The following is a 48,804-nucleotide window of genomic DNA, read 5'->3' as shown; positions in this document are numbered from 1 at the left end:
CCATTATTCGTCGTGACATTCCAACCCGCATTGGCCGTTGCATTCACTTTTTCCAACTGACCAACATTCACCGCATCCGTTAAATTTACACCCGCAGCGACATTAGTAATGGTTGCACCGCCAACATCAACGGTTTTATTCCCATTTTGATTATCTAATTTAATCGTTGTCCCGTTGTTGGTGATGCTACTGATATTGGTAAGATCACCTTCTACTTTAACCGTATAGTTGGTTAAACCTTTACCATCAGTTTCAGTGGTCACATTGACATTATTACCCGCTTTTACTACGGATTTTTCAGCATTTACCGTATAAACCGTGCCATTGGCATCTGATGTACTGGTAACTGTGGTGTAATTGCCTGCTTTAACTACTGATTTGCTGGCATTTAATTGTTGCAGATTCACCGCATCTGTTGCGTTTGTACCATTTGCAACATTGGTGACTTTATTTCCTCCATTATTTAAACCCGTTTCAGTTAGGCTGATGATTGTAGTGCCATTGGTAATCATCATACCATCCTTATTGATAACAGTTTTATCATTATCAGATATACCAAAACTAGCATTCTCTAAAGCGGTTAAATTTTTCGATAATTTTACCGTTAATGTATCTTGACCATTTGAAACAACCCCGATATTGTTATCAGTGAGTTTAGTTTTATCTGTCACGCCACCAATCACTTTAGTTTCTTGTTGATTGAGGCGAACAAATTTATTTGTTGTATCTACTGCAACATCACCACTAAAACTTAAGCCAGCCTTATTAATTGCTGATGCTACTTGCTCGGCTGTCGCAAAATTATCTCCATTAATTTGAGCCATTACCGTACCATCAGATACCACTGTTAAATTTGATTTATTCACAGAATATTTAACAGTTGAAGTTTTGCCTGTAGAGTCTACGGTAACATTTGCTGTAGTGCCTATACCGCTGGCAAAATTTACCTCATCACTGCTATTAACGACATCTTTCTCAACTCCATTTTCTTGAATATACCAAGTACTACTTGCAACTGCTTTAGATACTGCTGCTTTTAGCTGTGCAACATTCACTGCATCGCTATCTTCTGCGCCTGCTGCAAGATGGGTAATTTGGCGTCTTACCGAACTTGATCCAACGCTCACCGCACCAGTAGTTGCAATAGTTGCATTAATTGCTTCTTTTTGGTTTTGACTAGCCGTTTCGGGATAATATGGTTTAGTGGTTGATGTATGACCAGTTGCCGAACCGCCCGCATGACGGTCAGAGATACTGCCGGAACCTAATGCTACACCACCATCTACAGTTGAGTTGGCAAGATGCCCTAACACCGTTGAATTTTCACGGCTAGCTGTAGCACGCTCTCCCATTACCACACTATATTGGCTAGTATTTGTACCAGTTGCATTTGTTCCTATAATAATTTGTGAAACTTGATTACCATCCGCTTTGGCTCCATAACCCAATACGATGGATTTATCACCTACTGCGCTAGAATTCGTCCCCATAACAATTTGGTTACCTTGGGTACCATTAGCTTTAGCATCTTTACCAATAGCAATATTATTAGTACCTGTCGTTGCAGCATTTGAACCAATAGCAATTGAGTCTACCTGATTACCTGTAGTATTTGACTTATAACCGATAGAAATTGCTCGTGTGCCCGTTGCTTCTGCGCCTTCGCCAATAGAAACTGAAGAGCCATTCCCTGCCCCTCCACTGCCATCAGAATTTGTAATTTTCGCCCCATTACCTAACGCGATACCACCATAGGTTGATTCAACTTTTGCACCTGTACCAATCGCATAAGCATTACCTTGTACACCACTTGTGATCACTGCTCCATCGCCAATTGCGATCGAAGAACCATTTACAGCCTCAGTTTTTGCCCCTTTACCAATCACGATACTATTGCTACCGCGGGTTACATTGGCTGCAGAACCAAAAGCTATATTATCAGTTCCAGCAGCTTGCTCTATATTTGCAGAAACACCGATTGCTGTGTTATTAGCCTTTAATGCTTTTGCTTTAGTGCCAATAGCAATAGTGTCATCGCCATCAGTTCTAGCAGCTGTACCAACAGCAATGGCTCGGGTGCCATTAGCTTGAGTTTTAGTCTCTTCTACTTTAGCAGTATCTGCATTACCAATAGCAACCGCATACTCTCCATTAGCTGTAGCACTTTTTCCGATTGCTGATGAATTTTTGCCGTTTGCTGTTGCATCGTCACCCATAGAAGTAGAATATTCACCAATCGCTTTTGCAGCATGACCAACGGCTGTCGTATTACGATATTTTGCATTAGCTAATGCGCCAACAGCCGTAGCTTCAATATTTTTATAAGGGTCAATGCCTTCTGCTTGCCCATCTTTCAAGATACTAGATGTTTGTCCTCCATCACCAGCTGTTGCCGCAACACCTAATGCAGTTGAACCTTTACTTAAAGCTTGGCTATGTACACCAACAACGGTTGCACCATTACCACTTGCCGCTGATGGTCGATACCATTCTGCATCGGGTTCTTTACTTGGATTAAATCCACCTGCTATTTTATAGCCTGCTTCATTATTTCCTTCCGCTGCCCAAGTTTGGCGACTTTCCCATGTATAACCCGAATCATCTCCACCAATGGCTGTTGAGCCTGTTCCCATTGCATAGCTATCATTACCAATCGCTGTCGCTTGGCGATTATAAGCTGCGGCACGTGACCCTAATGCAACAGTTTGGTCACCACGAGCAATAGCTTGAAAACCTATTGCAATTGCGCCTGCATTGACAGAATTTCGAGAGTTAAATACTCTGTTAGCTGTTTGCACATCATGTACAGCCTGGGAGTTCGTTCCGATAGCAATAGAGTCATGCCCATAAGCATAGGCATAAGTCCCCAAAGACACTGTATTATTACGATTATTAGTACTTGCATTAGCAGGTTTTTGCTTATTATAAGCATTTAATTTATTTTCATTTGGGTCGGACGATTCGCCTATATAACCATCTGCACGTTGTTTACCTGAATTATCGCCAACGTTAATAGAATTTGTTCCATCTGTTGCTGACGTTCCCTGATCTATTGAATATCCATTTGTATTAGCAATTGAAACTGCTGCATCTGCCATTGGGATAGAAGAAAGTAACAATAATGTTATAAATTTCAATTTAAAAACATTTTCCAATAATGCAGATTTATTTGAGCAAGTATCTGCAACCATTGATACTGAAGATTTACTCTTACCATAGGTTGTTGCCAACTCAGAGACAACAACCCATTTATTGGTAGAATTACTCCAAACAACTTTAAAAATTTTGTTCATAGCCGACATACCTATATATGTAACATTCCAACCTCATTCCTAAACCCTAAAAAAATAGGCAATCAATAGATTGCCCAAAGGGTATTATGAATAAGACTTTAATTATTTTTTGATTTAGCAAAATAACAACTTAAAATTCTGCTAAATCTTATTTAGCATAAAAAAAAAAAAAAAAACGCAACCAAATAATTGTAAAGATATGTCAACAAATGATAAATAACTATAAAAACAATGAGTTATTATCTAGTAATAAATAAATATTTTGAGAAAAAACAATATAACGCAGTTTTTATTGAAATCAGAATAAATAAAAGCCCGCTTAGCGGGCTTACTGTAAACAAGCTTAATGTTTGGCTTGGACAAATAAACAAAAATCAGATAAATGCCTACTTACACTTAACTCATTATTTTTGCTGCAATTTGATAATACACCTCACCACATTTGCCTAGATCTTCTACACTCACACATTCATTTACTTTATGAATAGTAGCATTGAGTGGTCCAAACTCTACCACTTCCGCTCCCATTAAGGCGATAAAGCGTGCATCTGATGTACCACCGCCCGTATCCAATCTAGGGGTAATTTTCGTGATATTTTCTACCGCTTGTTGTGCAACTTCCACCAATTTTCCTTTAGCCGTTAAGAACGGTTTACCCGATAAATTCCAGCTAATGCGATGTTTTAAGCCGTGCTTTTGCAGCATTTTTGTCACTGTATTTTTGATGAATTCATCACTTACTTCGGTGCAATAGCGCAAGTTAAATTGCACATAAAGCTCACCTGGAATCACGTTATTACTTCCCGTCCCCGCCTTGATATTGGCAATCTGTAAGCTTGTTGGGGGGAAGAAATCATTGCCGTTATCCCATTGGTAAGTGGTTAACTCCGTTAAAAATGGCATCGCTTTGTGAACAGGGTTTTCTGCCAAATGCGGATAAGCAACATGCCCTTGTATGCCTTCAATATAAAGTTCACCAGTTATAGAGCCTCGACGACCATTTTTAATCACGTCACCCAATTGCTTACTACTTGACGGCTCGCCTACAACACAGTAATCAATTCGTTCATTGCGTGCCATTAAAGTTTCCACTACACGCACTGTACCATCTTTTGCTGCTGCTTCTTCATCTGAGGTAATGAGTAAAGCAATTTTTCCTTTATGATCAGGATTATTTTTCACAAATTGCTCACAAGCCACGACCATTGCCGCTAATGAGCCTTTCATATCTGCCGCCCCTCGACCATAAAGCATCCCATCCACAATTTGTGCGGAAAAAGGCGGATATTGCCACGCATGCTCATCCCCTGTTGGCACAACATCAGTATGTCCTGCAAAGGCTAAACATTCGCCCTCACCATGGGTTGCCCAAAGATTTAACGTGTCATTAAACGGCAACCATTCAATCTGAAAACCAACCGCCTGTAAGCGTTCGGCAATCACTTGCTGGCAACCTTGATCATCAGGGCTAATAGAAGGGCGTTGAATAAGGGCTTGGGCGAGTTGAGTAATTTGAGTTTGCATAAAATCTTTTACATAGGTGTTATCAGAAGATAAGTCTGATTCTACCGCATTTTGCTGTAAAAATTTGATTTTAAGCTTAAAATATCATTTTTTAGTCTTATGATTACTCGGAAGTTTTATGATAGAACGCGTTTCATTACACCTACTCTTAATAAGTTTTCTAAAATTCTTAGGCCTAGGCATGGTTGCAGCTATTCCATTTCTCGCTGTTTACTGTGATCTTTTTATTCTGCAAACTGATTTACAGACACAAAGTGAACAATCCATTGTGGAATACACTCAAAGCCTATTTTTGCTCATTATGATTGGGCTATTTGCGCGAAATGCTGCGAGCTATCCACAATATCGTAGTGGTTTTGTCCTGATTGCAGGCTTTTTATTGTGTATGTTTATCCGTGAAATGGATCAATATTTAGATGCGATTATGCATAGTATCTGGGTTTATCCTGCATTAATCGTTGCTTTCAGCTGTGTATTTTATGCACTCTTTCGTCGTCAGCAAGCAACTGCCGGTTTACTCTATTTTGTACAACACCGTGCCTATCTCATCTTTGTTGTGGGTTTAGTCATTCTACTTGTCACATCACGTTTATTAGGCAGTGGCTTTTTATGGAAAATGGCGATGGGTGAACATTACCTACGCGCAGTGAAACATATTATTGAAGAGTGTGGTGAATTGCTCGGCTATAGCTTTATGCTATTAGGAACTCTTACATTTTCGCTGACATTAGCAAAACCTACCGACGAACAAGCGGGTAGGAATCGCTAAAAATTTGCAAAATTTCTTAAAAAATTAACCGCTTACTTAGGCTATTTATGTCTCTAGAAAACCTACTCCTATGGCGGAGGTTTATCTCTACTCTCGCCTACTTTGCCATGCAAAGTGTGTTTTTCATTTACCTTCAACAGAAAGGATTAAGCAATGCCGAAATTGCTTTTTCACTTTCTGTGCTATTTTTCTGCAGTTATGCTCTTGCCATTTTTGCAGGCATTTTAGGCGACCGATTCGGTTTAGCTAAAATGATGTTGCTTGGCTGCCTACTCGATGTCTGTGCCTATGGCTTATTTCTCTCTGCGGATAATTACATGGCATTGATTGGTGCTACCATCTGTTTTGGCTGTGGCAGTTGTCTTTTTTCGACTAACGCAAGAGCATGCTTGCTAGCTCTTGGTGGCGATGATTACAGTAGCAAAACCCGTTTGCAAGGTAAATTTTTAAGGGTAACTAGCATGTCTTCTATGGCAGCACCATTGCTTGCTATTCCATTTATTCAATTTGAATGGATTAATGCGCTTATTTGGTGCTGTTTTTTGCTTGAAGCTACGCTTTTTGCCTTTATGGTGAAACCTTTTTATCAGGTTGAAAATGTGACCCATTTAGTTAAATTCCGTTGGGGACAAATTCGTGAAATCATTACCAAAGAATTTCTGTTTGTACATTTAATGCTCTTTATGCCAATTAGCATTGCAACTTCATTCTTTGTGATTTTCCCTTACCTTTTTGATAATAAACTGGGTATGCCTGAGCAAATTCCTGTAGCATTATTTATTAATGGGCTAATGACGGTATCATTGCAATCCTATTTTTCTCGCAAAATTAATCTCACACCAAAACAAACAGCATGGATTAGCCCGTTATTGGCCATCGGAATTACCGTCCCTTGGTTTATGACTTTGCAAAATGTATCGATCTTCTCGGCATATGCCTATTTAGTGATTTTTACCTTAATTGAAATTTATGCCCTAACCGCTATGGCAAACTTGCTGGTGAAATTTGATAATGGTAAAAATCGTGGATTTATTTTTGGTTCATCACGTTTGATACAGTCAGTTTTGACAATGATTGTGATGAATTTGATACCAATATTTTTCTTAGTTTAGGAATAAGGAACCATTGAGTATAGTATGAAGATTCAGTTTACAAACCAACGAAACACCGCGCGTGTTTTAGATCTCTCCTCTCCCAAAATTATGGGGATTTTAAATTTCACGCCTGATTCGTTTTCTGATAGTGGGCAATTTTTTACACTCGATAAAGCCTTATTCCAAGTGGAGAAAATGCTCAATGACGGAGCGGATATTATCGACATTGGAGGCGAATCCACCCGCCCAAATGCAGAAATTATCACACTAGACGAAGAGCTAAACCGAGTTGTACCTTTGGTAGAAGCTGTTCGTCAACGTTTTGATTGCTTAATTTCCATTGATAGCTCTAAAGCAGAAGTATTTCGTCAATCCGCCCTTGCTGGTGCAGATATTTTAAATGATATTCGTGCCTTAACAGAGCCAAATGCGTTAGATACAGCAGCTGAACTCCGCTTGCCTATATGCATTATGCATATGCAAGGCTCTCCACAAACTATGCAACAGCAACCTGATTATGACGATGTGGTAGAGGAAGTCGGCGATTTTCTGAATCAGCGAATTTTTGCCTGCTTAACCGCTGGTATTCCGAAAGAATATATTATTCTCGACCCAGGATTTGGCTTTGGTAAAACCGTGCAACATAACTATCAGCTATTAAAACATCTCAATGTATTTGCCCAATCAGGTTATCCCGTATTAGCTGGCCTTTCACGCAAATCAATGATTGGAGCAGTACTTGATAAGCCCGTCGATCAACGTCTCATCGGCAGCGTTGCTGGAGCTTTACTTGCTGTACAAAATGGCGCAAAAATTTTGCGTGTGCACGATGTCGCAGAGACTGTTGATGCAGTGAAGATTTGGCAGGCAATGATAGAAGCCTGATAATGGCACAACAATACCTAATCTGGATCTTTCAATATCACAATAAAAATAGGATTAATCATGACAACTATCTTTGGCATAAAAAATTGCGACACCGTAAAAAAAGCCATCAAATGGCTCAATGAAAACCATCTCAATCCACAACTACATGACTATCGTGTTGATGGGCTCGACCCGCAATGGCTAACAGAGATGGTGGAAAAATTTGGTTGGGAAATCTTAGTAAATAAAAAAAGTACAACTTGGCGAGGGTTAGATGAAGCAATCAAGCAGAATCTTGATAAAGCCTTAGCATTACAAGTACTACAAGAAAATCCAACCTTAATTAAACGCCCAATCGTTATTAGCGGCAACATCGCGCTGATTGGCTTTAATGAAAACGAATATAAACAAGCATTTGGCAAATAATCCGGTTGCTATTTTAAGCATAAATCGGTAGCCTAATAATCAAATTTCTTACAATTACAACAGGAAAGCAAACAATGACAAAACCAATGAATTTTGTGATGATTTCGCCACATTTTCCGACAAACTTTGAAACCTTTGCGGTTCGTTTGAAGGAAAAAGGCTTCAACACATTAGGGATTGCAGACACTCCATATGAAATGTTGAGTGAAAATCTTCGTCGCAATCTAACTGAATATTATCGTGTAGATAATATGGAAGATTATGAGCAAGTGTATCGGGCAGTGGCTTACTTTGCGCATAAATATGGTCGCATTGATCGCATTGAATCTCACAATGAATACTGGCTAGAACTTGATGCTGCATTGCGTACTGATTTCAATGTATTTGGTTACAAGAACGAGGATATGCTCGCCATTAAAACCAAAGCACAGATGAAAGAAGTGTTTCGCAAAGCGGGCTTAAAAGTGGCACAGGGTCAAGTATTCCACTCTGACGACGAAGCACGTAAATTAGCCAAAAAATACGGCTTCCCAATTATCATCAAGCCAAATTCAGGTGTGGGTGCATCTGATACCTACAAAATTAAATCTAACAAAGAATTAGAAGATTTCTTTGGTTATAAAACCGCTGGCGTGGAATACATTATGGAAGAGTTTATTGAAGGCGATATTGTAACCTTTGATGGCTTAACCGATAAAGACGGCAATATCGTGTTCCATTCTAGCCTTGAATACTCGGAAGTTGTGCTAGAAACCGTTGAAAAAGACAACGATATGTTCTACTACATTCCACGAGAAATTAAAGCAGATTTAATCAAACTCGGTAAAAAATGTGTGGACGCATTCAAAGTGCGTGAACGTTTCTTCCACTTTGAATTTTTCCGTGTGAAAAAAACGGGCGAGTTAATGCCACTTGAAATTAACTGCCGTCCACCGGGTGGCTTAACCATTGATATGTGGAACTATGCGAATGATTGCGATGTATTTGCTGAATTTGCCAATATCGTCAAAGAAAACAAATTCCACACCGAAATCACACACCCTTGGAATGTGGTGTATATCTCTCGTAAAGCAAATAAAAACTATGCGCACAGCATTGAGCAAGTGTGTGAAAAATATCGTGATAACATCATCAGCGTACAACACGTTCCGGGTGTATTCGCCAAAATTATGGGTGAACACGGTATTTTAGCTCGTACTGAAACGATGGAGCAATTGCGAGAAATTGCGGCGTTTGCACAGCAAAAACAGTAAGCGGTCAAATTTCAACAAAAATTTGCAAATTGTAGGGGCGGACCGATGTGTCCGCCCAAATGAATCTCATCGGAATATCAGGGCGAATACATCGGTTCGCCCCTACATTTAATCCATAGGAAAACAACAAAATGCACTTTGAAAGAAGAAGTCAATGGAGCGGCGAATTAGGTCGTGAAATGTATTTCAATGTTTACGGTCATGCAGGTAAACCTGTGATCGTCTTCCCATCATCAGGCGGAAACCAAAATGAATACGGTAATTTTGGTATGATTGAGGCCTGTAAATCCTTTATTGAGCGTGGCTTAATTAAATTCTACACCCCAGATTCTTACGATGCAGAATCTTGGCTTTCTAAACACAAATCAGGGCATGATATGGCACTGGCTCACGACGCCTACGACCGTTATATCATCAATGAACTTGTGCCGCTAATTCGCCACGAATCACAATGGGGCGGAGCGATGATTGCCACAGGTTGCAGTATGGGGGCATATCACACAATCAATTTTGCCCTTCGTCACCCTGATTTGTTTGATACTGCAATTGCGTTAAGCGGTGTCTATGATGCTCGTTTCTTCACTGGCGAATACTATGGTGATCCTGCTGTGTACCATAATTCTCCGATTGATTATTTGTGGAATACCCACGATAACTGGTTCTTAGAACGTTATCGCCAAAATCACTACATTATTGCCGTTGGTCAAGGGGCTTGGGAAGAGCAACACGTTGCTGATACTCGTCGTTTACAAGATGCATTTAATGCGAAAAGCGTGGAAGCCTGGTTTGACTATTGGGGACACGATGTTGATCACGACTGGCCTGCTTGGCGTGAACAAATGCCATATTTCTTAGGCAAATTAGAAGAGCAAGGGCTTATCTAACTTTATACAACTTAATACTTCAAGGCTGGATTAGACAATAACTAAATTCAGCTTTTTTTATACCCAAATCAACAAAGCACTTGGCATAAAGCTAAACTAAAGAGACGTACTAAAAGAAGAAATAAATGGTGGGTCATGAAGGATTCGAACCTTCGACCAACGGATTAAAAGTCCGCTGCTCTACCGACTGAGCTAATGACCCGAAAAGAAGATAAATTGAATGGTGGGTCATGAAGGATTCGAACCTTCGACCAACGGATTAAAAGTCCGCTGCTCTACCGACTGAGCTAATGACCCACAAAAGTGATATACGAAATTAAATGGTGGGTCATGAAGGATTCGAACCTTCGACCAACGGATTAAAAGTCCGCTGCTCTACCGACTGAGCTAATGACCCTTAATTTGCGTAACAGGGGCGCATTTTACGCAGATTCAGAATGAAATCAACCGTTTTTTGCAAAATCTCTTCTAGTTGGATAGTTTGCAAGCGATTTTCTATCAACAAATAGCAAAGCGGTCGATTTTGCATCATTTTTTACAGAATCGACCGCTTGTATATTCAAATAAAAATTACGCTTTCGCTTTTTCTGCAGCTTTAACGATTACCGCAAATGCACCAGCTTTTAATGAAGCTCCACCAACTAACGCTCCATCAATATCAGGTTGAGTGAATAATTCCGCAGCATTCGCATCATTTACCGAACCACCGTATTGAATAATCACTTGCTCTGCTACAGCTTGCGATTTCGCCGCAATGTGACCACGAATAAATGCATGAACAGCTTGTGCTTGTGCCGGAGTGGCTGATTTACCCGTACCAATAGCCCAAACAGGTTCGTAAGCAATCACTGCGCCGTTGAACGCTTCTACACCAAGACTATTGATTACTGCATCAATTTGACGCGCGCACACTGCTTGTGTCTGACCTGCCTCATTTTCTGCTTCAGTTTCACCAATACAAAGTACAGGCACCAAACCTGCATCTTTTAATGCTTTGAATTTTTGAGCAACAAATTCATCGCTCTCTTTATGATAAGTGCGACGTTCTGAGTGTCCGATGATGATATATTTCGCACCGAACTCTTTGAGCATTTCAGTTGAAATGTCACCCGTAAATGCGCCTTTCACATTCACATCAACATTTTGTGCACCTAATGCGATCGCAGAACCAGCTAATGCAGCTTCCGCTTCTGCTAAATACATTACTGGTGGTGCAATCGCTACACCACAACCAGTAACCCCAGCGAGTTCGGCGTTTAATTCCGCAATTAAATTTTTAGTGAACGCCTTGTCACCATTTAATTTCCAGTTACCCATTACAAGTGGACGACGAGCCATTTTAAGTTCTCCTCAAATTGAAAGTAAAAATAAACGAGCGAACTATAGCAAATTTTACGAAATTTGTTGCAGTTTTATCACTTTATTTGATCTAAGTGCTAGAATATACGCTTTTGTAATTCCTTATTCCTCATGAACTTACACTATCTTTTAGGCGAGCCGCAGCAACACGCCAGATTAAAAGCTGAATGTGCTGATTTTATTGTGCGGGAAAACCTTGGCTATGAACTAACAGGCGAAGGCGAATTTGTCGCAGTTAAAGTGCGCAAGACAGACGCAAATACGCTTTTTGTAGGTGAAAAACTTGCCGAGTTTGCAGGTATTTCCATTAAAAATATGAGCTATGCAGGTCTAAAAGACCGTAAAGCAATTACAGAACAATGGTTTTGCTTACATCTTGCTGGCAAAGACACGCCTAATTTCAGCCAATTTCAACTTGAAGGCGTAGAAATTTTAGAAGTGACCCGCCACAATCGTAAAATCCGCACGGGCAGTTTAGACGGCAACGAGTTTGAGATTTTACTGCGTGATGCGGTAGAAACAGATGAACTTATACAGCGCTTAACACACTTACAAGCGGTCGGTTTTCCCAATTATTTTACCGAACAACGTTTCGGACGAGACGGACATAATTTAACCGCTGCTCTGCGTTGGGCAAAGGGTGAAATTAAAGTAAAAGATCGCAAAAAACGCAGTTTCTACCTTTCTGCTGCCCGTTCAGAAGTGTTTAATTTGGTCGTATCTGAGCGTATTGCACAAGGTTTAACAGAAAAAGTATTAGAAAACGATGCCCTACAACTGGCTGGCTCAAATAGCTATTTTATTGCTAAAAGTGAAGAGATTGATGAGCTACACAAGCGATTACAATCAGGCGATATTTTGCTAACCGCACCACTGATTGGTGAAGAGAGTTTATCAAAAACCTGTTGTGAACAAGAACAAAAGATCATTGAACAGCACCAATCTTTGCTAGATTTGATGAAACAAGAACGGATGAAATCTGCTCGCCGAGCAATGTTCACCAAGCCGCAAAATCTACAATGGCAATTTAAACCTGAAGGTTTGTGGCTGACATTTTATTTAGGCAGTGGAAGCTATGCCACAGGGCTAATTCGGGAGTTAGTAAAGGTGAGTGAATAGTAATCTCACTCGCATATGGCTTGCTACTGACTTTATTCTTATCGAGAAAGTGCCTCAAGAAAAGTCGAAAATACACTATAGAGATTTTAACCAAACAACAAATAACCCCCATATGAACATACTTATTAGCAACGATGATGGCGTACATGCCCAAGGCATTCAAACGCTAGCAGCAACCTTACGAACCGCAGGACATAATGTTACCTTAATCGCACCAGATCGAAATCGTAGCGCAGCTTCCAGCTGTTTAACGCTCACCGAGCCGCTACGTGTGGCAAAATTAGCCAACGGTGACTATTCGCTCATTGCTGGCACGCCGGCCGACTGTGTGCATCTCGCCTTGAATGGCTTATTTGATACCCCTTTTGATTTGGTTGTTTCAGGTATTAATCACGGTGCAAATTTAGGCGACGATGTCGTCTATTCCGGTACAGTCGCTGCCGCTCTTGAAGGTCGCCATTTACCATTACCATCCATCGCAGTCTCTTTGGTTGGTCAAAATGGCGCGGGGCATCTAAGTGGTGAAAACTATTTTGAAACTGCAGCACAAGTAGTGCTGGATTTATTGCCCAAAGTACAATCGCCCGCAATCCCAACACATCAAGTTTTAAATGTGAATGTCCCTAATATCCCCTACGCGGAACTACAAGGCATCCAAATCACACGCTTAGGCAACCGCTCGCCTGCGGCAGAAATTATTAAACAGCAAGATCCGCGAGGCTCAACAATTTATTGGATCGGTGCAAATGGTGCAGCCATTGAACGTGATGAAGGCACTGATTTTTATGCTATTGAGCATAACTTTGTTTCCGTTACACCTATTCAAGCGGATATGACAGCACACCAAACCATTTTAAATTTAAAAGAGAGTTTTTGATGAAACTATTTGGCGCAATTTATGACAAAACAATGCTTTGGTCTAAGCACCGCCATGCAGCTTTCTGGCTAAGCTTTGTAAGTTTTATTGAATCGATCTTTTTCCCCGTTCCTGCTGACGTAATGCTTGCACCAATGGCAATGAGTAAGCCCCAAATGGCGATCCGCTATGCCATTTATACAACTGTTGCATCTGTGCTTGGTGGTATGATTGGTTATGCTATTGGCTACTTTGCCTTTGATTGGGTTAAAGATATTATCAATGCATGGGGACAACAAGCAAATTTTGATAAAGCTATACATTGGTTTGAAACTTGGGGAATTTTGGTTGTTTTTCTTGCGGGGTTCTCGCCAATTCCATTTAAAGTGTTTACAATCTGTGCAGGCGTAATGCAAATGGCATTTCTACCTTTTGTCTTAACTGCCGCCATTTCCCGTTTTGCCCGTTTCTATTTAGTGGCAAAACTATTTGCTTGGGGTGGAGTAAAGTACGCAGAAAAAATCCGCCGTTCTATCGAATTAATTGGTTGGGCAACTGTAGCATTCGCTATACTCGCCTACATAGTTTATAACTTATTAAAATAAAAGGTGCACTATTATGAAAAAATCGCTTTTCTTACTTTCTTTCATTGCTATTGCTATCACCGGTTGTACAAATAACACCAGCAGTGAAACAACTAATGCTGAAATTACAGATGCTTCAACCGCGTGGCAAACTGAAGTTCAGCCAACTCAAATGCCAGCATCTATGGGGCAACCAACTTACCAAGCACCAACATACTCCGCACCACAACCTGTTGCCACTTCATACGGCAGTAACACATTCAATACGGAAGTCGTTGGTAGCTGCCAAGTCGTGCGAGATGGCGCAAATAAACCAATTTACAGCCAAATCACTAAAGGCTGCTATAGCGATAGTAGCTACACTGTTGGTCAGTTCGACACACTCTATCTGATTGGCTATCTAACTGGCACAAGCGCCGAACAAATTGCTGCACTCAATAACATTAGCACTACAACTAAATTAAAAGTAGGTAGTGTATTGCGAGTCAGATAATTGTACTGAATAACAGAAGTAAGATGGCTCTAGCTGCTGTTGATATTTTATCAATATCAGCCAAGGGCATCTTGCTTTTCTATTTTTATTTTTAAGGATTTTAATATGAAACACGCCTTTTTCCTGTTGCCATTAAGCGCTCTGGTGCTAACAGCATGTGGCTCCAACACCCCTGCACCAGTAGTAAATGCAAGTGATGCAGAACTACCACCTGGCGTAATGCAGCCAGTTGCTAATACAGGAGCAATAGATAGTGGCAGCTATGGCTGGCAAACTGATATTCAACCAACAGAAATGCCGAGCAGCATGAATACACCTACCTATTCTGTGCCACAACCTATTACTCAACAGCCAACTTATACGGCTCCACAACCATTACCTACTCCGGTTGAAACTAAGACACCTCCTGTTGCCAAACCAACGGCAAAAGCTACAGTAAAAAAAGTTTCGCAAGATTTCACTATCCCGCGCGATGAAAATAATAAGCCTATCTATAATCAAATTGATAAAGGCTTTTATAATGGTGACACCTACACCGTACGCCAAGGTGATACGATGTTCTTAATCGCCTATATTGCTGGCAAAGATGTTACCGAAATCGCTGCACTAAACAATATGAGTGAGCCCTATCAACTACGTGTTGGACAAACCTTAAAATTGGGAAATACTAGTGCTCAAACAAATAACAGCGTTGTCTCGGTTCCTGCGCCAGCCCCTACGGCAGTGCCAAAACCAGCAGAGCCAGAAGTAACCTACACCAGTGCTCCAAATGGCACTGCCTATGGCTCTGATGGCTCGGTCACCGGCCCTGTTAAAGCTTCTAGTAGCACTGCTGCACCACAACGACCAACGGTGACTGCAACAGCAGCACCAGCAGTAACAGCCACAACGGCAAGTACAGCTCCTCGCATTAGCGCAACAACAGCCAATACAGCGCCAATAACTTCATCAATTAAATGGCAATGGCCAACTGATGGGCGTGTTATTTCTGGTTTCTCTAACTCTGAAGCGGGTAATAAAGGCTTAGATATCGCCGGCACTAAAGGACAAGCCGTGAAAGCAGCTGCAGCAGGTAAAGTAGTTTATGCAGGCAATGCCTTACAAGGCTATGGTAATTTAATCATCATCAAGCATAATGACGATTTTTTAAGTGCTTATGCACATAACGACACTATAAAAGTCAAAGAACAGCAAAGCGTAAAAGCAGGCCAAACCATTGCCACCCTTGGTAGCACCGGCACAAATAGTAATAAATTACACTTTGAAATTCGTTATCACGGTAAATCAGTTGATCCTGCGCGCTACCTACCAAAACGCTAAGGACTCATTTATGCGTAAAATTTTGTTCATTTTGACTTTAGCCAGCTTAGTCACTGCCTGTTCTGCAAACTCAGGGGAAACAGCTATTTTAGGCTCAGATCGCGATGCACACGGCTGTATTTCATCGGCTGGTTATCGTTATTCGATGATTAAACAAAATTGCATTCAGCCCTTTGCTATAGCGGATATTAAGCTTACCGATCCGAATGACAATACGCTTGCTCTTTATGTCATCTTGTCTGAAGACCGCCAAAAAGCTGAAATTTTTTCAGCCAGTAAGACGAAGAGTACGCTATTTGAGGCAGTTAAAGGTGGTTATGTGTCACAAGACGGCAAAGTTCGTTTAATCAACCAGCGGCAGATCTGGAAAATAACGAAATAGTTTTGCCCCCAAATCCTAAAGCAAGCGGTTGTTTTTTATAGGAATTTTACAAATGCTTCGTTGTAATTGGGTAGGAAATGATCCTCTCTATATCCACTATCATGATAACGAGTGGGGTATCCCTGAAAAAGATAGCCGGAAACTATTTGAACTCCTCTGCTTAGAAAGCCAGCAAGCAGGGCTGGCTTGGATTACTGTGCTCAGAAAACGTGAAAATTACCGCCAAGCATTTTATCAGTTTGATCCAGATAAGATTGCTAAAATGACGGAGCATGATCTTGATCTTTTAATGCTCAATTGCGGTTTAATCCGTCACCGTGCAAAACTGGCTGCTATCATTAAAAACGCACAGGCTTATCTAGCTATGCAAACCGCAGGTGAAGATTTCAGCCAATTTGTTTGGGCATTTGTCGCAAATCAACCACAAATTAATCACGTGCAAGCTACCGCACCAGCAAAAACAGAGGCATCAATTGCTATGTCAAAAGCGCTCAAGAAAAAAGGCTTTTCTTTTGTCGGAGCAACCACTTGCTACGCCTTTATGCAAGCGGCTGGACTCGTAGATGATCACCATAATGATTGCCCATGTAAGACAAAGGATATTGCAAAAAAATGACGCGTTTCGACCGCTTGCATATTATTTTGGCCCACAATAATGAGCCGATCCCTACAGAATTTGAAAACTACGCTAAACCAACACAGCACAGCGAACTATCAAGCCGCCAAATACAAAAATGGAAAAGTCGCCGACTCGCACATTTTCTGCTGCATCAATGTATGGCGCAGCACGGATTAGATGATGCACTCTTAGCAAAGATACAAGAAACACCGAGTGGCAGACCTTATGTTCCCCATCCACATGTTGATTTTAATATCAGTCACTCTGGTGATTGGGTAGCAGTGATTTTCCGTTATAGCCAATCTCAGAATGCGGTTGGCATCGATATTGAACAGCCACAAAAAACGCGGCGCTACCAAGCGCTTCTTGAGTATTATGCGAGTACACAAGAAATTGCAGAGCTTAGTGATATGCGTTATTTACCTCAGCTCACAACCTGCGAGCAACGCTTTTATTTAACCTGGTGTCTACGTGAAGCCATTTTAAAAGCGCAGGGGATAGGAATTGCCAAGCTTTCTGAGGTTTACCACAATATTAGCCAGCAGCGTATTGAATCGATACATTGCCCTAAAGGAAAACTCTTTTTCTTCTATCAACTACCATGCTATTTAGCCTACTTTAGCGAACAAGGCCAAATGGCAGAATTAACACAATGGAAAAATGGACAGCTCCATAAGCTCGAACTTGAGCCGATTATTTATCAGGTAAATTAATTTATGCACTTCCCCCAACACCATTCTCGCTTTGCCAAGCTAATTTCTGAAGCATTTCAATGGATTTTAAATATCTCTCTGCTTGTTTCAGGTATATTATTAGGTTATTCGCTGTTTGCTGAATCCTATTCTTTGTATGCCTTACTACTCAATCACAGCGATAAATTCCAAGTGGTCGAAAAAATTGTGGTTTTCTTCCTCTACTTTGAATTTCTTGCCCTCATTGTGCAGTATTTCAAATACAATTATCACTTTCCGCTGCGCTATTTCCTCTATATTGGAATTACCGCTATGGTACGTTTAATTATTGTCGATCATTCCAATGCCCTGCATACTTTATTATTTGCATTAGCAATCCTAGTAATGATCATCGCGCTCTATATCGTTCATTCAGATCGATTGCGTAAAAGTTAAGGAGAATCGAATTTATGACTCAAATCCATCAATTTCAGCAAAAAGACGTAGAAATGCTCCACGAAGAAACACTGTATAAAGGACATTTTCATCTGAAAAAAATCACCTTTCGACATAAATTATTCAAAGGCGGCGTAAGTGACAAAGTCACACGTGAACTGATGGTTAAAGGCGAGGCTGCCGCGCTGATTGCCTACGATCCAAAATTAGACAAAGTCGTATTAGTTGAACAATTTCGCATAGGGGCGCTAGATCCAAATAGTGAACGTTCACCGTGGTTGGTTGAATTAGTTGCCGGAATGATCGAAGAGGGGCAAAGTGCAGCAGAGGTAGCAATTCGTGAGGCTGAGGAAGAAGCTGGTTTACGAGTTGAGCAGGTAACTCATGCATTAAGTGTATGGAATAGCCCTGGCGGAACTTCTGAGCGCTTACATATTTTCTTAGGCTTGGTTGATAGCGCTCAAGTTGGCGGAATCTATGGCTTAGATGAAGAGGATGAAGAGATGCTAGTTCATGTCGTTGAGCGAGAACAAGCATACCAATGGGTCTGCGAAGGCAAGATAGATAATGTGATCACTGTAATTGGTTTACAGTGGCTGGAACTCAATCGACACAAATACCAATAAGCAACAAGCGGTTGATTTTGTAAAAATTTTTGCAAAATCAACCGCTTGCTCATAAATTGGAAGCCAGCTCTTACTTCACACTAGCTAATAATTCGCCCATTCGGGTTACTTCACCTGCTTGCAAATGTTCGGCAAGAACAACCCTACTTTTAGGGAAAAGGTTAATCACTGTTGAACCTAGGCGGAATGCACTCATCTCTTCCCCTTTCTTCAAACGAATGACATTCTCCCCCTCATCTGGGTAATCATACACTTTCACCTCGCTCGATCTTGGAGGGTTCACTACACCTGCCCAGACAGTACTCATACTTGCCGTAATCGTTGCCCCCACTAGAATTTGCACCATGGTGCCAAATTCTGTCTCAAATACACAGATCAAGCGTTCATTACGTGCAAATAAATTTGGCACATGTTCCGCAAGAAATGGATTAACCGAGAAAAGCTCTCCAGGAACGTAAATCATTTTACGTAAGATGCCATCACACGGCATATGTACACGATGATAATCTCTTGGCGAGAGATAGGTGGTAATAAAATCACCATCTTTGAATTTTTCTGCCAGCTCAACATCATTAGCTAGTAAAGTTTCAAGCGTAAAATGATGCCCTTTGGCTTGAATTAAACGATTGTCTTCGATGCGTCCTACTTCACTAACACGTCCGTCAGCGGGTAAACAAAGTACATTTTCACCTGATACAATTGGGCGAGCCCCCATTTTTAATGGGCGAATAAAAAATTCATTAAAGCTCTTATAATCTGATGGGCTGCTTTTTTCAGCCTCGGTGAAATTCACGTTATATACTTTAGCAAAGAGCTTAATAATAAAGTGAGTCACCGCCCCCCACTCTTTTTCTGCCAACCAGCCAGCCACTCGAGTTAGCCCTAGCTGTGGCATTAGGTATTGAAAAGCAATTTTGGCACGCTGTGCGTAACTTGGACGTGGGTATGCATTTAATGACATAAATAAAACCTTGTTCTTGTTAAATCCAACGGTTAAGTATAACAAAAACAAGGTTAAACTGCATTACTCTAATACAAGGCGATCGCGGTTCTTATCTAGTGTTGCTTTACCAATACCAGAAACTTCTGTGAGCTGTTCAAGGCTAATAAAATTGCCATTTTTCTCGCGATATTCTACTATCGCTTGCGCTTTTTTCGCACCAATACCGACTAATTTATCTTGAATTTCAGCCGCCGTTGCTGTATTCAGATTAACTAAATTGACATTCTGTACCTGAGCCTGCGCAACTTGCTCAATAGCAACCGGTTCAGTATGTGTTGCTTCACGTTGCGTTTGTGCTAAAGCAGATAGCGTACAAAATGCCACAAGGGAAGAAAGCGCAATACGCAGATATTTTTTCATAAGATATTCCTCTTAGCTGGGTTAAAACTAAGCGCCACCTTAAAACTGAAAAAATAGTGCTGCAATGGGCTTATGTTATTTTTGGGATATAGATCGAGAAAAGCAAAAAATTGCCTAGACATGCAGCATAAATTTTGCCAAACGGGCTCTTTTGTAAAAAAATGTAGAAAAACAACCGCTTGTCGAAAAAGGGCGTGCTGATAGTTTAGAAATCCTTTAGAATAAGCCGTTTTTTTGAATAACTTGCAGACAACGACTATGACTCAAAATAATTTGCGTAAAGAGCCGACCTTTGGTCAGCCCTCACAACCCGCTAATTTAGATCACAACCCTGTAGCTGAAGCAGCAGAAAAAGCCAGTATTAACCAACCTGTCGCATTTTCAATGCACTCTAAACAGTCTCCTGGGCACACTTTTACGCCATTAGTAAAACGTTCTGAAGCAGAACAGGCTGCTATTTCTGCCGCAGCTACAGCTGCAAAAGAAGCCCTTGCCAAAAATACTACAGAAAAAAGCATACCAACGGCTACTTCGAATAACGCAAAAGTTGCCCCTACATTGGGCTTTGCCTTTACACCAGTGGAAAAAGATGCAAACGCGACTGCAGCGAACAGCAAACCATTAAACACAGAATCCCTAACAACTCATCAACCCCAAACCGAGTCGAAAAAAATGGAACAAACTTCTCAACAAAACCATGAGCATGAAAAAGAAGCGAATAATTTAGAACGCGTTATTCCTAGCCAAGCACAAACAGCACCGAAAAAACCATCATTGGCCGAAAAAGTACCATCGAAATACCGCCGTTTACTTTTAGTTGCGTTGCTGGCATTAGCACTGATTTTGGTTTTCTTCTTGTTAAAACCAAAAACACCACAAAGTGTTGAAGATCTGCAAGCACAAGGCTCAAGTTTGCCAATTGAATTCCGCCCTGTGGATGAAGAAGAAGCTAAACGTGCTGAGGAAGAAGCGCGAGCATTACAGCAACGACTTGAAGCAGAAAAACAAGCTCAAGCAAACAGTGAAGCTGCATCCAGCATCACAGAACAAACTGAGACTGCGACAACAGAAACACCGGTGCAATCTGAAGTTTCACAAGAACTCGCGCTAACTACGGCAACAGAAACAGCTGCATTAAAACCGGCAGTAACCAGTGCACCTGCTGAAGTGACTGTGAGCAAACCAAATGCCCATAGCAGTGTGATTCATCAACCAGAAGTGGTGAAAGCGGAACCAGCAAAACCGGCTAAAAGTTTAAAACCGGCTACCGCAAATACTAAAGCGGATTCAATAAAAACACAAAGTCACACGGTTAAAACAAAATCTGACACAGCTACCAACAAACCGGCTACAGTAGCTACACCAGCCACTAGCAATGCAGTAAGTAGCAAAACTATTACCGTACAAAAAGGTGTGTCACTATTCCAAAACTTCCGTGATAATGGTTTAGGTGCGAATTTGCCAGAACTCAATAAAATGACCAAGTTAAATGGTGCAACTAGCCGTTTAAGTCCAGGTCAAAAAATCACTGTTCGCTTAGATAAAAATAATCGTATCGTTGAGATGAATATTGGCAGTGGTAAGTACATTCGCCAAGCTGACGGTAATTATATTTATCGATAATTTCATACCAAGAGCAACGCATTGCGTTGCTCTTTTTGCCTAAAGGAAGGATAAAATGCAAAAAGTTATTTCGCTTGCAATTTTTTCAGTATTTTTAACCGCTTGTATGCCACCGCCATTAACCGCTCCTATTGAACAAATACAAACGATTGAACCGCCCAAACAGCTCATTGCAACCAAGAAAAAAGTAACCAGCACAGTAAAAAACAGAACGGTGCTCTACCAGTGTAGTAAAAATAAAACAGTTCGGGTAACCAAGGCAGCAAATAGTAAAAAAAGCCAATATATTAGTGTCACGTTCAATCAAACCACGCATCGGTTATCCTCGGCGCTCACCCGTAACAACAGCAAAAAATATAGCAATATCCGTTGGATTTGGAGTGAAGATTTTAACGGTAAGGGTACATTGCGCGATAAAAACGGTAAAATTCTTGCGCAAAACTGTGTAAAGAAATAGGAGCTCATTGATGAATATTCTAGTTATTGCCCCCTCTTGGGTTGGTGATATGATGATGTCGCACTCGCTCTATCAACAACTCAAACAGAACTATCTCGATTGCGAAATTGATGTGATGGCGCCTGATTGGTGTCGTCCATTACTTTCTCGTATGCCTGAAATACGCAAAGCAATTTCTATGCCAATTGGACACGGCGCATTTCGCCTGTGCAAGCGGTATCAATTAGGCAAAAATTTGCAAAATCAGTATGACCTCGCCATTGTCTTGCCTAATTCGCTTAAATCGGCATTTATCCCTTTCTTTGCCAAAATCAAACAGCGCCGTGGTTGGAAAGGCGAGATGCGTTTTGGTTTTTTAAACGATATTCGCCATAATAAAAATGACTACCCCAAAATGGTGCAACGTTATGTGGCTCTAGCGTTTGACAAGGGGCAAATTCCTAGCGCAGAAAACCTGCCTATTTCCTGCCCTTATCTCAAGGTAGAGAACTCACAAGTTGAACAGACTCTGCAGCATTTTAAGAAACAGCTTGCTTATGCTGAAAACCGTCCAGCTATCGGATTCTGCCCAGGAGCAGAATTTGGTCCGGCAAAACGTTATCCTCACTATCACTACGCTAAAGTCGCAGAAAAATTGATTGAACAGGGCTATAGCATACGCCTATTTGGATCGAAAAAAGATGAAGCCGTAGGCGAAGCAATTCGCTCTGCTTTACCCGAGGATTTACAACGCTACTGTTTAAATTTAGCTGGGCAAACAGATTTAAATCAGGCTGTTGATTTGATTTCAGATTGCGTTGCTGTGGTATCTAACGACAGCGGTTTAATGCACATTGCTGCAGCATTAAATCGCCCATTGGTAGCGCTTTACGGCCCGACAAGCCCACAATATACGCCTCCACTTTCTAAGAAAGCAGTGATTATCCGTTTAATTGAAGGTGGCTTAATCAAAATCCGCAAAGGCGAAAGTGCCGAAGGTTACCATCAAAGTTTGATTGATATTCAACCAGAGATGGTCTTAGCAAAATTAACAGAATTATTGAAATAAGGATTTATTATGACCCAATTTATGACTACCCACTTTCCACATCGTCGTATGCGTCGTTTACGCAAGCATGAATTTAGCCGTCGTTTAGTGGCGGAAAATACATTAACCGCTGCAGATCTTATCTATCCTGTTTTCATTATTGAAGGCGAAAATCAACGTGTAAAAGTGCCATCAATGCCAAATGTAGAGCGCTTAACAATTGATCAGCTTTTAATTGAAGCAGAATTATTAGTTAAATACGGCGTGCCCGCCGTGGCATTATTCCCTGTGATCGGTGAAGCAAAAAAATCACTAATGGCAGAAGAAGCCTATAATCCTAATGGTTTAGCACAACGCGCAGTACGTGCTTTAAAAGAAAAATTTGGTGAGAAATTAGGCGTAATTACTGATGTGGCTCTCGACCCATTCACTACTCACGGGCAAGACGGCATTATAGATAACGAAGGTTATGTCCTAAATGATGTGACAACTGAAGTGCTGGTGAAACAAGCACTTTCACACGCGCAAGCAGGGGCAGATATTGTTGCCCCAAGTGATATGATGGATGGCCGTATCGGTGCAATTCGTACCGCCTTGGAAGCAAATGGTTTCATTAATACACAAATTATGGCCTATTCGGCCAAATATGCTTCTAACTACTACGGCCCATTCCGTGATGCAGTTGGTTCAGCCGGCAATTTAAAAGGCGGAAATAAATTCACCTATCAGCTTGACCCTGCAAATGGTAATGAAGGGCTACACGAAGTGGCGCTGGATATTCAAGAAGGGGCAGATATGGTGATGGTCAAACCGGGTATGCCGTATTTAGATATGGTTTGGCGTGTAAAAGAAACCTTTGGTGTGCCAACCTTTGCCTACCAAGTCTCAGGTGAATACGCAATGCATATGGCTGCTATTCAAAACGGCTGGCTGAAAGAGAAAGAGTGTATTATGGAAAGCCTACTTTGCTTTAAACGAGCAGGGGCTGATGGTATTCTCACTTATTTTGCCAAACAAGTCGGTGAATGGCTTTATCAAGAAAATCATCAAAAATAGGAGGGTGATATGCGGGTTACCAGTGCTGCAATTCAAAATGGCTCATTTGCGGATAAATATGGCAAACGAGGGACGCAATTTAGTCCAAATGGTATGCCAACTTATTCTATTCCATTTGAAATTCAAGATGCGCCTTTAGGGACAAAATCCTTTGCTGTTGTACTAGAGGATAAAGATGCAATTACTGCCAGTGGTTTTGTTTTGGTGCATTGGCTTATCGCCGATCTTAAGCGCACCAGCCTTGCCGAAAATGAAAGCCTCACTGCGACAGACTTTGTACAAGGTGCAAATAGCTGGGCAAGTGTCCTAGGCAAATTTGAGCTTGATGAAGCATCAAGCTATGGAGGAATGGCGCCGCCAAACTGTGAACACCGTTATGAATTAATTGTGTACGCACTAGATTGTGATTTGCAACTCAAAAAAGGTTTTCGCTTTAATGATCTGCATTTTGCCATGCAGGGACACATTCTTGCCCAAGCCAGCGTCATGGGCAAATACGATGTATAATGTAGATATTGAGTAATCCTTGACGAAAAGCGGCGAAATCTGTACCATTTTGCCGTTTTTTACTTTGGAGATCACACTTTGGACAGTCACAGTCGATACTTATCAGTTTGCTAACCCGCCTTGTCCAATTCTCCACCGACAATGCGTCGGTTCCTGTTTGTATCTTTTTGTTCCTTCGTTTATCTCTCCCTTTTTCTTGGAGAATACAATGATCAGAGCTTTTTCGTTGCAAAACGACCGTCTTATCAATGTCGATGAAACCGCTCAAGAACAGCTTAATGATGCTATTTGGATTGATTTAATCGATCCTAGTGATGAAGAGCGTTCGGTGCTGGAACATCGTCTAGACCAAACCCTTGCTGAAGAACATGAATTAGAAGATTTGGAAGCATCTGCGCGTTTCTTTGAAGATGAAGACGGCTTGCACATGCACTCCTTTTTCTACTGTTTAGACGATGAAGACTATCCCGATATCGCCACTGTCGGTTTTACGATTCGAGATGGGCGCTTATTTACCATTCGTGAGCGCGATTTACCTGCTTTTCGTCTCTATCGTATGCGCTCACGTCGAGCAAAATTAATTGACGGTAATGCATATGAATTGTTGCTCGATTTGTTTGAGACCAAGATTGAGCAGCTTGCCGATGTCATTGAAAATATCTATGCCGATTTAGAGAAATTGAGCCGAGTCATTCTAAATGAGCCGGATGAGAACGAGCAAAATAAAAACAACAACCGCCTCAATGATGCGCTTTCTGATCTCACCGAATTAGAGGATGCAAGCTCCAAAGTTCGCCAATGCTTAATGGATACGCAGCGAGCCTTAGGCTTTTTACTGCGTAAAACTCGCTTGCCAAATAATCAGCTTGAACAAGCGCGCGATATTATGCGAGATGTAGAGTCTCTCCAGCCACATAACGAATCACTGTTCCAAAAAGTGAATTTCTTAATGCAAGCAGCAATGGGTTTTATCAACATTGAGCAGAACCGCATTATGAAAGTATTCTCTTTGGTATCGGTGATGTTCCTGCCAGCGACGCTGATCTCATCAATTTATGGGATGAACTTTGAATTTATGCCCGAACTTGGCTTTAAATTTGGTTATCCAATGGCGCTGGGTTTAATGTTATTGGTCGCAACCAGCCCATATATCTACTTTAAACGCAAAGGGTGGTTATAGCTTTTAAAAAAAACCAGATAGTAGTTTACTACTATCTGGTTTTTTTAATATTCATCTTTGGATAATAATGCCAACAATACATTTATACTTATTAAGCCTATTCCAAGATAAAGAATAATATCAATATCAAAATAATCTAATAAAAACCCAACAATAAATAACGTAATTGCCGTAATAATTCTTAACAAGCTATTTAACACCATATTGTATTTCGACCTAAATCTGTTCTTAAGATCTGACTGTAACTCAGCACCTAATACAATAGAGATATATCTAATAGAGAACATCATAAAGCACAGTCCCGCAATATAAACCACCGGCATAGAATAATAAACAGCGAGAATTAAAATAATTAAATTAAGAATAGAGCCAACATGTAAATTAAATTTTGATATTTTGATTTTTCTTTCCACTGCTTGACCTGCAACAGATTGAGCCAACATTAATAAGCATAAAATTAAACCTAACCAATAATTATTTTTAGCAATAAGCTCGAAATCATAAACCATCACTTGCCAATATTGAATAATAACTTGGAAAAAAAGACCATATGAAACATAAGATAAGATAGATCTACCATGTTTACTAATTTTTCTAAAAATTAACCTTATCTCTTTTTTATCTATCAACTTTCTCGAACTATTATACTCTTCTCCGCGAGGGAGATAATATAGAGAGAAAACAAATAAACACAGCATCAATAAGGATGTATATAGGAATGATGCTTGGCTAAAGAAATAATATAAAACTCCACCAATTAAAGATGCAAGAGACATTCCAATAAAAGTCCATTTATTTAATTTTCCAAACATACCATCTAATTCATTTGTCTTATCCTCTCGTTTAAATTGCTCCACTAAATAACCACTAGAATTATTCTGAATCATACAAAGAGATATGCCATTAAGAAACTCTGCAAGATAAAACAGACTTAAACTAGAATATATGCCACCAAGATAAAATAAATATAACCATATAAATGAGAAAAATATTGCTATCGTATGAATATTTTTCCTATTTACCCTATCAGATATTATCCCAATAAAAAGTCCAAATACTAATATAATTACTGCCTGCATGCTTTTTATCATACCGATATGATATAATTCTACCCCACTATCTATCATATAAATGGTGGATGTAGCACCAATCAACATACGTATGGAAGATAGGGATGCAATACTGCTTATAATCCTTTCATATTTTTTCACGATCTTCCCCTAGAACAGATACATTTATCATTTTTTAATATAGTACGAGTTTCCTAGTTTTAATGTCTTATTTATGAAGACCCACCACCTTATTGACGCCAATTAGCGAGCCATAATCTTTAAAAAAACTTAACAATCTCATTCACCAACATAGCTCCTATGATGAAACGCCTTATTTTAGTTAAGCAAGCTGTCTCTCTAAGAAACAGATGAATAATAAAATCAATCAAGAATGATTTTCAATGGCAAAATAAAATTTCTTGAGAAAGATTCTTATGTGATAAGATACAAATTTACTCTGATTATCAACGCTATGGACACATTAAAACCTCTTATTCATATCCTTCCCCCACAGCTTGCCAACCAGATTGCTGCAGGCGAGGTGGTGGAACGCCCTGCGTCCGTGGTTAAAGAGTTAGTGGAAAATAGCCTTGATGCAGGGGCAAATCGTATTCAGATTGATATTGAAAAAGGTGGCTCACAGCTTATTCGTATTCGAGACAATGGCTGTGGTATTGGGAAACAAGATTTAAGCCTCGCGCTCGCTCGCCACGCCACCAGTAAAATTAGCAGTTTAGAAGATTTAGAGACGATTTTAAGCCTCGGTTTTCGGGGTGAAGCCTTAGCTAGTATCAGCTCGGTTTCTCGTTTAACCCTAACCTCTCGTCCAGAATACCAAGCAGAAGCATGGCAAGCTTATGCTCAGGGGCGGGAAATGGCTGTAGAAATCAAGCCTGCGTCTCACCCTGTTGGCACAACCATTGAAGTTGCTAATCTATTTTTTAACACTCCTGCTAGACGCAAATTTTTACGTACCGACAAAACCGAGTTTACCCATATTGATGAAGTTGTCCGCCGTATCGCTCTTGCCAAGCCCACCGTGAGCTTTATTCTTACCCATAACGGTAAAACCGTCCGCCATTACAAAGCTGTGGTAGAAAACAATGCTGAACAACAACAAAAACGCATTGCAGCCATTTGTGGTGAAGAATTTGTTCGTCATGCCGTGCATATTGATTGGCAACATGATGATTTGCATTTATACGGTTGGGTGGGTTCACCCGCATTAGCAAGAACGCAAAGCGATCTCTGTTACAGCTACGTAAACGGACGGATGATGAGAGATAAAACCATTAACCATGCAATTCGCCAAGCCTATGGTGAATTAATTAGCAAGGAGAGCTACCCTGCTTTTGTGCTATTTTTAGATCTCGATCCGAGCTTTGTGGATGTGAATGTTCATCCTGCCAAACATGAAGTACGTTTTCATCAGGGGCGATTAGTTCACGATTTTATCTATCAAGGCGTACTGAATGCTCTGCAAAGCCAACCAAATTTACCCTTGCAAAATTCTGCATTAAATGAACCGCTTGCAGATTACCAAGCAGAAACCAACCGCATTGCCTCTGGACAAAATATTTTCCGCCAAGCAGCCCCACTGGATGCAGCCATACCAAGTGTACGTCAATCTTATACCCTAACCCCACGTACAGCACATTACCATTCACCGGCTCGCCATGCTCCGGAAAAAATTCAGCCTCGTGCGCAGAAAATTTATACTGAGTTGCTGAAACCAAATACAGCGAACATGCCGGTGTTTACCGCCCCTACACCCAAACCAGCAACAACAGCCGCCCCTGAGCCAGAAATAAAAAACAGCGGCTATTTACAAGCACTCGCGTTAGTGCAAGACCAAGCGCTGCTCTGTAAACAAGGCAATGATTTCTGTCTTATTTCCATGCAGAAGCTGGCTCGGCTTAAACTGCGTTATCAGCTTGATCGTACTGAATCACAAGCGCTGCTCATTCCATTAAACTTGAGCCTAGACGAAATACAAACACAGCAATGGCAGCAACTTGAAAGCGCATTCCTCGCACTGGGTTTCCAAATGCAAAGTAAACAGTGGCAAGGGCAAACCCGTTTAAGCATATTACAAGTGCCAGCTTGCTTACGTGAGCAAAATCTGCAACGTCTAATCTATGCAGCAATTAACCAGCAAGCGCTAGATTTAGCCGAATTTTTTGCAAAAAATGTGGAAATTTCAACCGCTTGCAGTTTAACTGAAGGGGTTGCTCTGCTGGCGGAAATTGAGCGCCTTGCGCCTCATCAAACAGAGGTGAATCGCTTGAAAATTGTGATCGACTTCACAGATTATCTATCCCAATTATAAAAAATGCGACTTATTCCACATTTTTGCATTTTATCTGCTGAAAAATCTTAATAAAACAGTACATTATTTCTCGTTCTTTTTAATTTTTCGGATACTGATTATGAGTGACAGTTACCAATGGCAAACAGATGCCGACACTGTCCGCCTGTTACAAATCACCGACTCGCACCTATTTTCCGACGATCATGGCGAATTGCTCGGTGTGAATACGAATGATAGTTTTCAAGCGGTATTAAATGAAATTAATGAGTCGTCTTTCGATTATGATCTTGTACTCGCTACAGGCGACTTAGTGCAAGATCATAACCGTGAGGCGTATCACCGTTTCGGACAAATGGTCAAAACATTGGAGAAACCTCTTTTTTGGCTTGAGGGGAATCACGATACACAGCCACAAATGGGCAAAGCATTGTCTATTTACCAGCAAATCCAACCGCATAAACATATTTTGGCTGGGCAACATTGGCAAATCATTTTGCTAGACAGCCATATTGAAAACCTACCCCGTGGTGAGCTTAATCGTACCCAGCTGGATTTTCTGACTCAAATGTTAGCCCGCTATCCTGAGCGCTACACGCTGATCGCATTGCACCATAATATTTTGCCAACTCATAGCGCTTGGCTTGATCAACATAGTCTGCGCAATAGCGAGGAATTGGCAGAAGTGCTATTTCCATTTAAACAAGTAAAAGCTTTAATTCACGGACATATTCACCAAGAGGTAGATGCCATTTGGAAAGGGTATCGCGTGTTTGCAACCCCTTCTACTTGTATTCAATTTAAGCCAAATTGCCAACATTTCACGCTTGATCTCCTGCCCCAAGGCTGGCGGGAACTCACTCTGCTGCCTAACGGACAAATTGAAACAACTATCAAGCGGTTAAAAACAAATGAATTTTTACCAGATTTTCAATCGAATGGTTACTAAGGGCAGTCTCTTCAAATGCATTGGTGAAAACAACAATTCTTTTCCCTTACTGGCGAAGACTAACGCCAGTTAAAACTCTCACCTACCCGAAAATTTTCTTGCCTCCCCTCTTTTCTAATGCAGAGAAATTTAGTATCTTGCCTGTTTTCCACCATTTTGAGGTTACTATGGCAAACACAAACGCAATTGCAAATGTCGCAAAGTTGATTCGTGAAAACGATATCAAATTTGTACTACTTAAATTTACCGATATTAAAGGTAAAGAACACGGCGTGTCTCTCCCCGTTTCATTGATTGCTGATGATTTAGAAGATTTATTTGAAGACGGTAAAATGTTCGATGGCTCATCGGTCGAAGGTTGGAAAACCATCAACAAAGCCGATATGCTTTTAATGCCCATTCCCGAAACCGCTGTGCTCGACCCCTTCTCTCAAATTCCTACCTTAATTCTCCGCTGTAGTATCTTCGAACCAAGCACAATGCAAAGCTATGATCGTGACCCACGTTCTATCGCAATTAGAGCTGAAAACTATCTTAAATCTACAGGCATTGCTGATAGCGTGCTTTTCGGGCCGGAACCTGAATTTTTCTTGTTCGATGATGTACGCTTTGGCGTAGGAATGAATGGCAATGCTTATGAAGTGGATGATATCGAAGCGGCATGGAATACCAATAAACGCTATGAAGGTGGCAACAATGGCTATCGCCCACTCAAAAAAGGCGGTTACTGTGCCGTTGCCCCAAATGACACCGCTCATGATATTCGCTCAGAAATGTGCTTAATTATGGAAGAGCTAGGCTTAGTAATTGAAGCCCATCACCACGAAGTGGCAACCGCAGGGCAAAATGAAATCGCTTGTCGTTTCAATACACTCACCTTAAAAGCGGACGAAACCCAGATCTATAAGTATGTGGTACAAAATGTGGCAGTAGAACACGGTAAAACAGCTTGCTTTATGCCAAAACCAATCACAGGCGACAACGGCTCTGGTATGCACTGCAATATGTCTCTCTCCAAAGATGGGAAAAACGTCTTTATGGGCGACAAATACGCAGGGCTTTCAGAAACCGCACTCTATTACATTGGCGGTATTATCAAGCATGCCAAAGCATTAAACGCCTTCACCAACCCAAGTACTAACTCATATAAACGCTTAGTGCCGGGATTTGAAGCGCCCGTATTACTCGCCTATTCTGCGAGTAACCGTTCGGCCTCTATTCGTATTCCTGCGGTAACTAGCCCGAAAGCGACCCGTGTAGAAGCACGTTTCCCTGACCCACTTGCTAACCCTTATTTAGCTTTTGCCGCATTATTAATGGCAGGTCTTGACGGTGTGCTAAATAAAATCCACCCTGGGGACGCAATGGATAAAAACTTGTACGACTTACCACCTGAAGAGTTAAAAGATATTCCAACCGTAGCCGGCTCATTAGAAGAAGCATTAAACGCACTGGAACAAGATTTTGAATTCTTAACTAAAGGCGGTGTATTTGCGAAAGACTTTATTGAAGCTTATATTGGCGTAAAACGTAAAGAAGTCGAACGTTTAAATACCACCCCACACCCTGTGGAATTTGAAATGTATTACGCTTAATCGAAAAACAAAACCCCGATTTATCTCGGGGTTTATTTTTAAGATTAAGGATTACGCTTAAACTTACTAAAATCTGGTGCACGTTTTTCGTTGAACGCGTTGCGACCTTCTTGTCCTTCTTCGGTCATATAGAACAACATCGTTGCATTGCCCGCCAACTCTTGTAATCCTGCCTGACCATCGCAATCTGCATTTAATGCCGCTTTTAAGCAACGCAACGCAATTGGGCTATTACGTAACATTTCACGACACCAATGCACGGTTTCACGCTCTAATTCCGCATAAGGTACAACGTGGTTCACTAAGCCCATATCTAATGCTTCTTGGGCATTGTATTGACGGCATAAGAACCAAATTTCACGGGCTTTTTTCTGCCCAACAAGGCGAGCCATATAGCTTGCACCCCAGCCACCATCAAATGACCCCACTTTCGGGCCAGTTTGACCAAAAATCGCATTATCTGCGGCAATGGTTAAATCACAAAGCATATGCAGAACATGTCCGCCACCGATAGCATAACCTGCTACCATTGCCACCACTGGTTTTGGACAAGTGCGAATATCACGTTGGAAGTCCAACACATTTAAATGATGTACGCCATTTTCATCTTTATAACCACCGTAATCGCCACGAATTTTCTGATCGCCACCTGAACAGAATGCTTTTTCGCCTTGACCGGTTAAAACGATCACGCCAATTTTTTCATCAAAACGTGCATCAGAAAACGCATTGATCATCTCTTTTACGGTTTGTGGACGAAACGCATTACGTACTTCTGGGCGGTTAATGGTGATTTTGGCAATACCATCAGCGGATTTATGGTACAAAATATCGGTGTAGCCTTCGCTATGATCCACCCACTCAATCGGGGCGTATAACGCATCATCATTTGGATTTCGCATTTTTTATTCCTTCCAAGTATTTCAATTAAAAACAAGCGCTCGAATTATAACGAAAATTTGCAAAAAAATCCGAAAAACCACCGCTTGCAAAAACCACAACAAAACTTATAATCAATGATTATTTTCTTCACAGGATAACCAATGACTAATACACTTCTAGCAAGCAAAGCCTAGTTTAACCTCTTCCCCCAATCAAGTCTCTGGGGAAATTTCTTCACCCCAAAAACAAGTTAAATCCAAACAGCGAGTTGCCGATCACGGCGAAGTCTTCACCAATGAGCGTGAAGTTAATGCCATGCTGGATTTAGTCAAAGCCCAAACCGAACGCATTGATGCGACCTTTTTAGAGCCTGCTTGCGGTTCAGGGAATTTCCTTGCTGAGATCTTACATCGTAAGCTCACCATTGCCGAAAAATACAAAAAAATCCAACTGGATTACGAACGCAATGCTGTGCTTGCGGTGGCAAGCCTTTACGGTATTGAGCTGCTTGCCGATAACGTAGAAGAGTGCCGTAAACGCCTGCTAACGATTTTCAGTGAACACTATCAAACCCTTTTTCCGAAAACCTTTCAACAGAAATGCCTAAACGCCGTTGAACATATTCTGAGTAAAAACATTGTCTGCGGTGATGCCCTTTCAATGCAAACCAACGATGGTCGCCCACTCTGTTTTACCGAATGGAAAATTTCCAACGGAAATTTTATTCAACGCCACGATTTTATCTATCACGATTTAGTACATAACCTCAGCGATTTGCCACTTTTCTCTGATGATGGCGAAGAAGCCTTTATTCCCCAAGCCCACCGTTCTTATCCACGCATTCACTTTCTGGAGCTAGGCAATGACTGATTTAGCACAACTCAACTACAACCCCGATGTTTTAAGCTGTTTAGCGAATTTATCCAACGATGAAGTCTTCACCCCGCCTGATGTAGTGAATCAAATGTTAGACAGATTGCCTGAACGGCTATGGAGCGATCCAAATGCCAAATTTTTAGATCCTGTGAGTAAATCGGGGGTGTTCCTGCGTGAAATCGCCAAGCGGCTCATTAAAGGCTTAGAACCGCAAATCCCCGATCTGCAAACACGGCTCAACCATATTTTCAGCCAACAGCTCTACGGCATTGCGATTACCGAACTCACTGCTCTACTCTCACGCCGTAGCCTTTATTGTGCGAAAAAAGCCAATGGGGAGTATTCCATTTGTACTGTGTTTGAGACGGAAGAGGGGAACATTTTCAAGCCCAAAGCAGAACATAAATGGGAAGGCGGAAAATGTAGCGAATGCGGTGCAGCACAAGCGGTGTACGACCGCTTTGATCATCAAGAAAATCACGCCTATGCGTTTATTCATCAACAAGCAAGAAAAGAATTAGGATTAGAAACAATGAAATTTGATGTGATTACCGGCAACCCGCCGTATCAGTTGAGAACAGGGGATCAGACTGCCCAAGCTCTACCTATCTATCACAAATTTATTTTACAAGCCAAGAAATTAAAGCCTGATTACCTTGTGATGATTACCCCATCTCGGTGGTTTGCTGGTGAAATGGGCTTAAACGATTTCCGTGAGGAAATGCTAAATGATCAGAATTTACAAGAAATTCACGATTTTCCTGATGCAACAGATGTATTTCCTGGTGTTTCCATTGAAGGTGGTGTGAATTATTTTCTCTGGAACAAGAATCATAAAGATAAATGTGATGTTTTCAGTTATGAAAATGGTAAATGTATTTCTGTAATGAATAGAAAATTACTTGAAGATGGCTCAGATGTTTTTATTAGACATAATGAGGCTGTATCCATTTATCAGAAAGTAAGAAAATTCAATGAGGAAAATTTCAGTGATTTAGTAAGCGTTGTATCACCATTTGGCCTTCCTACATCTTTCAAAAAATATAAAAAAGCAGAATATAAAAATGCAGTTAAATTATACGGTACAAAATTTGTTGGTTATATGGACAGAGAAGATATTGAAAATGGATTTGATTTAATAGATAAATATAAAGTTTATATTACCTCTGCTTATGGTGCTGGAAAAACTTACCCACAACAAGTATTAAACAAACCTTTTGTTGGCAAACCAAATTCTTGTAGTACACAAACTTATCTTGTTATTAATCCAACTAATAATGAAATAGAATGTGAAAATATAATAACTTACATTCAAACGAGATTTTTTAGATTTCTTGTTTCATTACGAAAGAATACTCAACACTGTAATAGAAGTGTTTATCAATTTGTTCCACAACAAGACTTCTCAAAACCTTGGACAGATGAAGAACTGTATCAAAAATATGGATTAAGCGAAGATGAGATCGCTTTTATTGAAAAAATGGTAAGACCTGATGGAGTTGGAAGATGAGTAACCCCATTCACAATTATTCAAGTCTAAAAACTTTTGATATTAAAAAAGATCTTTTTGACCAAGATTTTCAGAAGGAAATTTGTGCAGATGAACGTTTTGTACCATTTTCTTGTATCAAAATTGATAAGCCAGAGCAATTATTCTCTTTCTTTGAAAAAGTTTATAACTTAGAAACAGCAGGAGAAGAGTTTTTCTATCGTGGGCAATCCAATTCCGATTGGCTTTTAGTAAGCACATTGGAAAGAGAAATTGATGGGAAAATATCAATTGATGACGCAAAGGTAAAGATTTTTTCCAGTTTCTTTAAAAAACTGCGTGGCAATTTAATAGATCAATCATTACTTAAAATTACTCATACTGAACACGAAAGAGAACTTTGGGCAATTGGTAGACACTACGATCTGAAAACACCTTATTTAGATTGGAGTAAATCAATTTATGTTGCTTTATTTATGGCAAATTCCGAACCTAAAAAACCTAAGGAAACTTCAGAATATTCTGCATTATTTATGGTAAATGCTAATTATTTTCCTGAATATCACGGAATAATGGAAAGATTTTGGTTCACACCCAAGACAGATTATTACGGAAGAATCACTGCTCAGAAAGGTTATTTAAGTGAATACACTATTCGTGACTATATAAGAAAAGCGATTGAACATTTTGATAAAATCAAAAATGAAAAACATCAATTTGCTTTCAAAATTTATATAAAAAATGAATTAAGAACTGAAATTCTTAATTACTTAAACCACATAGGAATAAATTACAGTTCTATGTATCCTGACTTATTAGGCGTGGTTAAATCTGTAAATAATGAATTAACTGAACTACTAATTCAGCGTTCAAAGTGATTTTACAAACGATAATTTTCCGAAAAAATTTTGCAAATTCACAATTATTCTTGTGGCTTCGCCACAATTAAATCTCCCCCTGCCCCTCTTTTTCAAAGAGGGGAGTTTATACAAAGCGTGAATAATGCTCTATGCATTTATAAAGAAATGAATGATCGTCCCCTCTTTGAAAAAGAGGGGATAAGAGGGGAGATTTTGCAAGCGGTAATTTCCCTCAAAAATTTTACCAAACCCGATGAATTTGTAGGGACACGACGCTTCGTGTCCATTTATGAACATTGTTTATGGACACCAAGCGTGGCGTCCCTACAATTTTAATTAAATCAACAGGACTTTTTTATGACCGACCAACAACCCCAAAATAATTTATTAAATCCACTTCATCAACCGAAAATCTATGCCTATTCCGACCGTGCGTTTCCGAATTGTTTGAAAATCGGTTTTACCTCTCGCACGGTGGAGGAGCGTATGCGTGAGCATTATCCGACTAAAACGCCGGAACAGACGTGGAAAGTGGAATTAGATGAGACGGCAATTCGGGATAATGGCTCGCTGTTTTCCGATCACGATGTGCATCGGGTGCTGAAAAAGCACGGTGTGGAGCAAGTTAATGGTGAATGGTTTAAATGTAGTTTAAACGATGTACGGGCGGCGTTGTTGGAAGTGAAAAGCGGGGTGAAAAACAGCGAAAAACGCACGCAGTCGTTCGGTATGCGTCCTGAACAGGCAGAAGCGGTGGCAAAAACCCGTGCTTATTTTGAGAGCTTTAACCGCGATCCGTTAAATAAAGGTAAAACGCCGCACTTTTTATGGAATGCAAAAATGCGTTTTGGTAAAACCTTTGCCAGCTATCAACTGGCAAAAGCCATGGGTTGGAACAAAATCTTGATTTTGACTTTTAAACCAGCGGTGCAAGATGCGTGGCAAGAAGATCTGCAAGACCATATTGATTTTCAAGGCTGGCAATTTATCGCCAAAGATACCGAAAATGTGGCAGAGATTTTGCAGAAAATGTTGCAAAATTGCCCGCTTGCCCTTGTAATCTCACAATTCATCTCCATATCGGGGCGGTTATTCATTCAATAAAAGGAAACATTATGTCTTTAAACTTAGACTCAGTGAAATTAGACAGCGTAGAAGCCAAAGGCGGTTACGGTGTAGGTTTACAAATTGGTCAGCAGTTGATCGGTAGCGGCTTAGATGTTGAGCCAAATGCAGTGGTAAAAGGGATTTTAGATGTGCTAAACCAAAATGAACCTGCGCTAGACATTAACGAAGTGACTAAGGCACTACAAGAACTATCTGCACGAGCAGAAGCAGAGCAACGCAAAGCTTTTGAAGCCTTAGAAGCAGAAGGTAAGGCGTTTTTAGAAGAAAATAAAAAAGCCAAAGGCGTGCAAGTGACTGAAAGCGGTTTACAGTATGAAATCTTAACTGAAGGCACTGGAGCAAAACCTGCGAAAACCGATAAAGTGCGTGTACACTACACAGGTTCTTTAATTGATGGTACAGTATTTGATAGCTCAGTAAAACGTGGCACACCAGCAGAATTCCCTGTAACAGGCGTAATCGCAGGTTGGGTTGAAGCATTGCAAATGATGTCTGTTGGCTCGAAATGGCGTTTAACTATTCCACACAACCTTGCTTACGGTGAACGTGGTGCTGGGGCATCAATTCCACCATTCAGCACATTAATCTTTGAAGTCGAATTATTAGAAATTTTATAGTCCTTCCCAGACGCGAGAGTATTTACAATCTCTCGCGTTTTGCCATCTTAGTATCATCTCTATTTCAGTGATACAACTTTCTATTTTTGAATGCTAAGCGAACAACAAAAAAGCCTTGAACTATTGAAATTCAAGGCTTTATCGGTCTCTATCGGACTTGTTTGGATTGTGATTTGGTGGAGCTGGCGGACATTGAAAAATCTGCTTAGCCCTTATAAATCAAGCATTCAGCAAAAATAGAAAACCTAAAAAGTTACATCAAGGTTACAAGGGATCTATTAAGCGGATATTATTGATCTTTTTCGGACGGTAATTCAACTCCCTTTTGAGGAGCTGAATTTAGACTAAATTCAGCAAAATTTAGTGTAAACATAAGGGCGATAGCTCGCTCTATATGTTTCAGATTACGCCAGTTCTGAGATAAGTTCTGGTTTGTAGATAGTCACTCAATATAATTTTTTTATTTGTGATGTTGTTTAAAAGTGTGGGAATGATAGGAATTTAGGAACAAAATCAAAAAACACTTTAAATTCAATAGGTTATATTGGTAAATCGTTCCTTTGGGTACAGGAACATTTCCTATTTACTCAGGAACGGATTTTTTGGATTTTTTGGCATTTAGGAACAAAAAGGCATAATTTAGGAACAATTTTTAATATATAGGAACGTTGAGAAATGATAACTTATTGATATATCTATATTTATTTATCTTTGTTCCTAAGTTCCTATTCTTCCTATCAATCTATACAAGTTTATTATTTCTTTGTTGAAGTGCGTAAAAAAAGCAAGCTATTGATAGCTTGCCTTTTGTGATTATTCTTCTTCGTCTGCCATAATCGGGACGATTTTATAGCCCCTGATCTTCTTTCCGCCGGTCATTTTCTTTGGGATATGGTGCATAAATTCGTAGCCTTTTTCAGGTTTTACCTGCTTATGCAAAATACCGCTGTTATGAAGGATCGTGCAAACTATATTGGTTGGATATTCTTTTAAGCACTCACGGAAAGCTTGACCATAAATGAAGAAATGTTCCGGCGTTGGTGGTGACTGGTTAGCCAGTATACGAAAGCCATAAACATTATTAGGGGTTCGCTGTTCTGGATTGAACGGAAATTCAATAAAGGCGGCTTCGTGTTTTACCAGCCAATCCATCATCGTTTCGATAATTTTCGTTTCTTCCCTTGTGGCTTCGCCGTAAATTTCCTTCCAACTGTTGAAATTTTTGAGCATTGCTTGACTGTTTTCTTCTTCTGTCCAGCCCGTCCAGTTTTTAGCAAGTTGTAGGGCGGTTTCCAGCGCAGCAAATCGGTCGCCAGCCACTCGTTGAACTTGCCCACTCATATTTTCGGTTAAATTTAGCCATTTTTTACGGATAGCTTTATAGGTGCTTTTGACTAATTCGCCATTTTCAGCCAAAAAAGCGATCCACACTCTGCCCACTGTGCCAAAATGGTGTTGCACGGCTTCGTTTAAGTGGTCGGCGTGGGCTTTGGCGTTAGGGAATTGATGAAAATGTGTTGGTTCGTGCATTGGTACGTTCAATAAGCGCACTAACTGCCCCGTATGCACTTTTACGCCTTGCATACTTAGCTGTTTTTCTAAATCCTTTTCACCGGTGGAAAGTGCGGTGATTTTCCAGCGGTTTACTTTGCGGTTTCCGCCCTCTTTTTTGCCCTGCATTTTGCCGGTTTCATTGAAGAGGTCGTAAGCAATAGTTTCAAGGTTCTTTGGGTCTTTGGCTTGCCCGATTTCGTCAAGGGTAATAAAGCCGTCATTGCGTGCTTCTGCTTCCTGCTGAATAGCGTAGGCGGTGCTGTTCCACGTTTTTACCAATTGCCGGCTGTCGCCGTAAACGCTGTTGGCTAAATGTAGCGTTGTACTTTTGCCTTTTGTACTCAGTTCATACAAATGCACGCCGAAAGAGGAAAGCCCCAATATCGCCAACATTGGGGCAGTTAAAGCGGTGGCAATGCCTAGCATCATTGACTGATTGCCTCGAACATTATCGGCGATTTCTGCCTGCCAGCTTTCCAGTGTGCCTTTACTGGTGTAGCCTAAGTTATCCATTGTCTTTTTAGTAAAGTAAACTGGGCTTTTCGGTTCGCCGATCATTTCGCCATTCGGTAAAATGTACGCTCCATTTTGCCAACCGGCAAGGGCGGTAATTTTCCAGTTGCTCGGCACGGTTTTACTCATCATATGGAAATGCTCGGCAAGCTTGCCGGTTAAGCCTGCCGATTGGCTCATTTGTAAGCCGTTGGCTTTGAGCTGTTTCCAGCCTGCTTCTGAACCAAAATCAGCAAAATGTACCGCTTCTAAACGTGGTTCTTTTTCATCGGCATTTTGCCAGCGGAAAAGGTAGTAGTATTCGCCTTGGCTGTCTTTACCCTTGCCGGCAAGCTCTAAATCATTGCAGATCCACGCTGTTTTCTCGCTCAACACTTCGCCTGTGTCTTTATCAATTTTGGGCGTGATGAAATACAAGCCGTTAAGCTGTTCATCGCACCGGCTTTCAATATAAGGCTGTTTTTTCGGGGCGTTTTCGGCGTTTTTTGCTGCCAGCATTTCAGCTAACTGCTGGCTTTCTCGGTCGGTTCTGAGCCGTTGAATATAGTCGCTTACATTCTCTTGCTCATAGCCCAGATGATCGGTAAACAGCACTGTTTCAAGCGGTGAATTTTGGGCGATATTGTGCAAAAGGGCGGTTTTCTGGGTCTCGGAAAGTTTGCCAAATTGGCAAAAGCGGATCACTTTCTGCGTATTGGTGAGTTTTAGGCGGTGGACTTCGTTTAGTTGTTCCGTGCCTAAAACTAGCGGCAGGCGTTTACGGTCTGCGCCGATTGCCTGCGTTAAAAGTTGCCATTCTTCGCCGTATGCTTGCTTTTCCTGCTTGTTGTAGCCTAGTGCATTCCACGCTCTCGAACCTACTAGGCAGATAATTTCGCTAATTCCGTCTTTGGGCTGGTTATCGTAAAAAGGGGCATTTTGCATTCTTCAATCCTTTAAAATCTTTTCGCTAATTTGATGAACGGGCGAAAATTTCGCCCGTTGTTTTGCTATGGTTTTTGCTGATTTATCGCTGTTTCCGGCGTGCTTGTTTTTGCCGTTTTCGGGCCAATTTCACGCTTTTATTAGCCCGTTTGCGCCGGTGTTGGGCGATGAACTCCGCATAGGTTGGTATATGCAGCCCGTTTAGTTCTTGCTGAATTTCTGCAAATGTTTCTTTGTCGGTTTCTGCAAAAAATTCAATCTCGGTGCCGTCCGGCAAGGTGATGCGGTGGGTTAGCATAAATCCCCCTTATTCCGTACTGTGCCGTTTAGGTCTAATTTGCCATATTTACCACTTCGAATTTCGTCTTCCAGTAGTGAAAATTGTTTCTCTGCAAACAGCAAATAGAGTTTGCTCATTTCGGCTAAGCGTTCAATAAGGTGCCCCTTGCCCTCTTCAAGTGCGCCTATTTCTAATAGATTAGGGATCGCTTTCAGGGTTTCGAACATACAAGAAACTGCTGTGAATTTATCTTCAAGCGTCTCTCGGCTTTCAATGCAAATTAAATCGCTGAATTTGTCTTTTGCGTAAAATGGTAAGTTGTTCCATCTTTCCAGCTCTGCCTTTTTGACGGCCAGTTTCTCTCTTAATACTCGTGCTTCTTCTTTGTCTTGAGCCATTGCCTTTTCAACCAATTTTCTTGTTTGAACAAAACGCATATAAGCATCTTTAACCGGTGCGAAAAATGCTTCTTTCTCTGCTTCTGTGCCGTTGTTATTTATTAGGGTTTGCAGTTGCTCGGCGGTTTTAGAAAAATCTCCTTGTTGTCTAGCAAATTCGATCATTCTTTTTCCGCCCTCGCTAAATTCCTGCAAATTAGCGATAATTTCTTGCCAGTTTCTAAGGTTAGTTTGTGGTGTTGTGTTATTCATTTTCGCCCCCTGTGATAATGCCCATTTCGGTTAATTCTGCGTTTTTTTCGGTACTGCCTACGGTGAGTTTGATCAGGTTTAAGCAGTGCAACATCAGCGATTTTTCGCCCTTCTCGGCGTGCTGTTCGGCTTGTTCGAGATAAAAGCGGATTTCGCTCAGCTCTTGGGTGTAGTCTTGGCAATTAAGCATAGCGCACCCCCTTGCAAGCGGTGGTATTTGCCTGTTTTTGTGCAAGAAAAGCGGACGGGTAGCGGGCAACGCAAACGGCATTTTGTGAAAGGCCGAGTTTTTGCCGTGCTTCGGCTTCGGAATTGGCTTGAATTGTGTAGGTTGGCTTTCTGCCGGTGTAGAATTTAAAAAGCATTTTGATAGCTCCGTGTAAGTTTTAGGGGCTATCGCTTCACTTTCCACAGTGATTGGGCGATAGCGTGTAACGGGGTGGAAAGCTGTGATACACGGAACACAGTCAAGGGCGTAACCTTGCCCGCTACACGCTACCATAGAGGAACACGCCATTATTAGGCGTTCTTTGGGTGTGCGTGTGCTACGAACAAAAAAAGCACGGTTGAATGGCGTGCTACTGTTCGCCGTGTAAATTTTCGAGCTTCCACACTCGGCTTCTGATTTTGCAAAAGCAGGAATAGCATACGGCGAATAGTTCGGCGTTGTCAAGTGGCTAAATGTAAATTGTTGCGATTTTGGCAAAAATTGGGTATATTTCGCCTGTATTTTCAAGGTTGAGTTCATTTTTTAGTTCTCTTCGTGATGTAAAACGGTTTGCAGTGGGTCAAAAATTCTGCAAGCCGTTTTTTTGTGTCTATTTTCCGGCGGTGAGCTGTTGCCATTGCAAAATAGCATTGATAAGTGGTGGTAAACCATTCAAAAGCAAATAAAGCACGATTACCCCTAAAATTGCCCATAGAAAGCGATTTACTTTGGGTGATTTGTCCATTAGTTCCAGCATTTTGATAAATTCCTTATTGGGGTTGAATTGCATTGGTTTGCCCTGTTTAGTTCGGGCGTAGGCTTTCACGCCGTGCTACTCGTTCTGCCGGTGTCATTTTTTCCGGCGGTAAGCCTTTGGGCGCAAATAAATCTTGCTGTGTGCCTTTTAGCTCTTTCAGTCGCTGATCGTTGTCTTTCGGCTGAATTTTTCCCTCCTTGATTAGCTCTTTTTCCGGTTTTTCCCAGCGGTTCGCCTCTTCGCAATCGACATAAACGGCTCGCTTGATGTTGGTGATTTGCCCCACAAAGTCGGCTTTTAATTGCCCACAATGCGGGCAATTTAGGCTTGCCTGCACAGTTAAAAGCGTGGGGCGTTCACTGGTGCGGATACGGCAAGAATGCCCGCAAAATGGGCAATGAATAGAAAGTGCCATTAGTTGATCTCCTGTTGTTGCGTTTGGGCTAAAAAGGCTTGCACTTCGGCGGTGATGTAGCGTGTGGTGCGGTTGATTTTGATTGCCTTTGGAAATTTGCCCGCCTTTTCCCAGCGGTGCAGTGTGGCTTTATCGATATTGAGCAACGCACAAATTTCTTTGGGTGCGGCGTAGGTTGAGAGTGTGATAGTTGATTGCATAGATCCCCCGTTGCATTGGTTGAATACGGTTGCATTCGTTGCAGATTGTCGGGGGGGGATTTTGGTGGGTTTAGGTGTGATGTATTTGGAAATTTCCAATTTTTACTTGGAAATTTCCAAAAATGCTAGGCTTTTGAGAACCAGTTAGAAAGCGTTACACTTGAAGGGAATTTGAAATTTTTTTCTGTTTCGAACTCTGGATTTTCTCGCCTAAATTTTGCTATTTTTTGCCCTAGTTTGCCAGTGTTTAAAGCGTTTTTGGCTTCGTTTGGCGTTGATATGCCATAGTCCATATAGAGCAATGCACGAATAAAGTTTATTTGGTTTTCTTGGATTGTTTGGCTTGGCTCTTTCTTATTTCCTATCTCTTCCATTATTTTTATCTCATCTCCACCTTTACCAGAAATAAAATCATTTAAATGTTCAGATAGAATAAATAAATCTTTTGGTTCTAAATAACTGTTTCTACCTACTTTAAAATCATTGACTTTGAGATAAAATCTCATTCTCGAATTTGTTTCTGGGTGCTTGGCTGAAAATAACTGATTAGCAAAATTCAAACAAATTCCTTTTTCTATAATCTCTTCTTCAATATCTATACTATTCCATATACCGCTATAAATTGAAATTAAGCCTCTATAAGTGGTGAACTCATCAAAAGATAATTTAGAAAATATATGTTTTATTTCAAACTCTGATTTATCGGCATTTTCTTCTAACTCAATCTCTTCATTTGTGTTTATAGTAAGTGTTGGTTTTTCTATTATCGTATATTCTCCTTTTGTAAATTTATGTTTCCCTATCTGAAAGTCATCATTTCCATTCTTACTAATATAAACACTTAGTTCTAACCTTCCTATATACCAAAAATGCAATAAATCCGCTATTTCTAACTCTTCGCCGGTTAATTTCTGAATGCGTTTGATCGCTTGTTCTAGTGTGTACCATTTTCGGGGCGGTAAGCTGTATTTCTTATCTGTCATTTTTTTTCTCTCTTGGGGCATTGGGTTATAAATCATCTAAGCTAACTTCAATAAAATCGGGGTTTGATTGACGCTTTTCGGCAATTTTATTTAGTTCTATGTCTTCTTCCTGCTCTTGCAAAGGCGGATATGTTGAAGGGGTCATATTTCACTCATTTGATAGTTGCAAATGATTGCATTATAAGACTTTAAGCGATTTTTGAAAGGTTGTAAGAGGCTAAAAAATGCAAAAGCCCGCAAGGTTGCGGGCTTGGGGCTAGAAAAAATCAATCGTGCCTTGCTGGCTTTCTGGTTTTTCCGGTGGTTTGGGTTCACCTTCTGCGGTAAGGATTTTATAGGCTTCCGGCTCGTCAATTTCGCCATCATCTAAGAGTGCCAGCACAAAATTGACTTTCTCGGTGAAGCTTTTATTTTTGGCTTGTTCAATATGATTTTGCATTATTCGACAATCTCTATATTTTCAATTAAACAACAAGCATTTAAATCCTCGATAAGATAATCGACATTGAGGGAATAGAATGTTTGCATTTGGTCTTTTTGAGAGTAATCAATTACATAACGGCGAATATTCCCTAAGTGAATATACATCGCTAAATTGTCTAATCTTGTAATTAAAATCGCATTGCTCGGGAAATAAGGAATGCTAATTGCTTTTAGTCCGCCTTTGGTTTTTTGACATAAGGTTAATAAATCGGCCAGATTTTCGCTTAAATCATTATGTTCAAGTTGAATAATCTCTTCGCCGACAATTTCCCGTCCGCAAATGGCTATCATATCTCCGCCCATCGCATAAGCAGGGCTGATTTTGCTTAATCCTTGCTTAATTAGGGCGTTTAGGCTTTTGTATTCTTGCCCTTCGCCTACGGTTGCACCGTTGATTACGGCTTGCGGTTTGCCTTCTCGGATTTTTGGTAACCAGCCCTTTTTAACGTCTTGGGCAAGGGGATTTTGCTCAGCGTTTGAGGTGCTTGCACGGCTTTTCCCATTTAAACCAACCATTAGCAAGCCTTTTAGCAGATTATCATCTAATAGCTGATTTAGCCGCTCTTCAAGGCTGTTTTCAAGATTGTAAGCGTCAATTTGGCTGTAAGAAATAAAGCTGTCGATGTTGATCTGTTCGCATTGATAGCGTTGCACCGGTGCAAGGGCATTTTTCGCTTCTCGCTCTGTGTAGTCGGTGTTGGTTGTTCCCGGAATAGGTGTGTAAAGGCCAATTGCGTTCCCTTGCGGATATTTAGTTCTAACAAGGTTTAATAATTTAAATAGGCGGTTTTTCTGTAAGCGGTCTAATAGTTTCGCTTCTTCTTCCGGATTATCATCAAAATAGGCAATATCGCCTTTCGGATTAAGTTTTAATGCGTGGGCAAATTGAAATAAGTGCATTGATTTTTCCTTATAATTCATTAATAAGATCAGCTAAGCCTTTTGGCTGTTCTTGGTGGTTTTCTGCGTGTTTTTTTGCAGGTGTCTTAGGCATAAATTCATTTAGTTGTTCTGAATGAATTTTCCATTCTTCGGCAATTGTTCCATCTGTCGGAATAGCGTCTAATACTTTTTCAGAAAGATATTCTAGGATCGCTTGCTCTTCGGTTTTTGTAGATAAAGCAGGATTTTGTTTAAAATGCCCGCTGTACCTTAATAGAGTGAAAATTTCTTGCCATTTTCCCCTAGTTTCTTCTATTAAATCCGTGAATTGTTTTTCTGCCGATTTAATAAAAATCGAGGTGCGTTCTCTTTTTAATTCGGTTTGAGTTTGGAATAATGTTTCTTGGGTGTCATAGCGTTTATTTTCTAAATCTACAATTAAGGCTTGATAATATTCAATCCGTGCTTTTAATCCGCTGTCTTTATTTTTCAGCTCGACATATTCATCGGCGGAAAGCGTGCTGACATCGGTTAATTTCGCCTTTTGGTTTTGTAGGAATTCTGCCCGTTCATTTTCTAATGCCTCTAAAATCGCTTTGGCTTTGTCTAGTTCGGCTTGCACGGCTATCACGGCTTTTTCTTGTTCGTGGAATTTGGCTTTTTGTTCGTTAAATTTTTCAAGTGTCATAGGTTGCCCTTATTGATTGCGGTTTTTGGTAATTTGTTCGGTTATCCATTGCTGAATTTCACTTTCCAGCCATACTTTGCTGTTTGCACCGATGCTGATATTTTGGGGAAAATCGCCGGCCTTCATCTTGCGGTAAATTTGCGTCTCTGAAAGCGTTGTGACGGTAGAAACTTCCTCAATTTTCATAAATCGCTGTTTGGGTGGGTGTTGCTCCATTTTTGATTTACTCCGTTAAAAATTGCTCTGGCGTGCAGTGGCTTGCCATTGGTTGAAAGAATAAATCATTGTGGATTTTTGGCTATTTGTTGGGAGTGTGGGGCGATTTTTCACATATCCGGCGGTAAAATTTGGAGGATTTGGGGAATGGTAAGCGGGCGATTTTGCCGGAAATTCTGCAAAAATCAGCGGTTCTGTCATTGCTCTGCAATCAGTGGGGGGCGGTTTAATGTTTTTTCTGCGTAGGATTGCAAAAATTTGCGTAGAAATGCGTAAAGAAAACGCCATTATCTACACAAAACCAGCCTTTATAGGGCAAGGCTGGTTGGTATTTTCGCATTTGCGTAGAAAGCTCTAAATTAAGTGTGCGGGCGTGGTGGGGGATAGACGGCACGGGCTGGGGGAAAGGTAGAAAAACCAGCCGGACAATAAAAAGGGACGTTTTACCGCCCCTTGCTATGTAGTCTATGCCTTTTTGCACTGTTCCACAAAATCCCCCCACATTTGCATAACCTCACGCCGCATTTGCAAATAATCGGAATGGTTGTAACGCTGGCTGGTATTATTGCCAACGGTATGAGCAAGACAAGTTTCGGCAATTTGGAAATCTATGCCTTGATCGGCTAAATAAGTGCGTGCCATTGCTCTCAAGCCGTGTGCTGTCAATTTCCCCTTGTAGCCGTTGCGTTTTAGCACACTGTTCGCCGTTTGACTGTTGCACGGCGCATCATCTTGCAACCGGTGGGCGAAAACGTGCCGCTTGTGTCCGTTGTGCTGTCTCATCACATCAAGCACGGCCAGCGCTTGCGTAGAGAGCGGTACAGTATGCGATCGGGGCTTTTTGAGCGTGCATTTCATCTTTTCAGCCGGCAAATGCAAAAGCCGGTTTTCCCAATCAATTTCACTCCATTCAACCGAAACCGCTTCGGCTGGACGTAGCATCGTGAGCATTTGCCACTCTACGAGTAATTTTGCTGTGATGAAATTATTCGCACGGCTTAAACAGCGGAACAGCTCCGGCAATTCTTCGGCTTTAATCGTTGGATTGTGCGTGTCTGGTTTGCGTGGAAATGTCTTCCGCAAATCCTGTAAATGGTTATGCGGTAAAAGGCCTAAGCTAACCGCTTTATTCAGCATATCCACTAAGCGACCGATCACCTTCTCCACTGTGTCGCCCTTGACTTCGTAAAGGGGCAAAAAATGATTTACCAGTTCCAGCATTGCTAAATCTTTCAGCGGTTTATTGCCAAAATACGGGAATAGGTGCTTATTCAATCGCCCCCATTCTTTCCGCATTGTGCTTTCGCTGTTTTCCAGCGTGGCGATTTTAAGCCGTTTCCACTGTGCGGCAAATTCTGCCAGTGTGATTGACTGCCTCGCCTGTTCTTTAGCCTGCTGTTCCGCATATTCAAACGGATCTATGCCTTGCGCCAAAATCTGATTATAAGAACGTGCAATATCTCGGGCTTGGGCAAGGGATAAATGCGGGTGTTCGCCGATTTTCTTCTTAATCCGCTTTTTGGTAATTGGGTGGGAATAGAGATAGACGAAAGAACGCACCGCTGGGCGAACGAACAAGTAAAGATTGTTCCCATCGCTGTACGGTGTCGCTTTTGGTTTGATTGTTTTCAGTTGGGTTTCGGTGAGAGGTTTTACAAATTTTGCCATTTGTCATCAATCCTTAAAGATAAAGGGTTTAAGCGATTGATGTAACTTTTTGCAGGCTCTTTTTTGTTGAGGTTACATCAAAGTTACATCGTTTTATTGACAATCTGCAACGAATGCAACCTTATGCAACATCTGCACCTTTAAAATACTAATAAAATCAATGATTTGCAACCAATGCAACCTATTGCAATTTATCAGTGGTGGAGCTGGCGGGAGTTGAACCCGCGTCCGAAATTACTCCATCTTCAGCACTACACGTTTAGTTTGTCTTTCATTTCACCTAAACACGCCGACAAACAGGCTAAATTTAGGCTAGTTTGATTCCATTTAATGCTTCGATCCTCAAACGGCGGCTTCCACACGATCTCGTTTTGGGTGACTTACCGAACTCCCCGTCTTACGAGCGGAAGCTGGGGCGGTAAGGCTTTAAGGCAGGTTATTAAGCTGCTAAAGCGTATTGTTCGTCGTTTGCGACTATTATTTTGCGGTTTGTTTACGAGGCCTACCGCACCTCGACGTGCACCTTGGACTTCGCTAATCCCGTCGAATCCAGAATCAGCCCCAAAATTAGGACAATTCTATGATAAATAACCCTATTTTGCAAAATTTTTTCATTTTTAGACCGCTTGTACAGCCATACTAGCATGAATATCGATTATACCGCCCATAAAAAAACGGAGAGCCAAGGCTCTCCGTTTTCGCTTATTTATCTTCTTTTGGCGAGATTACCATTGATAACCTACACCAACAGAACCACCAAAGTCTCCACGGGTATTCGCATTACCTTGTAGTTTCAAGATAACTTTACCGTTGTCGCTT

The 48,804-nt window shown here is 41.0% G+C and carries 51 protein-coding genes, 3 tRNA genes and 1 other RNA gene; 30 read left to right on the top strand and 25 right to left on the bottom strand.

The genetic code is table 11. The features are described from left to right. The coding region (locus tag EDC51_RS10280) for an ESPR-type extended signal peptide-containing protein (protein ID WP_282957659.1) at window positions 1-3,293 on the bottom strand (3,293 nt) is incomplete at its 3' end. 396 nt (window positions 3,294-3,689) lie between these two features. Next, on the bottom strand, window positions 3,690-4,817 hold the full coding sequence (gene dapE / locus EDC51_RS10275; protein ID WP_131928901.1) for a succinyl-diaminopimelate desuccinylase: 1,128 nt from the start codon (window positions 4,815-4,817) through the stop codon (window positions 3,690-3,692). Between the two features lie 118 nt (window positions 4,818-4,935). Here dapE and EDC51_RS10270 point away from each other — a divergent pair, with 118 nt between their 5' ends. The 6 genes from EDC51_RS10270 to EDC51_RS10245 all read left to right on the top strand — a co-directional run bounded on the left by EDC51_RS10270 (window position 4,936) and on the right by EDC51_RS10245 (window position 10,110). Further along, the gene (locus EDC51_RS10270) at window positions 4,936-5,586 is read left to right on the top strand and encodes a hypothetical protein (RefSeq protein ID WP_042365486.1); all 651 of its coding nucleotides are present in this window, start codon (window positions 4,936-4,938) and stop codon (window positions 5,584-5,586) included. 47 nt (window positions 5,587-5,633) lie between these two features. Then, window positions 5,634-6,698: an MFS transporter gene (locus EDC51_RS10265; RefSeq protein ID WP_064318631.1), complete on the top strand. Its 1,065-nt coding sequence runs from the start codon at window positions 5,634-5,636 to the stop codon at window positions 6,696-6,698. Between the two features lie 24 nt (window positions 6,699-6,722). Beyond that, window positions 6,723-7,565 (top strand): dihydropteroate synthase, encoded by an 843-nt coding sequence (gene folP, locus EDC51_RS10260; protein ID WP_131928900.1) that lies wholly within the window; start codon window positions 6,723-6,725, stop codon window positions 7,563-7,565. A gap of 60 nt (window positions 7,566-7,625) precedes the next feature. Then, the gene (locus EDC51_RS10255; protein WP_015433455.1) at window positions 7,626-7,973 is read left to right on the top strand and encodes an ArsC family reductase; all 348 of its coding nucleotides are present in this window, start codon (window positions 7,626-7,628) and stop codon (window positions 7,971-7,973) included. Window positions 7,974-8,047: 74 nt separating this feature from the next. Then, window positions 8,048-9,226 (top strand): ATP-grasp domain-containing protein, encoded by a 1,179-nt coding sequence (locus EDC51_RS10250; RefSeq protein WP_131928899.1) that lies wholly within the window; start codon window positions 8,048-8,050, stop codon window positions 9,224-9,226. Between the two features lie 131 nt (window positions 9,227-9,357). After that, window positions 9,358-10,110, top strand: a complete 753-nt coding sequence (locus EDC51_RS10245) for an esterase family protein (RefSeq protein WP_025289891.1) — start codon at window positions 9,358-9,360, stop codon at window positions 10,108-10,110. 126 nt (window positions 10,111-10,236) lie between these two features. On the opposite strand, the gene EDC51_RS10240 is transcribed toward EDC51_RS10245, so the two are convergent. The 4 genes from EDC51_RS10240 to tpiA all read right to left on the bottom strand — a co-directional run bounded on the left by EDC51_RS10240 (window position 10,237) and on the right by tpiA (window position 11,448). Continuing rightward, window positions 10,237-10,312, bottom strand: a tRNA-Lys gene (locus tag EDC51_RS10240). A gap of 19 nt (window positions 10,313-10,331) precedes the next feature. Beyond that, window positions 10,332-10,407 (bottom strand) — tRNA-Lys (locus tag EDC51_RS10235). Between the two features lie 24 nt (window positions 10,408-10,431). After that, a tRNA-Lys gene (locus tag EDC51_RS10230) sits at window positions 10,432-10,507 on the bottom strand. Window positions 10,508-10,680: 173 nt separating this feature from the next. Further along, a complete protein-coding gene (gene tpiA, locus EDC51_RS10225) occupies window positions 10,681-11,448 on the bottom strand; it encodes a triose-phosphate isomerase (protein ID WP_131928898.1) in 768 nt (255 codons plus the stop codon). Between the two features lie 132 nt (window positions 11,449-11,580). Here tpiA and truD point away from each other — a divergent pair, with 132 nt between their 5' ends. The 10 genes from truD (at window position 11,581) to nudF (ending at window position 18,595) form a co-directional block, all read left to right on the top strand. After that, on the top strand, window positions 11,581-12,588 hold the full coding sequence (truD, locus tag EDC51_RS10220; RefSeq protein WP_125135244.1) for a tRNA pseudouridine(13) synthase TruD: 1,008 nt from the start codon (window positions 11,581-11,583) through the stop codon (window positions 12,586-12,588). A gap of 112 nt (window positions 12,589-12,700) precedes the next feature. Beyond that, window positions 12,701-13,465: a 5'/3'-nucleotidase SurE gene (gene surE / locus EDC51_RS10215; RefSeq protein ID WP_015433461.1), complete on the top strand. Its 765-nt coding sequence runs from the start codon at window positions 12,701-12,703 to the stop codon at window positions 13,463-13,465. After that, window positions 13,465-14,049, top strand: a complete 585-nt coding sequence (locus EDC51_RS10210; RefSeq protein ID WP_131928897.1) for a YqaA family protein — start codon at window positions 13,465-13,467, stop codon at window positions 14,047-14,049. Before surE ends, EDC51_RS10210 begins: the two co-directional genes overlap by 1 nt. A gap of 13 nt (window positions 14,050-14,062) precedes the next feature. Then, entirely contained in the window at window positions 14,063-14,521 is a 459-nt protein-coding gene (locus EDC51_RS10205) for a LysM peptidoglycan-binding domain-containing protein (RefSeq protein ID WP_064318625.1), read from the top strand. A gap of 105 nt (window positions 14,522-14,626) precedes the next feature. Then, entirely contained in the window at window positions 14,627-15,841 is a 1,215-nt protein-coding gene (gene nlpD, locus EDC51_RS10200; RefSeq protein WP_131928896.1) for a murein hydrolase activator NlpD, read from the top strand. A gap of 10 nt (window positions 15,842-15,851) precedes the next feature. Continuing rightward, window positions 15,852-16,223: a hypothetical protein gene (locus EDC51_RS10195; RefSeq protein WP_131928895.1), complete on the top strand. Its 372-nt coding sequence runs from the start codon at window positions 15,852-15,854 to the stop codon at window positions 16,221-16,223. Between the two features lie 52 nt (window positions 16,224-16,275). Further along, complete coding sequence (locus EDC51_RS10190) at window positions 16,276-16,839, top strand: DNA-3-methyladenine glycosylase I (RefSeq protein ID WP_131928894.1); 564 nt, start codon at window positions 16,276-16,278, stop codon at window positions 16,837-16,839. After that, entirely contained in the window at window positions 16,836-17,555 is a 720-nt protein-coding gene (locus EDC51_RS10185) for a 4'-phosphopantetheinyl transferase family protein (protein ID WP_015433467.1), read from the top strand. Before EDC51_RS10190 ends, EDC51_RS10185 begins: the two co-directional genes overlap by 4 nt. Window positions 17,556-17,558: 3 nt before the next feature. Beyond that, window positions 17,559-17,969 carry a phosphate-starvation-inducible protein PsiE gene (psiE, locus tag EDC51_RS10180; RefSeq protein ID WP_131928893.1) on the top strand — a complete coding sequence of 137 codons (411 nt, stop codon included), beginning with the start codon at window positions 17,559-17,561 and terminating at the stop codon, window positions 17,967-17,969. A gap of 14 nt (window positions 17,970-17,983) precedes the next feature. Beyond that, window positions 17,984-18,595: an ADP-ribose diphosphatase gene (gene nudF, locus EDC51_RS10175; RefSeq protein ID WP_131928892.1), complete on the top strand. Its 612-nt coding sequence runs from the start codon at window positions 17,984-17,986 to the stop codon at window positions 18,593-18,595. A gap of 70 nt (window positions 18,596-18,665) precedes the next feature. Here the strand turns inward: nudF and asd are convergent, their stop codons facing one another. Together asd and EDC51_RS10165 are read right to left on the bottom strand one after the other, a co-directional pair. After that, a complete protein-coding gene (gene asd, locus EDC51_RS10170) occupies window positions 18,666-19,556 on the bottom strand; it encodes an archaetidylserine decarboxylase (RefSeq protein WP_131928891.1) in 891 nt (296 codons plus the stop codon). 63 nt (window positions 19,557-19,619) lie between these two features. Further along, entirely contained in the window at window positions 19,620-19,958 is a 339-nt protein-coding gene (locus EDC51_RS10165; protein ID WP_015433471.1) for a ComEA family DNA-binding protein, read from the bottom strand. A 258-nt stretch (window positions 19,959-20,216) separates the two neighbouring features. Here EDC51_RS10165 and EDC51_RS10160 point away from each other — a divergent pair, with 258 nt between their 5' ends. The 6 genes from EDC51_RS10160 (at window position 20,217) to corA (ending at window position 25,808) form a co-directional block, all read left to right on the top strand. Beyond that, complete coding sequence (locus EDC51_RS10160; protein WP_131928890.1) at window positions 20,217-21,581, top strand: LysM-like peptidoglycan-binding domain-containing protein; 1,365 nt, start codon at window positions 20,217-20,219, stop codon at window positions 21,579-21,581. A gap of 55 nt (window positions 21,582-21,636) precedes the next feature. Then, on the top strand, window positions 21,637-22,038 hold the full coding sequence (locus tag EDC51_RS10155) for an MliC family protein (protein ID WP_131928889.1): 402 nt from the start codon (window positions 21,637-21,639) through the stop codon (window positions 22,036-22,038). A 10-nt stretch (window positions 22,039-22,048) separates the two neighbouring features. After that, on the top strand, window positions 22,049-23,086 hold the full coding sequence (gene waaF, locus EDC51_RS10150) for a lipopolysaccharide heptosyltransferase II (protein WP_131928888.1): 1,038 nt from the start codon (window positions 22,049-22,051) through the stop codon (window positions 23,084-23,086). 9 nt (window positions 23,087-23,095) lie between these two features. After that, window positions 23,096-24,121 (top strand): porphobilinogen synthase, encoded by a 1,026-nt coding sequence (gene hemB, locus EDC51_RS10145; RefSeq protein WP_131928887.1) that lies wholly within the window; start codon window positions 23,096-23,098, stop codon window positions 24,119-24,121. A 9-nt stretch (window positions 24,122-24,130) separates the two neighbouring features. Continuing rightward, a complete protein-coding gene (locus EDC51_RS10140; RefSeq protein WP_131928886.1) occupies window positions 24,131-24,628 on the top strand; it encodes a YbhB/YbcL family Raf kinase inhibitor-like protein in 498 nt (165 codons plus the stop codon). Window positions 24,629-24,836: 208 nt separating this feature from the next. Continuing rightward, a complete protein-coding gene (gene corA / locus EDC51_RS10135; RefSeq protein ID WP_015433477.1) occupies window positions 24,837-25,808 on the top strand; it encodes a magnesium/cobalt transporter CorA in 972 nt (323 codons plus the stop codon). 44 nt (window positions 25,809-25,852) lie between these two features. On the opposite strand, the gene EDC51_RS10130 is transcribed toward corA, so the two are convergent. Then, window positions 25,853-27,019 carry an MFS transporter gene (locus tag EDC51_RS10130; RefSeq protein WP_131928885.1) on the bottom strand — a complete coding sequence of 389 codons (1,167 nt, stop codon included), beginning with the start codon at window positions 27,017-27,019 and terminating at the stop codon, window positions 25,853-25,855. Between the two features lie 313 nt (window positions 27,020-27,332). Between EDC51_RS10130 and mutL the strand changes: the two genes are divergently transcribed. The 3 genes from mutL to glnA all read left to right on the top strand — a co-directional run bounded on the left by mutL (window position 27,333) and on the right by glnA (window position 31,712). Further along, on the top strand, window positions 27,333-29,189 hold the full coding sequence (gene mutL, locus EDC51_RS10125; RefSeq protein ID WP_131928884.1) for a DNA mismatch repair endonuclease MutL: 1,857 nt from the start codon (window positions 27,333-27,335) through the stop codon (window positions 29,187-29,189). A 100-nt stretch (window positions 29,190-29,289) separates the two neighbouring features. Beyond that, the gene (cpdA, locus tag EDC51_RS10120) at window positions 29,290-30,117 is read left to right on the top strand and encodes a 3',5'-cyclic-AMP phosphodiesterase (RefSeq protein ID WP_025289907.1); all 828 of its coding nucleotides are present in this window, start codon (window positions 29,290-29,292) and stop codon (window positions 30,115-30,117) included. Between the two features lie 167 nt (window positions 30,118-30,284). Beyond that, window positions 30,285-31,712 (top strand): type I glutamate--ammonia ligase, encoded by a 1,428-nt coding sequence (gene glnA / locus EDC51_RS10115; RefSeq protein ID WP_131928883.1) that lies wholly within the window; start codon window positions 30,285-30,287, stop codon window positions 31,710-31,712. A gap of 44 nt (window positions 31,713-31,756) precedes the next feature. Here the strand turns inward: glnA and menB are convergent, their stop codons facing one another. Continuing rightward, a complete protein-coding gene (gene menB, locus EDC51_RS10110) occupies window positions 31,757-32,614 on the bottom strand; it encodes a 1,4-dihydroxy-2-naphthoyl-CoA synthase (protein ID WP_015433482.1) in 858 nt (285 codons plus the stop codon). A gap of 295 nt (window positions 32,615-32,909) precedes the next feature. On the opposite strand from menB, the gene EDC51_RS10105 reads away from it, so the two are divergent. The 5 genes from EDC51_RS10105 (at window position 32,910) to EDC51_RS10085 (ending at window position 37,564) form a co-directional block, all read left to right on the top strand. After that, on the top strand, window positions 32,910-33,464 hold the full coding sequence (locus tag EDC51_RS10105; protein WP_131928882.1) for a DNA methyltransferase: 555 nt from the start codon (window positions 32,910-32,912) through the stop codon (window positions 33,462-33,464). Next, window positions 33,457-34,980, top strand: coding sequence for an Eco57I restriction-modification methylase domain-containing protein (locus tag EDC51_RS10100; RefSeq protein WP_131928881.1), 1,524 nt, complete (start codon window positions 33,457-33,459; stop codon window positions 34,978-34,980). Before EDC51_RS10105 ends, EDC51_RS10100 begins: the two co-directional genes overlap by 8 nt. Further along, window positions 34,977-35,837 (top strand): FRG domain-containing protein, encoded by an 861-nt coding sequence (locus EDC51_RS10095; protein ID WP_131928880.1) that lies wholly within the window; start codon window positions 34,977-34,979, stop codon window positions 35,835-35,837. Before EDC51_RS10100 ends, EDC51_RS10095 begins: the two co-directional genes overlap by 4 nt. Before the next feature lie 339 nt (window positions 35,838-36,176). Next, a complete protein-coding gene (locus EDC51_RS10090) occupies window positions 36,177-36,923 on the top strand; it encodes a GIY-YIG nuclease family protein (RefSeq protein WP_131928879.1) in 747 nt (248 codons plus the stop codon). 11 nt (window positions 36,924-36,934) lie between these two features. Continuing rightward, window positions 36,935-37,564: an FKBP-type peptidyl-prolyl cis-trans isomerase gene (locus tag EDC51_RS10085; protein WP_064318609.1), complete on the top strand. Its 630-nt coding sequence runs from the start codon at window positions 36,935-36,937 to the stop codon at window positions 37,562-37,564. A gap of 813 nt (window positions 37,565-38,377) precedes the next feature. On the opposite strand, the gene EDC51_RS10080 is transcribed toward EDC51_RS10085, so the two are convergent. The 15 genes from EDC51_RS10080 to EDC51_RS10015 form a co-directional block, all read right to left on the bottom strand. Then, a complete protein-coding gene (locus tag EDC51_RS10080; protein ID WP_131928878.1) occupies window positions 38,378-40,555 on the bottom strand; it encodes a DUF927 domain-containing protein in 2,178 nt (725 codons plus the stop codon). A gap of 82 nt (window positions 40,556-40,637) precedes the next feature. Then, window positions 40,638-40,853, bottom strand: a complete 216-nt coding sequence (locus EDC51_RS10075) for a hypothetical protein (protein WP_131928877.1) — start codon at window positions 40,851-40,853, stop codon at window positions 40,638-40,640. Continuing rightward, window positions 40,847-41,485, bottom strand: coding sequence for a hypothetical protein (locus tag EDC51_RS10070; RefSeq protein ID WP_131928876.1), 639 nt, complete (start codon window positions 41,483-41,485; stop codon window positions 40,847-40,849). Before EDC51_RS10070 ends, EDC51_RS10075 begins: the two co-directional genes overlap by 7 nt. After that, window positions 41,478-42,233 carry an ash family protein gene (locus EDC51_RS10065; protein ID WP_170169289.1) on the bottom strand — a complete coding sequence of 252 codons (756 nt, stop codon included), beginning with the start codon at window positions 42,231-42,233 and terminating at the stop codon, window positions 41,478-41,480. The genes EDC51_RS10070 and EDC51_RS10065 overlap by 8 nt, the downstream gene beginning before the upstream one ends. 70 nt (window positions 42,234-42,303) lie before the next feature. Beyond that, window positions 42,304-42,450, bottom strand: a complete 147-nt coding sequence (locus EDC51_RS10820; RefSeq protein WP_156055350.1) for a hypothetical protein — start codon at window positions 42,448-42,450, stop codon at window positions 42,304-42,306. 46 nt (window positions 42,451-42,496) lie between these two features. Then, window positions 42,497-42,865: an Ogr/Delta-like zinc finger protein gene (locus EDC51_RS10060; RefSeq protein WP_131928875.1), complete on the bottom strand. Its 369-nt coding sequence runs from the start codon at window positions 42,863-42,865 to the stop codon at window positions 42,497-42,499. Further along, window positions 42,865-43,065 carry a helix-turn-helix transcriptional regulator gene (locus EDC51_RS10055; RefSeq protein WP_131928874.1) on the bottom strand — a complete coding sequence of 67 codons (201 nt, stop codon included), beginning with the start codon at window positions 43,063-43,065 and terminating at the stop codon, window positions 42,865-42,867. Before EDC51_RS10055 ends, EDC51_RS10060 begins: the two co-directional genes overlap by 1 nt. A gap of 125 nt (window positions 43,066-43,190) precedes the next feature. Further along, window positions 43,191-44,048 (bottom strand): hypothetical protein, encoded by an 858-nt coding sequence (locus EDC51_RS10050; protein ID WP_131928873.1) that lies wholly within the window; start codon window positions 44,046-44,048, stop codon window positions 43,191-43,193. A 256-nt stretch (window positions 44,049-44,304) separates the two neighbouring features. After that, window positions 44,305-44,487 (bottom strand): hypothetical protein, encoded by a 183-nt coding sequence (locus EDC51_RS10045; protein WP_131928872.1) that lies wholly within the window; start codon window positions 44,485-44,487, stop codon window positions 44,305-44,307. After that, window positions 44,487-45,431 carry a P2 family phage major capsid protein gene (locus EDC51_RS10040; RefSeq protein WP_131928871.1) on the bottom strand — a complete coding sequence of 315 codons (945 nt, stop codon included), beginning with the start codon at window positions 45,429-45,431 and terminating at the stop codon, window positions 44,487-44,489. The genes EDC51_RS10045 and EDC51_RS10040 overlap by 1 nt, the downstream gene beginning before the upstream one ends. Window positions 45,432-45,441: 10 nt before the next feature. Continuing rightward, window positions 45,442-46,101 (bottom strand): hypothetical protein, encoded by a 660-nt coding sequence (locus EDC51_RS10035; RefSeq protein WP_131928870.1) that lies wholly within the window; start codon window positions 46,099-46,101, stop codon window positions 45,442-45,444. A gap of 9 nt (window positions 46,102-46,110) precedes the next feature. Then, the gene (locus EDC51_RS10030) at window positions 46,111-46,317 is read right to left on the bottom strand and encodes a helix-turn-helix transcriptional regulator (RefSeq protein WP_131928869.1); all 207 of its coding nucleotides are present in this window, start codon (window positions 46,315-46,317) and stop codon (window positions 46,111-46,113) included. A 465-nt stretch (window positions 46,318-46,782) separates the two neighbouring features. Beyond that, on the bottom strand, window positions 46,783-47,985 hold the full coding sequence (locus EDC51_RS10025) for a tyrosine-type recombinase/integrase (RefSeq protein ID WP_131928868.1): 1,203 nt from the start codon (window positions 47,983-47,985) through the stop codon (window positions 46,783-46,785). Between the two features lie 198 nt (window positions 47,986-48,183). Continuing rightward, window positions 48,184-48,548: a transfer-messenger RNA gene (gene ssrA, locus EDC51_RS10020) on the bottom strand. Between the two features lie 162 nt (window positions 48,549-48,710). Further along, a partial coding sequence (locus EDC51_RS10015) for a YadA-like family protein (protein WP_170169275.1) occupies window positions 48,711-48,804 on the bottom strand: 94 nt, incomplete at its 5' end.

Source organism: Bibersteinia trehalosi (genome assembly GCF_004346205.1).
GTDB classification, from domain to species: domain Bacteria; phylum Pseudomonadota; class Gammaproteobacteria; order Enterobacterales; family Pasteurellaceae; genus Bibersteinia; species Bibersteinia trehalosi.
The sequence above is the reverse complement of the archived record's forward strand: the minus strand, read 5'-3'. Positions and strand labels throughout refer to the sequence as shown.

Excerpts from the sequence above, each read along its gene's own strand:
- EDC51_RS10160 (WP_131928890.1), top strand. The coding sequence starts at position 20,217 with ATGACTCAAAATAATTTGCGTAAAGAGCCGACCTTTGGTCAGCCCTCA.
- EDC51_RS10165 (WP_015433471.1), bottom strand. The coding sequence starts at position 19,958 with ATGAAAAAATATCTGCGTATTGCGCTTTCTTCCCTTGTGGCATTTTGT.
- EDC51_RS10270 (WP_042365486.1), top strand. The coding sequence starts at position 4,936 with ATGATAGAACGCGTTTCATTACACCTACTCTTAATAAGTTTTCTAAAA.
- EDC51_RS10100 (WP_131928881.1), top strand. The coding sequence starts at position 33,457 with ATGACTGATTTAGCACAACTCAACTACAACCCCGATGTTTTAAGCTGT.
- glnA (WP_131928883.1), top strand. The coding sequence starts at position 30,285 with ATGGCAAACACAAACGCAATTGCAAATGTCGCAAAGTTGATTCGTGAA.
- EDC51_RS10035 (WP_131928870.1), bottom strand. The coding sequence starts at position 46,101 with ATGACACTTGAAAAATTTAACGAACAAAAAGCCAAATTCCACGAACAA.
- mutL (WP_131928884.1), top strand. The coding sequence starts at position 27,333 with ATGGACACATTAAAACCTCTTATTCATATCCTTCCCCCACAGCTTGCC.
- EDC51_RS10070 (WP_131928876.1), bottom strand. The coding sequence starts at position 41,485 with ATGAATAACACAACACCACAAACTAACCTTAGAAACTGGCAAGAAATT.
- EDC51_RS10245 (WP_025289891.1), top strand. The coding sequence starts at position 9,358 with ATGCACTTTGAAAGAAGAAGTCAATGGAGCGGCGAATTAGGTCGTGAA.
- EDC51_RS10265 (WP_064318631.1), top strand. The coding sequence starts at position 5,634 with ATGTCTCTAGAAAACCTACTCCTATGGCGGAGGTTTATCTCTACTCTC.
- hemB (WP_131928887.1), top strand. The coding sequence starts at position 23,096 with ATGACCCAATTTATGACTACCCACTTTCCACATCGTCGTATGCGTCGT.
- EDC51_RS10045 (WP_131928872.1), bottom strand. The coding sequence starts at position 44,487 with ATGCAAAATCATATTGAACAAGCCAAAAATAAAAGCTTCACCGAGAAA.
- EDC51_RS10210 (WP_131928897.1), top strand. The coding sequence starts at position 13,465 with ATGAAACTATTTGGCGCAATTTATGACAAAACAATGCTTTGGTCTAAG.
- EDC51_RS10820 (WP_156055350.1), bottom strand. The coding sequence starts at position 42,450 with ATGCTGGAACTAATGGACAAATCACCCAAAGTAAATCGCTTTCTATGG.
- EDC51_RS10195 (WP_131928895.1), top strand. The coding sequence starts at position 15,852 with ATGCGTAAAATTTTGTTCATTTTGACTTTAGCCAGCTTAGTCACTGCC.
- nudF (WP_131928892.1), top strand. The coding sequence starts at position 17,984 with ATGACTCAAATCCATCAATTTCAGCAAAAAGACGTAGAAATGCTCCAC.
- EDC51_RS10060 (WP_131928875.1), bottom strand. The coding sequence starts at position 42,865 with ATGGCACTTTCTATTCATTGCCCATTTTGCGGGCATTCTTGCCGTATC.
- EDC51_RS10205 (WP_064318625.1), top strand. The coding sequence starts at position 14,063 with ATGAAAAAATCGCTTTTCTTACTTTCTTTCATTGCTATTGCTATCACC.
- EDC51_RS10255 (WP_015433455.1), top strand. The coding sequence starts at position 7,626 with ATGACAACTATCTTTGGCATAAAAAATTGCGACACCGTAAAAAAAGCC.
- menB (WP_015433482.1), bottom strand. The coding sequence starts at position 32,614 with ATGCGAAATCCAAATGATGATGCGTTATACGCCCCGATTGAGTGGGTG.
- surE (WP_015433461.1), top strand. The coding sequence starts at position 12,701 with ATGAACATACTTATTAGCAACGATGATGGCGTACATGCCCAAGGCATT.
- EDC51_RS10250 (WP_131928899.1), top strand. The coding sequence starts at position 8,048 with ATGACAAAACCAATGAATTTTGTGATGATTTCGCCACATTTTCCGACA.
- EDC51_RS10040 (WP_131928871.1), bottom strand. The coding sequence starts at position 45,431 with ATGCACTTATTTCAATTTGCCCACGCATTAAAACTTAATCCGAAAGGC.
- asd (WP_131928891.1), bottom strand. The coding sequence starts at position 19,556 with ATGTCATTAAATGCATACCCACGTCCAAGTTACGCACAGCGTGCCAAA.
- EDC51_RS10190 (WP_131928894.1), top strand. The coding sequence starts at position 16,276 with ATGCTTCGTTGTAATTGGGTAGGAAATGATCCTCTCTATATCCACTAT.
- EDC51_RS10080 (WP_131928878.1), bottom strand. The coding sequence starts at position 40,555 with ATGCAAAATGCCCCTTTTTACGATAACCAGCCCAAAGACGGAATTAGC.
- psiE (WP_131928893.1), top strand. The coding sequence starts at position 17,559 with ATGCACTTCCCCCAACACCATTCTCGCTTTGCCAAGCTAATTTCTGAA.
- EDC51_RS10055 (WP_131928874.1), bottom strand. The coding sequence starts at position 43,065 with ATGCAATCAACTATCACACTCTCAACCTACGCCGCACCCAAAGAAATT.
- EDC51_RS10095 (WP_131928880.1), top strand. The coding sequence starts at position 34,977 with ATGAGTAACCCCATTCACAATTATTCAAGTCTAAAAACTTTTGATATT.
- EDC51_RS10140 (WP_131928886.1), top strand. The coding sequence starts at position 24,131 with ATGCGGGTTACCAGTGCTGCAATTCAAAATGGCTCATTTGCGGATAAA.
- waaF (WP_131928888.1), top strand. The coding sequence starts at position 22,049 with ATGAATATTCTAGTTATTGCCCCCTCTTGGGTTGGTGATATGATGATG.
- dapE (WP_131928901.1), bottom strand. The coding sequence starts at position 4,817 with ATGCAAACTCAAATTACTCAACTCGCCCAAGCCCTTATTCAACGCCCT.
- EDC51_RS10085 (WP_064318609.1), top strand. The coding sequence starts at position 36,935 with ATGTCTTTAAACTTAGACTCAGTGAAATTAGACAGCGTAGAAGCCAAA.
- EDC51_RS10030 (WP_131928869.1), bottom strand. The coding sequence starts at position 46,317 with ATGGAGCAACACCCACCCAAACAGCGATTTATGAAAATTGAGGAAGTT.
- corA (WP_015433477.1), top strand. The coding sequence starts at position 24,837 with ATGATCAGAGCTTTTTCGTTGCAAAACGACCGTCTTATCAATGTCGAT.
- EDC51_RS10105 (WP_131928882.1), top strand. The coding sequence starts at position 32,910 with ATGCTGGATTTAGTCAAAGCCCAAACCGAACGCATTGATGCGACCTTT.
- EDC51_RS10185 (WP_015433467.1), top strand. The coding sequence starts at position 16,836 with ATGACGCGTTTCGACCGCTTGCATATTATTTTGGCCCACAATAATGAG.
- truD (WP_125135244.1), top strand. The coding sequence starts at position 11,581 with ATGAACTTACACTATCTTTTAGGCGAGCCGCAGCAACACGCCAGATTA.
- EDC51_RS10050 (WP_131928873.1), bottom strand. The coding sequence starts at position 44,048 with ATGACAGATAAGAAATACAGCTTACCGCCCCGAAAATGGTACACACTA.
- EDC51_RS10090 (WP_131928879.1), top strand. The coding sequence starts at position 36,177 with ATGACCGACCAACAACCCCAAAATAATTTATTAAATCCACTTCATCAA.
- EDC51_RS10065 (WP_170169289.1), bottom strand. The coding sequence starts at position 42,233 with ATGAACTCAACCTTGAAAATACAGGCGAAATATACCCAATTTTTGCCA.
- EDC51_RS10155 (WP_131928889.1), top strand. The coding sequence starts at position 21,637 with ATGCAAAAAGTTATTTCGCTTGCAATTTTTTCAGTATTTTTAACCGCT.
- EDC51_RS10025 (WP_131928868.1), bottom strand. The coding sequence starts at position 47,985 with ATGGCAAAATTTGTAAAACCTCTCACCGAAACCCAACTGAAAACAATC.
- EDC51_RS10075 (WP_131928877.1), bottom strand. The coding sequence starts at position 40,853 with ATGCTAACCCACCGCATCACCTTGCCGGACGGCACCGAGATTGAATTT.
- tpiA (WP_131928898.1), bottom strand. The coding sequence starts at position 11,448 with ATGGCTCGTCGTCCACTTGTAATGGGTAACTGGAAATTAAATGGTGAC.
- cpdA (WP_025289907.1), top strand. The coding sequence starts at position 29,290 with ATGAGTGACAGTTACCAATGGCAAACAGATGCCGACACTGTCCGCCTG.
- nlpD (WP_131928896.1), top strand. The coding sequence starts at position 14,627 with ATGAAACACGCCTTTTTCCTGTTGCCATTAAGCGCTCTGGTGCTAACA.
- folP (WP_131928900.1), top strand. The coding sequence starts at position 6,723 with ATGAAGATTCAGTTTACAAACCAACGAAACACCGCGCGTGTTTTAGAT.